A 53,879-nucleotide genomic window follows, 5' to 3' on the forward strand; every position below is an offset into this window, starting at 1 on the left:
GGCTGCTGCTGCGCGGCATGCGCACCCTGGTGCCGCGGGTGCGCCAGGCCTCGGCCACGGCGCTGGCGATCGCCGAGCATTTCCGCGGCCACGAGCTGGTCTCGGCCGTGCTCTATCCCGGGCTGGACGATGCGCCGGGCCATGCGGTCGCCGCCCGCCAGATGCAGGGCGGCTTCGGCGGCATGCTGTCGGTCCGCGTCAAGGCCGGCGCTGCGGCGGCCATCGCCACGGCGGCCAGGGTCGAGCTGTGGAAGCGCGCCACCTCGCTGGGCGGGGTCGAGAGCCTGATCGAGCACCGCGCCAGCGTCGAGGGCCCGACCAGCCCGGTGCCCGACGACCTGCTGCGCCTGTCCGCCGGCATCGAGGACCCGGCCGAGCTGATCGCCGACCTGGAGCAGGCGCTACGGGCCGCGGTGGCCTGAGCCCGAGGCTCTGGTGCAGCCCACCTTCTCCGTCATGGCGAGCCCCCTCCACCGGCATTCCCGTTCCGCTCTCGCCGACAGGGTGTTGCGGAACGCCGGAACAAATCGCTGCCCCATGTCTTTTGTGAAGACCATGCTGACGGCAGAGCGAATGACCAACGACGGCCGGAGCCTCGCGCAGACGCTGCACTTCTGGTTCCGCATCCAGGGCCAGAACTGGGAGGACGGGTTTCCGCCCAGCCCGGAGGAGACATGCTGGATCTCCCTGGCGATGGTGGCGGCGCGGCAGGGCAGCCTGGGGCGGACTCAGGAATGCATTCTGCACGCGATCCTGCAGGACCGCGACCCGCCGCCGGAGACCGGGGACTACAGTCTCGCCAGCTTCCGGCGCGACCTCTCCGCCTTCCAGACGCGATATCTCGACAGCCACTAAAATCCCTGGAAAATCCGTGGGATAAATTATTCGCAAGGGTCCGCTTCCGGGTTGCCAAATGTCCCGATCCAAGGGATCGTGGACCGTTGATTTCCGGGAGGCCCATGATGGATCGGCCGACGCGCATCGTTCCACCGATCCGCTTCACCTCGACCGAGGGCGACGAGGCTTCGATCGCCGCCGCCACCACGCTGGTCGAGCATCTCGACGCCCTCTACGACACGCTGCTCGACCCCAGGCGCCGGGAAGCACATGTCGCCGGCACGCTGCGGACCAAGCATCTCGACACCATCGAGCGGCTGCTGTTCCGGGTGACCGACGAGATGGGCCGCGGCGCGCCGCAGCTCAGCGATGCGCTGCGGACCCAGGCGGCGCTGCTGATCGGCCAGTACCGGCCGACGGACACGCCGGCTCGGGCCGGCCGGAGCGAGGACCGGCCGGCGCTCTGACCTCCCCTTAGAAGCGGTCCGCCGTCGCCACCCATTCCGCGAAGCTGCGGACCATCGTCGGCACATGCTCGGGATCGTCGGCGAGCTCGGCCAGCTCCCACAGGCGGTGCATGCCGGTCAGGATGGCGATCCGCCGGCGGTCGAGCCCGCGCCCGGTCAGCGCCTCATACGCCGAGACGAGCCGGGCGGTGAGGTCGGGCGAGACGAAGCTCGAATAGATGAACTCCTGGTGCAGCGGCCCGAGGCCGGAATCCGCGAAGTCGTAGATGCCGTTGAGCCGCTGCCGGCCGTGGTCGAACGCCATGTTCCAGCCATGCCCGTCGAAGAAGCCGTAGATCGTCCCGTGCGGATCGGGCGGCAGCCGGTCATAGGCCGCGAGCACGCGCTCCGCCGCCGGGCGCAGCTCCGGCGTCAGGGCCGGCAGGGCCTTGGCGCCGATCCCTTCCGCCGTCCCCCAGGCTTCGGGCTCGGCGCCGGCAGCCGCCATCCGCCCGCGATCGAGCCGGTGCAGCTCGGCGTAGAAACCCGCCAGATCCTCGGCGAGCCGCCGGCGGGCCTCCTCGGGAAGCCCGGCGTAGTGCGCCGTCAGCAGATGCTCGCCCGGGATCTTGACGTGCCGGGAGAACAAGGGCGGCCCCTCCGCGAGCACGAGGTCGGGGACCGGCAGCGACACCGCGGGCCGGATCACGGCCAGCAGCGCGGCCTCCTTGCGCAGCCGCCCTGCCGCCGCCTCATGGCGCGGGAACTTGAAGACCAGGCCGTCCGCCTCGACCGCCGTCGAATCCCAGCTCTCCGCCATCAGCCGGAAGGGAGATGTGGCGAGGTCCGGGAAGGCGCGAAGGATCGCGGCGCGATACCGATCGATAGCCGTCATCAGGCTTTCCTGCGAAGCACGGGACCGCCAGTATCATGGAAACGATGATCGTGGGAGGGGTCGATGATCGAGGCATCCTGCCATTGCGGCGCCGTCCGCATGGAGATCGACACGCCGCCGGAGGAGGTGACGCGCTGCGACTGCTCGATCTGCCGCAAGCTCGGCGTGCTCTGGGCCTATTACGCGCCGCAGCAGGTCCGCCTGACCGCCGCCCGGAACGCCACCCTGGTCTATCTGTGGAACCGCATGGCGCTCGAATTCCACACCTGCCGGACCTGCGGCTGCACCACCCATTGGGCGCATGTCGACCGCTTCTATCACCGCATGGCGGTGAATGCGCGGCTGATGGAACCGGCGGTGCTGGCCGCGGCCAGGGTGCACGAGCTGACCGACACGGGTTGAGAAACCGTTCGAAAACGCTCCTGGCGCGGCCGTCTGACGGCGCACTCGAAGCTTCCGGTGCTCACGGATTTTCAGTGCGCCACGAGGCGAGGCTAATTCGCCTCCTTCGCCAGGCAGCACTTCTTGTACTTTTTGCCGCTGCCGCATGGGCACGGGTCGTTGCGGCCGACATCCCGCATCGGATTGACCGCAGGTTCGCCATACGTGATGGATGGCCATCCGTGGGGGACCAGTGGATCCTCGAGATCGTCGTCCGGCTCCTCCCCTCTCGCGCGCCGTGCCCGGTATTCCTTCGAGAAGCCGTACCAGGTCGACAAGGTGCCGACCGTGTCCATGAACGGCATCAGGCGGTTAGCGATGAAGCCAGCCTTCCGCTCAGGGTCGTCGAGCGTTTGCCTCAGATCGTCGCGGAAGTCATCAACATCCATCATTCCCACCGGAACCAGGAAGTCGTCGATCAGCCGCTCCGCCGTCGCCGCCAGGTCCTCATAGCCCAGGGACGAAACTGCCGTCGTCCAGCCCATCCAGACGGCATTGTCGTCCCGAGGCTGCATGTGCTCGGAGAGATGCAGCAGATAGGCCCTCATCTCCTCATGCGAGATCGCGCCCATGCGGCAGTGATAGGCCAGGGCCTCGAACGCGGCCTCGCGCACGAATTCGTCGGCGGCGGCATCCTCGATCACCGCCTTCAGCGGCGAGAGATCGCCGTCGAAGGTGCCGATCAGGATCCGGTCGAGCGTCTCGGTGATGGCTTCGCCGAGAATCCGCCTCGTGGCCTCACTGTCCCGGATCAGGCGGCAGAGGCACGGGAAAGCGCGTGTCTCCATCCTCTCGCCGAGGAGATGGATGATGAAGAAGAGGGCATTCCCGGTGTCCTCGGAACGACCATCGCCGTCGGCGTAGCGTTCCATCAACTCGATAAACCGCGGCCCGGCCTCGTCCCAATGATCTACTGCCCAGTTCAGGGCGCCCACGGGCAGAACCCCGTCCGCGGCCGCGAAATCGCGGATCACGTCGGCCACGGTCATGGCGGTCCGTTCTTCAGACATCGTAATCACCCGCCCCAGCTGCGCTCCAGCACCCCGAACCAGTTCTCGGTGCCGAGCTTGCGCAGCAGCGCGTCGTCGTAGCCATGGGCGCGCAGCGCCTCGAACAGCCGCGGCAGGCCGGCCGCGTCCTTGATCGCCGCGGGCACGGTGGCGCCGTCGTAGTCGGAGCCCATGCCGACCCCGTCCTCGCCCAGCCGCTCGATCAGCGCGTCGAGGTGCCGGATCATGATCTCGAGATCGGTGTCGGCGTTCATCGACCCGTCCGGCCGCAGGAAGGCGGTGGCGAAGTTGAGGCCGACCATGCCGCCGCTCTCGCGGATCGCGTCGAGCTGCCGGTCGGTCAGGTTGCGCGCATGCGGGCAGACCGAATGGGCGTTGGAATGGGTCGCGACCAGCGGTGCCGTCGACAGCGCCGCCACGTCCCAGAACCCCTTCTCGTTCAGATGCGACAGGTCGATCAGGATGCGGCGCTCGTTGCACATCCGCACCAACTCGCGCCCGGCATCGGTCAGGCCCGGGCCGGTGTCGGGCGAGCTCGGGAACTTGAACGGCACGCCGTGGCCGAAGGCGTTCGGCCGGCTCCAGACGATGCCGAGCGAGCGGAGGCCGGCGGCGTAGAGCAGGTCGAGCATGCGGAAATCGGTGTCGATCGCCTCGCAGCCCTCGATGTGGAACACCGCGGCCAGCGAGTCCCGCGCGATCGCGGCGCGGATCTCGGCCACGCTGCGGCAGACGCTGAGGCCCCCGGCCCGTTCCAGCCGCAGCAGGATCGAGGCCATCGCCGTGGTCGAGGCCTGGGCCTCGGCCGGCCCGAGCTCCGGCGGCAGCTGCACGGCATAGCTGCCGCCCTGCATCCGGTCGATCGAGCCGGAGGAGTGCGGCGACGGCGGGAAGATCGCGAACATACCGCCGACAAAGCCGCCCTTCCGCGCCCGCGGCAGGTCGAGATGGCCGGTCGCCGTGCCGTCGATGAAGGCGGTTTCGGCCGACGCGGCGTGGGACTTCAGCAGACGCAGCAGGACGTCATTGTGCCCGTCGAAGACAGGGATCAGCGCAGGCTCGGTCATCAGGAGTCCATCATCTCGGGAGCGCGGCCGCGGGTCGGCCGGATGTCCGCAAGTTGAGCAGCCCCGGCGCACCCTGGCAAGGCGTCAGGATCGGGTCACGGTTCGCCCAGCCGCCGGGCCGCCACGCGCAGCTCGGCGCCCAGCACATCCAGGAAGGCACGGGTCTTCGGGGCCAGGTGCCGGGCCGAGGGGAACACCGCCTGGATCGGCGCGGCCGGCGACGGATGGTCCTCGAGCACCCGGACCAGGCGTCCCGCGGCCAGATCCTCCGCCACATACCAGATCGACTTCAGCACGATGCCGGCGCCGGCCAGCGCCGCCTCATGCGCGACCTCGCCGTCATTGCTCATGATCGCGCCGGAGACGGCGACATCGACCGGCGACCCGTCCGGCCCGGCGAAGGTCCAGACGGTCATCGGCGGATCGCCATAGACAATGCAGGCATGGCCCGCCAGATCCCGCGGCGTCGCCGGGCGCCCGCGCCGGGCGAGATAGTCCGGGGAGGCGCAGGCCACCCGCCAGTTCGGCGCCAGTTCCCGCACCATCAGGCCGCTATCGGGCAGCACCGCCTGGCGGATGGCGAGGTCGATTCCGTTCTGCACCAGGTCCAGCACGGAATCGGTGGCCGTCACCTGCACCCGGACCTCCGGACAGGCTGTCTGGAAACGGGCCAGGATCGGCGCGATCTGGCGGCGTGCGAAGGCGGCGGTCGTGGTCACCCGCAGCAGGCCGCGCGGCCGGCCGTCGCCGCCCATCGCCTCCTGCGCAGCCTCCAGCTCCGCCAGGATGCGCAGCGCCCGCTCATGGAAGGCGGCGCCCTCCTCGGTCAGGCTGAGCCGCCGGGTGGTGCGCTGCACCAGCCGGGCGCCGAGGGCCGCCTCGAGCCTGGCCAGCCGCTTCGACACCACGGCCAGCGACAGGCCGAGGTCGCGCGCCGCCGCCGACAGGCTGCCGGAGGCGGCGATGCGGGCGAAGACGGCGATGTCCGACAGGTTCTCGATCTGGCCCATTCTCAACGATCCGGAAAGAGTGGCTTTCTGAGGCAGAGTATTATTTCCGAAGCGCAGAAGATCCAGATCTTCCGCAACGCCGGGCCGGCTGGCCCGGTCAATCAGGAGAAGACGGACATGAACAGTCTCGCAGGCCAGCGCGTGCTGGTGGTCGGCGGCAGTTCGGGGATCGGCCTGGCCACGGCGCAGGCGGCGGCCGGGCTGGGCGCGACGGTCACCGTGGCCTCGCGGTCGCAGGACAAGGTCGACGCCGCGGTCGCCGCGATCGGCGCCGGCAGCGTGGGCCGGGTGCTCGACACCACCTCGGACGCCTCCGTCGAGGCCTTCTTCGCCGACGGAACGGTCTACGACCATGTCGTGGTCTCGGCGGCCCAGACCAAGGTCGCGGCGGTGCGCGAGCTGCCGCTGGCCGACGCCTTCGCCTCGATGAACTCGAAGTTCTGGGGCGCCTATCGCATCGCCCGCGCCGCCACGATCCGCGACGGCGGGTCCCTGACCCTGGTCACCGGCGTGCTGGCCATCCGGCCGCGCAAGGGCGCCGCGATCCAGGGCGCGATCAATGCCGGGCTGGAGGCGCTGGCCCAGGGCCTCGCCCTCGAGCTGGCGCCGGTGCGGGTCAACACGGTCTCGCCCGGGCTGGTGGCGACGCCGCTCTACGACCGCATGGCCGATGAGGCGCGGCAGGCGATGTATGACCGCGCTGCCGCGACCCTGCCGGCCGGGCTGGTCGGCCAGCCCGAGCACATCGCGACCCAGATCCTCGCCTTCATCACCAACCCTTACGCCACCGGCAGCACCGCCTATATCCATGGCGGCAGCGCCCTGGTCTGACAGACTGACAGGAGAGTTCGACCATGTCGTCACGATGGATTTGCCTGGCGCTGGGGGCGGCCCTGATTGTCGCCGGCCACGCCTATGCCGACGATACCCTGCCGACGCCGAAGCAAGTGACGGTGGCGCAAGGGCTGGGCGACGCAGAAGCCGCGGCGCTGCTGCTGCCGGCGCGGCGCTACTACGCCTTCTGGAACACCGGCGAGGAGCGCTACGCCAAGGAGGCGCTGGCGCCGGACTTCACCGACCTTGACCCACCGCCGGGCCGGCCGCAGGGGCCGGAGGGACCGCTGGTCGCCTCGCGCGGCTTCCGCCAGGCCGTGCCCGACCTGGCGATGACCGTCGAGGCGGCCTGGGTGGTCGGCGACCAGGTGATCAGCCGGCTGCATTTCACCGGGCACTTCACCGGGCGCTTCCGCGACAAGGCCGGCGACGGCCGCGCCATCGCCTTCGACGCGATCGACATGTACACCATCCGGGACGGGCGCATCGCCACGAACTGGCACCTCGAAGACAACCTGACTCTGCTGACACAGCTCGGCGTCATCCAGTAAGGGTAGGGCCTCAGGCCCCTCCCCCGCGCATCACGGAGTCCAGACGTGAAGATCGACCTATCGGGCAAGACCGCCCTCGTCACCGGCTCGACCACAGGGATCGGCTTCGCCATCGCCCAGGGCCTCGCGGCCGCCGGCGCCGAGGTGATCGTGAACGGCCGCAGGCCCGCCGCGGTGGCGGAGGCGATCGAGCGGATCGGGCAGGCCGTGCCCGGCGCCGCGCTGCGCGCCGCCGTGGCCGACGTCTCGACCGCCGCGGGCTGCGCCGAGCTGATCGCGGCGGTGCCGGAGGTCGACATCCTGGTCAACAATGTCGGCATCTTCGAGATGAAGGAGTTCTTCGACATCCCGGACGAGGACTGGGTCCACATCCTCGACGTCAACGTCCTGTCCGGCGTCCGACTGTCGCGCGCCTATCTGAAGGGCATGCTGGCGCGGAACTGGGGCCGGGTGGTGTTCATCTCCTCCGAATCCGGCCTGAACATCCCGGTCGAGATGGTGCATTACGGCGTCACCAAGACGGCGCAGATCGCCCTCGCCCGCGGCCTGGCCAAGCTGACCCGCGGCACCGGCGTCACCGTCAACTCGGTGTTGCCCGGCCCGACCATGACCGACGGGGTCAAGGCGTTCCTGCGCGAGATGGCCGCGGAGTCCGGCAAGTCGATCGACGAGACCGCGACCGAGTTCGTCCGCACTCACCGCCCGACCTCGATCATCGGCCGCATGGCGGCGCCGGAGGAGATCGCCAACATGGTGGTCTATGCCGTCTCGCCCCAGGCCGCGGCCACCAACGGCGCGGCGCTGCGGGTGGACGGGGGCGTGCTCGACGCGCTGACCTGATCTCTTACGACCTGGCCATCGCCGCCGCGGCGGAATTCGCGCGGCGACCGGCCGGTCTCCCGGGTGAACAGCCGCGAGAAATAGGCCGGGTCGTTGAAGCCGAGGGTGTAGGCCGCCTCGGCCACCGAGACATTGGTGTAGAGCAGCAGGCGCTTGGCCTCGAGCAGCAGCCGGTCCTGGATCAGCCGGGCCGGCGGCGCGCCCGCCACCCGGCGGCAGGCGGCCCAGAGCTGCTTCGGGCTGACCGCCAGGGCGCGGGCATAGTCCTCGACCTCGTCATGGGCGCGGTAGCGCTGCTCGATCCGCTCGCGGAACCGGGCCACCAGCAGCGCCTGCGGGCCCGGCGCCGCCGTCTCCCCGCCCCCGGCCTGCGGCGCCAGGCGCAGCACCTCGACCAGGATGCCGACCAAGAGGGCCTCCACCGCCGCGGCGCGGCCGGGCGCCAGCCAGGCCAGCTCGCGCGACAGCCGGCCCAGGCTGGCCAGGATGAAGCCCTGGTCGACGACCGGGATCACGGCCGGGGCAGCGAAAAGCGGCCGGAACTCAGGCTCGCGCCGCAGCAGCTCGCGCAGAGTGGTGTCCGACACGGTCAGGACGGAGCCGACCGTCTCCGGCTCGAAGTCGAAGCCGTGCACCACCCCGGCCGGCATCAGCAGCAGGCAAGGCGCCGGCAGCCGGATCGACTGCCCCTCGGCCCGGACCGCGCCGCCGCCGCGGGTGAAGTGGAAGACATGGTTCAGATTGGCATGGGCATGGGGCCGGATGGTCCAGCCGCTGGGCCGGCTGCGATCCGCCAATGCCTCCAAATGCAGGAACCGGTCGTCGACCGTCCGCGGCGCCTCGCCATAGAGGAAGAAGTTGGGAATCGCTGGTGCCTGCATGGCGGTCCTGCCCCTTGAGCGCCAGCTTCGGACGACCGGCACGGGAAGAAATGTCCAAGTTTTCCGAGGCCGCGTCCATGGCTTTCCTCGCCGGCGGGGCTAGCCTTCCGGGGAACGACAGGCGAGGGCCCATGCGCACCCAGATCGCGATCATCGGCGCCGGACCGGCCGGGATGGTCCTGGCCCATCTGCTGCACCGCGCCGGCATCGACGCCGTGGTCGTGGAGCGCCGCAGCCGCGACTATGTCGAGGGCCGGGTCCGCGCCGGGGTGCTGGAGCAGGGAACGGTCGACCTGCTGGACCGGCTGGGCCTGGCGGATCGCCTGCGCCGCGAAGGCCTGCCCCATGCCGGCACCAACCTGGCGGTCGACGGCGAGATGTTCCGCATCGACATGCAGGCCCTGACCGGGTCCTGCATCACCGTCTATGGCCAGCAGGAGGTGATGCGCGACCTGTTCGACGGCGCCGAGGCGCGCGGCCTGACGGTGGTGTTCGAGGCCGGGGATGTGGCGCTGCACGATATCGACAGCGACCGGCCCCGCGTCACCTGGCAGCAAGACGGCGTCGAGCAGCGCCTGGACTGCGACTTCATCGCCGGCTGCGACGGCTTCCACGGCGTCAGCCGCGGCTGCATCCCGGAGGGGGTGCGGCGGGAGTTCGAGCGGGTCTACCCCTTCGGCTGGCTGGGCGTGCTGGCCGACGTGCCGCCGGCCGCCCACGAGCTGATCTACGCCAATCACGAGCGCGGCTTCGCTTTGGCCAGCATGCGGTCGGCCCAGCGCAGCCGCTACTACGTGCAATGCCCGCTGGACGACCGGATCGAGGATTGGCCGGACGACCGGTTCTGGGACGAGGTGTGCCTGCGCCTTGGCCCGCAGGCGGCGGCCGGGGTGGTGCGTGGCCCGGCCTTCGAGAAGAGCATTGCGCCGCTGCGCAGCTTCGTGTCCGAGCCGATGCGCCACGGCCGGCTGTTCCTGGCCGGCGACGCCGCCCACATCGTGCCGCCGACCGGCGCCAAGGGGCTGAACCTGGCGGTGTCGGACGTGGTCATGCTGGCCGAGGCCTTCGGCGAATTCTACGGCGAGCATTCGGCCGCCGGGATCGACGGCTACTCCGCCCGCGCTTTGGCCCGGGTGTGGAAGGCGGAGCGCTTCTCCTGGTGGTTCACCGGCCTGACCCACCGCTTCCCCGACACCGGCCCGCTGGAGCGCCGGCTGCAGCGGGCGGAGCTGGACTACATCCGCGGCTCCCGCGCCGCCCAGACCGTGCTGGCCGAGAACTATGTCGGGCTGCCGCTGGTCTAGGCCGACGGCCGCCGGCACTATGATCTGCTATGATCGTGCCATCGTGACGGGGAAGCATGATGAGCGAGAACGAGGCAAACATAGACAATGCGGTCATGTGTCCCCGTTGTCGGACCGTCGTGACCTGGCCGTCGTCGCTCAGTGATGGCGACAAGTCGTCGATCGCGCAGACAGCGCGTTTCAACGCGCTTGAGGGCACGAAGCGGCTACATGACCAATTCGGACTCGACTTGAGGCAAGCCAAGGGCGCGGCCTTGCACATCACGCGTATTCCCGGCCAGTGCCACCGCTGCAAAGCACCGGTGTCCGGCGCCATCTCTGTCTGCCCGAACTGCCGTTCGGCCAATCTGGACTGGTAGCAGCGCCGGGCTGCTCTGATCTTTGCCAAGGTGATTTGGCGTTGCCTCTCCCGCTTGCGGGAGAGGTCGGAGACGCGAAGCGGCTCCGGGTGAGGGCCCTTTGTCGAGGCCGGGGCCCGCCCTCACCCGGTCGTCCTGCGGACGCCCGACCTCTCCCGCCAAGCGGGAGAGGCAACGCGAAGGGCTGGTTCCGCGCCCCTACCCCGCATCCGCCAGGATCATCGCGGCGCCCTTCTCGGCCACCATCATGGTGGGGGCGTTGATGTTGCCGGCGGTGATGTTGGGGAAGACCGAGGCGTCGACCACGCGCAGGCCGAGCAACCCATGCACCCGCAGCCGGGCGTCGACCACCGAAGTCGCCGCGTCCGGCCCCATCGCGCAGCTGCCGCACAGATGGTAGATCGAGCCGCTGTTGGCGCGGAACCAGTCCAGCAGCGCCGCGTCGCTCTCGGCCCCGGCGGAGGGCGGCATCTCCTCCACCGTGATCGCGGCGGCGCTCGGCGCCGCCATGATCCGGCGCGCCAGGCGGCTGCCCTGCAACACCTCCTCGATGTCGCGGTCGGTCGACAGGTAGTTCGGCCGGATCTTCGCCGCCGCCGCCGGGTCGGGCGAGGCGATGGCGATCTCGCCCCGGCTGGTCGGCCGGCACGAGTTGAAGGCCAGCAGGAAGCCCGGATAGGGCTCCGGCTTCAGCCCGGCCTTCGGGCTGTCCGGGATGCGGTAGGACAGCGGGTTGAAATACATCTGGATGTTCGGCCGCGCCTCGCCCGGCGCGCCGCGGAAGAAGCCGCCCGCCTGGTTGACGCTCATGGCGAACGGGCCCTTGCGGGTCAGCAGGTATTGCAGCCCCAGCCGAGCCTGGCCGAACAGGCTGCCGAAGGTGCCGTTGAGGGTCGGCACGCGCGAGCGGTAGTAGAAGCTGGCGCAGAGATGGTCCTGCAGGTTGCGGCCGACCGCCGGCAGGTGATGCGCCACCGCCACCCCGGCCCCGGCCAGAAGCGCGCCGTCGCCGATGCCGGACAGCTGCAGCAGCTTCGGCGTGTCGACGGCGCCGGCGGCCAGGATGACCTCGCGCCGCGCCGTCACGATCCGGGTCTCCGACCCCTGCCGGATCTCGACGCCGGTGGCGCGGCCGGTGTCGTCCAGCACCACCCGCAGGGCCTGGGCGTCGCGCTCGACCGTCAGGTTGCGGCGGCCCAGCGCCGGGTGCAGGTACTCGAAGCTGGAGGACGACCGCTGCCCGTTTCGGGTGTTGACGTCGTAGACGCCGGCACCCTCGATCGACGCGCCGTTGAAGTCGCCACTCTCCGGCAGCTGCAGCTCGCGGCAGGCGGTGAGATAGGCGTCGGTCACCGCATGGGTGGCGCCGCGCATCGGCGTGACATGGATCGGCCCGTCGCCGCCATGCCAGTCCGAGGCGCCGCCGGCATGGCTCTCCAGCCGGCGGAACTGCGGCAGCACGTCGTCATAGGCCCAGCCGGGATTGCCGGCCGCGGCCCAGTCGTCGAAATCGGCCGCGGCGCCGCGCACGAACACCATGGCGTTGATCGAACCGGAGCCGCCCTGCACCTTGCCGCGCGGGACGTAGATGCGCCGGCCGCCCAGCGCCGCCTCCGGCTCCGACCAGTACATCCAGTTGACCCGCGGGTTGTAGTAGCTGCGGGCGTAGCCGACCGGGATGCGGAACCAGAAGGAATCGTCGCGGCCGCCGGCCTCGAGCAGCAGCACGCTGTGGCGGCCGCTCTCGCTCAGCCGCGCCGCCAGGATGCAGCCGGCCGAGCCGGCGCCGACGATGACGTAGTCGTGGGTCATGGATCGGCTCTCAGCCCCGCGCGGGTGCGAACTGCTTCACGTCGGCCGGCTCGGACGCCATCTGCAGGTGCAGCCGGTCGCCGGTGTAGGGCGAGTGCTTCGCCACCACGTCCAGGTTCAGCTCGACACCCAGCCCGGGCTCGCGCGACGGGATCAGGTAGCCGTCGTCGAAGGTCAGGGGCGTCTTCAGGATCTCGCCGTGGAAGCCGCCGTAGTCGAGGATCGATTCCTGGATCAGGAAGTTCGGCGAGGCCGCGCCGACCTGGATGCTGGCGGCGGCGACGACCGGGCCGCAATACACATGCGGCGCGATCTGGGCGTAGTAGGCCTCGGCCATGCTGGCGATCTTCTTGGTCTCCAGGATGCCGCCGACCCGGCCGATATCGGGCTGCAGGATCGAGGCGGCGCCGAGCTCCAGCACCCGCTGGAACTCGTATTTGGTACACAGCCGCTCGCCGGTCGAGATCGGGATCGAGGTCGCGCGCGCCACCTCGGCCATCGCCGCCTCCTGCCCCGGCGGCACCGGCTCCTCGAACCACAGCGGGTCGTACTTCTCCAGCCGCTTGGCCAGGCGGATGGCCGAGGACGGCACCATCTGGCCGTGGGTGCCGAACAGCAGGTCGGCACTGCTGCCCACCGCCTCGCGCACCTTGCGGCAGAAGGTCTCGCAGCGGTCGAGCACGCCGAGCGAGATCTGGTGCCCGGAATAGGCGGTGTAGGGGCCGGCCGGGTCGAACTTCACCCCGGTGAAGCCCATCCTGACCATCTCGACCGCGCATTCGGCGGCCAGGTCGGGGTCGTTGAAGTCGAACTCCCCGGCCGCGTTCTTCGGGTAGAGATAGGTGTAGGCGCGCAGCTTCTCGTGCACCAGCCCGCCCAGCAGGTCGTAGACCGGCCGGCCGGCCGCCTTGCCGATGATGTCCCAGCAGGCCATTTCCAGCCCCGAGACGATGCCCATCATCGTCGGGTCGGGGCGCTGGGTGAAGCCGCTGGAATAGGCCGACCGCCAGAACCGCTCGACCCGGTGCGGGTCGTGGCCCAGCAGGTGGCGCTCGAACACGTCGTCGATCAGCGGCACCATCGCCTGGGGGTGGAAGGCGGTCGAGTAGATCTCGCCGACGCCCTCGATGCCGTCATCGGTCTTCAGCTGCACGAAGATCCAGTACATGCCCCCGATATGCGGCGGCGGGACGGCGACGACATGGGTCTGGAGCGATGCGATCTTCATGCGGAGGCCTTTCGCTTGAGCCGGATCATGAGGCAGGCCGTGGCCAGGGCGCCGAGGACGCAGATCACGGCGACGTAGCCGAAATAGATCTGGTAGCCGGCGATGCCCGGGTAGCGGTCGACGATGATGCCGTTGACGATGGGAAGATACGTGTCCGGCGCGTAGCCGACGAGCGAGATGATGCCGATGGCGAGGCCGGTGATCTCCGGCGGCACGCCGCATTCGTCGAGGATCGCCCAGTACAGGCCGCGGATGGCGTAGGTCAGCAGGCCGGCCAGCAGCAGGAAGCCGATCAGCACCGCCGAGGAGCCGATGCCGGGCAGCGCGATCATGCCGACCAGGGCCACCGCCGCCAGCACCAGCGACCAGAACAGCACCCGGCTGGTGGAGAAGCGATCGCCCAGGAAGCCGCCGCCGATGCCGCCCACCGGACGCAGCCACAGCTTGACCGTGACGATGAAGCCGGCCGCGGCAGCGGAGAGGCCGAAGCCGCCCTCCTGCAGGTAGCCGGAGAAGCTGTAGGTGGCGAGGAAGACGTGGTAGCCGCAGAAGATGATCGCCGCCACCAGCCAGACCTCGGGGATGCGCAGCAGCGCCTTGAGGTCGGCGATGGTGTCGCGCTTGGCCCGCACCTCGCGCTCGCCGCGGACCGCGCCGCGCGACGCCAGCCCGTAGGCGACGCCGACGACGAGGCAGGCCACGGCGTACATCAGCACCACGTCGCGGAACCCGGCGGCCAGGCCGGCGCCGCGGGTCTCGGTGGCGTAGACGAACAGGGCGATGGCCAGGCTGGCCAGCACCGCCTCGACCAGGCCGCGGCCGCCGTCCAGCACGCCGAAGAAGCGGCCCTGCTCGGTGTGGCCGGCGATCAGCTTGACCTGCTTCAGCGTCGCCGCCCAGAAGGTCAGGCCGGTGGTGATGCCGAAGCCGCAATAGATCACCAGGAGCGCGGTGAAGCCCGGCAGGGCGGCGTACCACAGGCCCAAGAGCCCGGTGCCGAGCAGGGAGAAGATGATCAGCAGCCGCGGCTGGATCCGGTCGGCCAGCCAGCCGCTGGGCAGGTAGCTGACCAGGAAGCTGGTGCCGAGGATCGAGTACAGCACCCCGAGCTCGGTGTTGTTGATGCCCAGCACCTCCAGCATCGTCGTCTGGTAGACCTGACGCAGGTAGAGGATCGGATAGATCGCGCCGGCCGCCAGCACGATCAGCGCCAGCTGCAGGTAGCGCGACCGCGCGCTGGGCAGGGCCGCCTGTGCCGCAAGCCCGGGGCCTGGTTGGACGATGGATGCCATGAACGGCTCCTCCCGATGATTTTCTTGTTCGGTGTGGGCGGCGGCCCGTCAGTGCTTGAGGATGACGAGCCGCGTCTGGGTGAATTCGAGCATGCCGTGCTTGCCGTCGTCGCCGCCGAGGCCGGAGCGTTTCCAGCCGGCGTGGAAGCCCTGGTAGGGATCGGCCGGGAAGCGGTTGACGTAGAGCTCGCCCGCCTCGATGGCGTCGGCGAAGCGCATCACGGTGCGGTAATCCTCGGTGAACAGCACCGAGGTCAGGCCGAACTGGTGGTCGTTGGCCAGAGCCAGCGCCTGGGCAGCGTCGCGATACGGCAGCATCGCCAGCACCGGGCCGAACACCTCCTCGCGGATGATCTCCATCTCCTGCCGGCAGCCGGACAGCAGGGTCGGCGGGTAGAAGAAGCCGTCGCCGTCCGGCAGCACGCCGCCGGCCTCCAGCACCGCGCCCTCGGCCACGGCGCGCTCGACCAGGCCGTGGACATGCGTCCTGGCCGCGGCGGTGGCCAGCGGGCCCATGCGGTCCGGGTCGACCGACCGGTCGCCGAAGCCGCGGGCGCGAAAAGCCTGGCGCAGCCGGTCCAGCAGCGCGTCGTGGATGCTCTCATGGGCGTAGAGCCGCTCGGCCGCGGTGCAGACCTGGCCGCAATGCGTGGTCTTGGCCGCGACGATGCGGGCCGCGACCTCGTCCAGGTCGGCGTCCGGCTCGACGATCACCGGGGTCTTGCCGCCCAGCTCCAGCGACGGCCTGGCGATGTTGGCCTTGCAGTAGTCCAGCACCGTGCGCCCGGCGCCGACGCTGCCGGTCAGCGTGATCATGCCGACGGCCGGCTGGGTGCACAGCACCCGCGCCGTCTCATGCGTCATCGCCATGATGCTGACCAGCCCGGGCGGCAGCCCCGCCTCCGCCTCCGCCACCGCCTCGGCGATGGCGAAGGCCGAGGTCGGGGTGCTGTTGCTGGGCCGGACCACCACGGCGTTGCCGGCGATCAGGGCCGGCGCGATCTTCCGCACCAGCGTGTAGACCGGATAGTTGAACGGGATCAGGCAGGCGACGACGCCGATCGGCTCGCGCTTCAGCAGCAGTGTCTCGTTCGGCGTGTCGCTGGGGATCACCTCGCCCTCGATGCGCCGGGCCCATTCGGCGTGGTAGCGCATCAGCTCGGCGGCATAGACCGCCTCGGCCGTGGCGTCGGCCAGGCTCTTGCCGGATTCCTGCGCCAGGGCGGCGCCGATCGCGCCGGCCCGCGCCTCGATCTCCGCGGCCAGCCGGCGCAGCGCGTCGCCGCGCTGGATCGACGGCAGCTTCCCCCAGGCCTTCTGCGCCGCCGCCGCGGCCACCACGGCCGCCACCGCCTCGGCCTCCGTCGCCGCGGGCACGGTGGTGAAGACCCGTCCGGTGGCGGGGTTGCGCACCTCGATCACCGCATTGGAGGACGGCGCCGCGAAGCGGCCGGCGATGAAGTTCTGATGATGCGTCATGGTCGGATCCGAGGGCGCGCCCGGGCGCATTCCGGCCGTCTTCGGCGCGGCGCATCCGGAGCGATGGGCCAGGGAGAGGGGCGCTGTTATCGCCAGTCCTCCCGAGGCCGGCGGCGCCGCTGTCGATGGCTGCGAGTGAACCGTGCCGGCGCACTCGGCGCAAACGACTTGTTCTTGGGCAAAGCATTCCGAAAGGGAATGTTACGACCCCGCCCCCTCGATCTCCGCCGTCAGCCACGCTCGGAACATGGCGACATTGGTGCTGTCCTCCTGCTCCGCCCGGGTCACCAGCCAGTAGGATTCATGGCCCTCGACCTCGACGTCGAGCAGTTGGACCAGGCGGCCCGAAGCCAGTTCGCGTTCGACCATGAAGCGGTCGACCACCGACACGCCCAGCCGGTCGCAGGCCGCCTCGATGGCGAGGTCCAGCAGGTCGAACTCCAGCCCGCCGCGGGTGTCGACCTCGTCCAGCCCGGCGGCGTTCAGCCAGTGCCGCCAGGTCAGATAGCGCCGGTCGTCCGAGGCCAGGACATGCAGGAAGGTGAAGCGCGACAGCTCGACCGGCCGGTCACGGTCGACACCCTGCAGCAGTGCCGGGGCGCAGACGGCGATGTGCCGCTCGGTCATCAGCCGCGTCGCCTTCAGCATCGGCCATTCGCCGTCGCCGAAGCGGATGGCGCAGTCCAGCAGGCCGCGCTCGGCCAGGGTGTCCGACAGTTTGGTGCCGAGGCTGACGTCGAGATCCGGATGGGCGCGGCGCAGGCCGGGCAGCCGCGGCATCAGCCAGCGCCGGGCGAAGGTCGGCGGCACGTTGATCCGCAGCCGGTTGCGGTTGCCCTTCTCCTCGATACCGCGCACCGCCAGCTCGACCTCGTGGAAGGCGTGCTGCAGCGCCTCGAACAGCTGCACGCCGGCTGCGGTCAGCTCCAGCCGATGATGGCGGCGCACCAGCAGGTCGGCGCCGAGCTGCTCCTCCAGGTGCCGCACCTGCCGGCTGACGGCGCTCTGGGTCAGGTTCAGCCGCTCCGCCGCCCGGGTGAAGCTGCCGGTCTGGCCAACCACCTCGAAGATCCTCATGGCGGTCAAGGCGGGGAGTCTGCGCATCGGGGTCTCGGCGGGTCGCGAACGCCGCATGGTACAGCACCGCGCCGCGGATTGGCGTCCGCTCGACGGCGTTTGCCGATTCCAGATAGTTGGTATTGCTACCATCTTGTCAGCAGGGCCGATCGAGCGCAGGATCATGCGCGAAGAGATCCGGGCGAAGCCGGGCCACACCAGACAGGGAGGATCTGCGATGCGCATCCGCGCCGCTCTTGCAGCCTTGCCCCGCCACGCGAATTGCCGGACGGCCGGAGGTTCGGCATGACCGCCCCGACCGCCGATATCGGCGAGATCCTCGACCAAGGCCCGTGGACCGCGTTCCAGAAGGCGATCGTCTTCCTGGCGGCGCTGTCGATCGTGCTCGACGGCTTCGACGGCCAGCTGATCGGCTTCGCCATCCCGGTGCTGATCAAGGAATGGGGCGTCAGCCGCGGCGATTTCGCGCCGGTGGTCGCCGCCGGCCTGGTCGGCATGGCGATCGGCAGCGGCTTCGCCGGCTATGTCGCCGACCGCCTCGGCCGGCGCATCGCCATCATCGGCAGCGTCTTCGTCTTCGGCGCCGCTACCTGCGCCATCGGCCTGTCGACCGACCTGTTCATGATCGGCGCGCTGCGCTTCGTCGCCGGCCTCGGCATCGGCGGCGCCCTGCCCAGCGCGACCACCATGGCGGCGGAATACACGCCGGCGCGGCGGCGGACCATGGCGGTGACCGCGACCATCGTCTGCGTGCCGCTGGGCGGCATGCTGGCGGGCCTCTATGCCGGCCATGTGCTGCCGACCCTGGGCTGGCGCGCCCTGTTCTTCATCGGCGGCGCCCTGCCCCTGATCTTCGGCGTCGTCCTGCTGCTGGCCCTGCCGGAATCGCCGCGCTTCCTGGCCCGCCGCCCGGCCCGCTGGCCGGAGCTGGCCGGGCTGCTGCGGCGGATGGCGCGGCCGGCGACGCCCGACACGGTGTTCACCGACCGGCGCGAGCAGCGGATCGAGCAGCGCGGCGGCCTGCCGGCGCTGTTCGAGCCCGGCCGGCGCCGCGACACCGTGGCGATCTGGATCTCGTTCTTCCTGTGCCTGATGGCGGTCTACACCGCCTTCAGCTGGCTGCCGACCATGCTAACCTCGGAGGGGCTGGATGTCGGCGTCGCCGGCCAGGGCCTGACCGCCTACAATCTCGGCGGCGTGTTCGGCGCCCTGATCTGCGCCCTGGCCATCACCCGCTGGGGCTCGCGCTGGCCGCTGGTGCTGTGCTGCCTCGGCGGGGCCGCCAGCGCCGTCCTGCTGCAGGCCGTGCCGACCGCCGCCACCGGCCTGCTGATCTTCGGCCTGGCCATGCACGGGCTGTTCGTCAACGCCGTGCAGTCGACCATGTTCGCGCTGACCGCCTATGTCTATCCGACCAATGTGCGCGCCACCGGCACTGCCTCCGCCCTCGCCTTCGGCCGCTTCGGCGCGATCCTCAGCGCCTTCGTCGGCGCGGCGGCGATCACGGCGGGCGGCGCCGCGGCCTATCTCGGCATCCTCGGCCTCGCCATGGCCGGCTGCCTGGTCAGCCTGTGGCTGGTGCGCAACCACATCCCGCATCCCGGCCGCGCCGGCCCGGCCGAGGCGCCCGCGCCACGGCCCTCCTTGCAAGGATCGGCGGAGCGGCCATCCTGACAGGCCTGTGCCTTCCGCAACCGGAGAGACCGTCCGTGCCCGATGCCGCCCCCTTGTCCCCGCCCGCCCAGATCCGGCTCGGCTGGCTCGACGGTGCCGTCGCCTATCATCTGCGGCTGGCGCAGGCGGCCTCGTTCCAGGCCTTCGCCGAGCTGGCCGGCGAGACCGGGCTGCGGCCGGGGCGCTACGCCGTGCTGCAGCTGATCCACGACAATCCGGGGGTCGGCCAGACAGCGCTGAGCCGGGCGGCCGGGCGGGACAAGACCACCCTGACCCCGATGCTGAACGACCTGGAGCGGCGCGGCCTGATCACCCGCACGCCGCACCCGACCGACCGGCGCGGCCGGATGCTGCGGCTGACCGAGGCGGGCGAGGTTGCCCGGGCCCGGCTGGCGGACTGCGCCAAACGCCACGACGCCCGGCTCGACGCCCTCCTCGGGGCGAAGGACAAGGCGGAGCTGATCCGCATGCTGCGCCTGATCACCACGGCCCTGGACCGCGACCCGACGCAAGAGGACTGATCCCGCATGTACAGCGCCAGCAGCGCCTTCCTCGACGCCCTGGTCGAAGCCGGCGTCTCCTACATCTTCGCCAATCTCGGCAGCGACCACCCGGCGCTGGTCGAGGCGATCGCCGAGGCCCGCGCCGCCGGCCGGCCGATCCCCGAGGTGATCACCTGCCCGAACGAGATGGTGGGCCTCAGCGCCGCGCACGGCTTCTGGCAGGCCAGTGGCGTGGCCCAGGCGGTGGTGGTGCATGTCGAATGCGGCACCCAGGCGCTGGCCGGGGCGGTGCACAACGCCGCCAAGGGCCGGGCGCCGGTGCTGATCTTCGCCGGCGCCTCGCCCTTCACCCAGCATGGCGAGCTGCGGGGCAGCCGCAACGAGTTCATCCAGTGGATCCAGGACGTGCACGACCAGCGCGGCCTGGTGCGCGGCTACATGCGCTACGACGCCGAGCTGCGCACCGGCCGCAACGTCAAGGAGATCGTGCATCGCGCCCTGCAATTCGCGAACTCCGACCCCAAGGGCCCGGTCTATTTGATGGGCGCCCGCGAGGTGATGGAGGAGGAGGTGCGGCCGCTGCCGGACGACCGGGCCGCCTGGCGCCCGATCGAGCCCGCCGCCCTGCCGCCCCGGGGCGTGGCGGTGATCGGCGCGGCGCTGTTGGGGGCGAAGCGGCCGCTGGTCGTCACCTCGTTCGTCGGCCGCAACCCGGCCGCGGTGGCGCCGCTGGTCGCGCTGTGCCGGCGGCTGGGCATCGGTGTGCTGGACTCGGTGCCGAACGCGATGAACTTTCCGCATGACGACCCGCTGTACCAGGGCAATCAGTGGAACCAGCCGCGGCAGAACCCGGTGCTGGCCGAGGCCGACGTCATCCTGGTGGTCGACAGCGACGTGCCGTGGATCCCGACCGTGTCCAAGCCGGCCGAAGGCGCCCGCATCCTGCACATCGACATCGACCCGCTGAAGCAGCAGATGCCGCTGTGGCACATCGCGGCCGAGGGCGTCTTCCGGGCTGATGCGGAAACCGCGCTGCAGCAGATCCATGGCTGGCTCGACGGCCAGGCCATCGACGCCGCTTCGGTGCGCGAGCGGACCGCCCACTACGCCGGGCTGCACGCCGCCCGGGCCGAGGCGCTGGCGGCGCTGGAGCAGCGGCCGGCCGGCGCCGTCACCGCGGAATACCTGGTCGGCCGGCTGCGCGCCCTGGCCGGCACCGATGCGCTGTTCCTGAACGAGGGCATCTCGCACTACCACACCGTGTTCGACCATCTGGCGCCGACCCGGCCGGGATCGATCGTCACCAGCGGCGGCGGCTCGCTCGGCTGGAACGGCGGCGCCGCGATCGGCATCAAGCTGGCCCGGCCGGACGCCACCGTGATCGCCCTGACCGGCGACGGCTCCTACATGTTCACCGTGCCGTCCTCGGTGCATTGGATGGCGCGGCGCTACCAGGCCCCGTTCCTGCAGGTGATCTTCAACAACCGCGGCTGGAAGTCGCCGAAGCTGTCGACCCTGGCGGTGCATCCGGACGGCTTCGCCGCCCGCGCCAACCAGCTCGACACCTCGTTCGAGCCGGCACCGGACTATGTCGGCATCGCCGCGGCCGCCGGCGGCGCCTGGGGCCGGCAGATCCGCGACGCGGCCGAGGTCGACGACGCCCTGGCCGAGGCGCTGCGCGTGGTGCGGCAGGAGCGGCGCTGCGCCGTGCTGGACGTCTGGCTGGAGCATCACTAGAGCCGGCGCCGTCACGCCGCGGCGGGCCGGCTGTCATCACCCTGTCATGCTCCGCCTCTAAGGCAGCACCCGGCAGACCACACGCCGGGACAGTCTTCGGGGGGCAGGATGATCAATCGCCGTCAGATCCTTTCGGCCGGCGTCGCCGCCGGCGCCATCGCCTTGGTGCCGCAGCGCCGGGCCCGCGCCGCCGCGACGCGGATCGACGTCTACACCGCCAGCGACGCCAACATCTCGGACTGGTGGAGCAATGTGCTGAAGCCGGCCTTCGAGGCGGCGCATCCGGAGTTCGAGGTCAATGTCGTGATCTCGCGCGGCGCCGGCAGCGGCGGCATCGTGGCGATCGCCGACCGGGCCTTCGCCGCGCTGAAGGCCGGGATCGACCCGCAGGTCGACTTCTTCGAGGAGAACGACCCGCTGCTGCCCAAGGGCGGCATCGAGGCCGGGCTGTGGGTCGGCTTCGACGCCAAGACCGTGCCCGGCTATGCCCGGCTGAACCCGCTGGCGATCGAGTCGCCCTACGGCCTGCCCTATCGCGGCTCGCAGGTCGTGCTGGCCTATGATTCGGACAAGGTGGCCGAGGCCGAGGTGCCGAAGGACTGGCCCGGCCTGGTCGCCTGGATCAAGGCCCATCCCGGCCAGTTCATCTACGGCCGGCCGGACAAGGGCGGGTCGGGCCGCAACTTCGTGGTCCGCGCCATCCACGAGGCCAATGGCCGCGACCCGGCGCTGTTCACGGTCGCCGGCTATTCGAAGCCGGCGGCGGAGGAGCGGCTGCCCAAGGCCTGGACCATCCTGAACGACCTGGCACCGTCGCTGTATGAGCAGGGCGCCTATGCCGCCGGCAACACGCCGACGCTGCAGCTGCTGGCCAGCGGCGCGGTGTCGATGATCCCGGCCTGGTCGGACCAGGCGCTGCAGGGTCTGGCGCAGGGCGTGCTGCCGCCCTCGGTCAAGCTGTTCCAGCTGCAGGACCTGGCCCTGTCGGGCAGCTTCGCCGACGCCACCGTGCCCAGCAACGGGGCGCACAAGGACGCCGCGCTGGCACTGGCCGACTTTCTGCTGACCGACGCGATGCAGGTCTCGATCGTCAAGGATCTTGGCGGCTTCCCGGCCGTCGACTGGGGCAAGCTGCCGGCCGAGCTGACGCAGCAGTTCGCCGCGGTGATCCCGACATCGATCCCGACCTATCCGCGCGGCGAATGGGAATCGGCGATGAATGACGGCTGGTACCGCAACGTCGCCCCCAACGTCGACCGCTCGAAGTGACCGAAGGGACAGTCCCGTCCCTGCGAGCAAGCATCATCCGGCGGCAGGCCCTCGGCCTGCTGCTGGTGGCCGCGCCTGTCCTGCTGGTGGTGGCGCTGGTGCTCTATCCGGCGCTGTCGGCGGTCCTGACCACGCTGCGGGTCGAGGTCGACGGCCGCGACGTGATCTCGCTGGCGAACTACGCCGATTTCTTCGCCGACCCGCAGAGCCGCCGCAACCTCGGCTTCACCCTGTGGACCACGGCGGTGGCGACGGCGCTGCTGCTGGCCCTGTGCCTGCCGCTGGCGCTGTATCTGCGCTTCGCCGGCGGGCGGCTGCCGGCGGTGGTGCAGGGCATCGCCGTGTTCCCGCTGTTCGTGCCCGGCATCATCGTCGCCTATGCGCTGATCCGCTCGATCGGGCCGAACGGCCTGCTGGCCACCGTGCTGGCCGCCTTCGGCATCGGCGGCTACACCTCGCCCTATCTCGGCCCCTGGGGCCCGGTGATCGGGCTGGTGTGGGAGGGCGTGCCGCTGACCCTGCTGGTGCTGCTGTCCGGCCTGGCCCAGGTGCCGCTGCCGGCGATCGAGGCCGCGCGCGACGTCGGCGCCGGGCCGGTCCGGATCCTGGTCAGCATCATCCTGCCGCTGATCCGCAACTCGCTGCTGATCGCCTTCGCGCTGGAGTTCCTGAACATCTTCGGCGCCTTCACCCTGCCCTATCTGCTGGGGCCCGCCTCGCCGGAGATGATGGGCGTGTACATGCAGCGCACCTTCAGCGATGTGCGCGACCCGATCGCCGCCCAGACCCAGGCCGTCGTCACCTTCCTGATCTGCGCCGCGGTCGGCGTGCTGTATGTCCGCGCGATCTCGAAGTCCCGCGCCCGGGGGGCGCCGTGACCGTGGCCCGGGGCTTCCTCCCCCGCCTGCCCGGCCCGCTGCTGGCGACGGTGCTGGCCGTCGCGATCATCGTGCCGATCGCCACCGTGTTCCTGTGGGCCTTCGCCGAGGCCTGGCGCTATCCGGCGCTGCTGCCGACGCAATGGGGCCTGCGCTTCTGGGGCATGACCCTGGCCCGGGCCGATGTCTGGTCGGCGCTGCGCACCTCGCTGGCCCTGTCGGTGACCGTCACCGCGATCTCGGCCGCGATCTGCCTGCCTGCCGCGTATGCCTTCGCCCGGCTCGACTTCCCGGGCAAACAACTCCTGCTGTTGTCCTTCCTGGCGACCCAGGCCTTCCCGAAATTCGGCCTCTATGTCGCCATCGCCGCGATCTTCCTGCAGCTCGGCCTGGTCGGCACCTTCGCCGGCGTCGCCATCATCCAGGTGCTGAACACCCTTCTGTTCATGATCTGGATCCCGGTCGCCGCCTTCCAGAATGTCGACCGGCGGCTGGAGGAGGCCGCGCGCGACGTCGGCGCCGGCCCGTTCCGCACCTTCTGGCACGTCACCCTGCCGCAGGCCGGCCCGGCCATCGCCGCCGCGCTGCTGCTCAGCTTCGTCGGCACCTTCTACGAGACCGAAGGCGCCTGGCTGATCGGCGCGCCGACGGTGCGGACCATGCCGATCCTGATGATCTCGCTGATCAACAACCAGCTGGTGATCCAGTACGGCGCGGTGCTGTCCGTGCTGCTCTGGGTCCCGTCCTTCGTCGCGCTGCTGTTCGCGCGCAACATCCTCAGCGCCCGCACCATCGCGCGCGGGCTCGGAGCGTAAGAAGCCCATGGCCACGCTGCAGCTCGACCGCCTGACCAAGCGCTTCGGCGAGACCGCCGCGGTCGACCGGGTGTCGCTGGCGATCGGCGATGGCGAGCTGGTCTGCCTGCTCGGCCCCTCCGGCTGCGGCAAGTCGACCGTGCTGCGCATGATCGGCGGCTTCGAGACGCCGAGCGACGGCCGGATCGCGATCGACGGCGCCGATATCGGCGCCCTGCCGCCGAACCGCCGCCCGACCGGCATGGTGTTCCAGAGCCACGCGCTGTGGCCGCACATGACCGTGTCCCGCAACATCGCCTTCGGCCTGCGGCTGCGGCCGCTGTCGCGCGGCGAGGTCGACCGCCGGGTCGACGGCGTGCTGGACCTGGTCGGCCTCACTGGCTACGGCGGCCGCTATCCGGGCCAACTGTCGGGCGGCCAGCAGCAGCGCGTCGCCATCGCCCGCTGCGTCGTGCTGGAGCCGAAGATCCTCTTGATGGACGAGCCCTTCTCCGCCCTCGACGCCCATCTGCGGGTGCGGCTGCGCGAGGAGGTACGGGCGATCCAGCGCCGCCTGGGCCTGACCACCGTCTTCGTCACCCATGACCAGGAGGAGGCGATGACGCTGGCCGACCGCATCGTGGTGATGCAGGACGGCCGGATCGAGCAGGTCGGCCGGCCCGGCGAGATCTATGCCCGGCCCGAGACCGAATTCGTCGCCGGCTTCATCGGCACCATGACCCTGGCCGAGGCGCGGGTCGAGGCCGGGCGGCTGCGCTGGCACGGCTTGGCGATCCCCTGCGACCTGCCGGACGGCCCCGCCACCCTGGCGCTGCGGCCGGAGGACCTGGTCCCCGTTCCCGCCGGCACGCCGGACGCCGTCGCCGGCCGGGTCGGCCGGCTGGTCGATCTCGGAGCCGTGCGGATGGCCGATGTCGACATCGGGAACGGCACCGTGCTCAAGCTGCAGCTCGGCCGGGCCGACGGCCTCGCCGAGGGCGCCGCGGTGACGCTGCGCCCGACCCGCTGCGCATTGTTCCGCGCCGGCGAGCCGGCTCGCCACCTGACCCTGGCCGATCCCGCCCGGCAACCGGAGCAAGCCCATGCCTGACGGCATCGAGATCCTTTCCGGCGGCCATCGCACCCGGCTGAAATGGCACCGGCTGCAGCGCCGGCCCGAAGACATCCCCTTCACCCCGGCCCGGCTGCGCGAGGGCATGGCGCTGGGCGCGTCGATGGAGGTCGACCTCCGCCGCCGCGCCGATGGCGGCTTCGCCTGCCTGCATGACGAGACGCTGGACCGCGAGACCACCGGCCATGGCCCGGTCGCGACGGCCACCTTCGGCGATCTGCGGGCCTTGCGGATGCGCGGCCAGGACGGGATGCCGACCGAAGAGCGGCTGCTGCTTCTGGAGGATCTGGCCGAGCTGGCTGCAACCGGGGCCGATCCCGCGACCCTGGTCCAGCTCGACCTCAAGGAATCGGATGCGGCGCTGGACGGCCGCAGCGTCGACGCTTTCCGGACGGCGCTGGCGCCGGTGGCCAACCGTTTCATCCTGAGCGGCGGCGACTGGGCGGCGGTGCGCCGCCTGGGCGCGGCCGCGCTGCGCCTGGGCTTCGATCCCTGCGACGACGACACTCTGGGAACCCTGGTCACCGCGGCGGATGCCGAGCGCTTCATCGCCGCGGCGCTGGACCGCGCCCCGGAGGCGGCGATGATCTACCTGTCCTGGCCGATCGTGCTGCGCGCCGACGCGCTGGGGGTCGACCTGATCGCCGCCTGCCACGCCGCCAGCAAGACGGTCGATGCCTGGACCCTGAACCCGGACCATCCAGACGCCGCGGCGGCGCTGGCCCGGCTGGTGGCGCTGCGCGCCGACCAGATCACCACCGACGCGCCGGGCGTGCTCGAGACGATGTTCAGCAACAGCCTGGAGTAGGTTGGGTTCGCTCTGCGAACCCAACGCGCGCCCTGGACAATGTTGGGTTCGCGAAGACGCGAACCCAACCTACGTGGAACTGCCGCCCAGCAGCCCGACCAGCCAGGGGTGAAGCCCGGCATTGGCGCCGAGCACCGCCCCGGTCGCCGGGATCGGGCCGCCATCGAAGCCGGTGGCGACCCCGCCGGCCTCGCGCAGCACCAGCACCGCCGCGGCGTAGTCGAGCGGCGAGAGGCCGTCCTCGAAGAAGGCGTCGTGCCGGCCGGCCGCGACATAGCACAGGCTGAGCGCGGCGGAGCCAAGCCGCCGCACCCCGGCGGCTCGGTCGATCACCCGGCGCAGCGCCCGGTGATAGGCCTCGACGTCGATGCTGCGGACCTGGCCGGGGATCGGCAGGCTGGCGCCGACCAGCGCCTCCTCCGGCGCCACGCCGCGGTCGATCCGCAGCCGCCTGCCGTTCAGGAAGGCGCCGTGGCCGCGCTCGGCGACGAAGGCCTCGCCCAGGCTGGGGTCCAGCACCACGCCGGCCACCGTCTCGCCGCCCTCGACCAGGGCGATGGCGATGCCGAAGAACGGCAGGCCCCAGGCGAAATTGGTGGTGCCGTCGATCGGGTCGACCAGGAACGTCCCGGCCCCGTCGCGGCGGATCGCCGTGCCCTCCTCGCCCTCGATCGCATGGTCGGGGAAGGCGGCGGACAGCGCCGCGGCCACCGCCGCCTCGGACTGGCGGTCGGCGGCGGTGACGAAGTCGCGCGCGCCCTTGCGCTCCAGCGCCACGCCCTCCCAGCGCCCAGCATCGGCCCGGAGGGCCCGGATCGCCTCGGCCCCGGCCAGCGCCGCCTCCAGCATGCGCCGGCTGCGGTCGGTCGGCGCCTGGGCGGCGATGTCGGCGGGCAGCGCAGGCGGTCGAAGCATGGTCGGTCTCGATGAGGGTCGGGGATCGCTTATCCCATGCGCATCGGAACCGGCCAAGGCATCGCTTCCCGATTGCAATGTTCCATCTTTGTTCTTATACTAATTGAGTAATGGGCCGGTGACCCGCCATGCAGCTTTCCCTCGCCCTCGACGACCGCCCGCTCCTGCCCCAGATGCGGGACCGGCTGCTGGCCCGGCTCGGGCCGCGGCGCGACGGCCGGCGCCGCGACCCGGTCAGCCAATTGGTCCGCAGCATCCTCGGCTCCAAGACCCGGGACGAGGTCTCGCGGCGCGTCTTCAGGGAGCTGCGCCGGCGCTACCCGTCCTGGGACGGGCTGGGCGAGGCATCGCCGCGCGCCATCCTGCGGATCATCTGGCCGGTGAACCTGGCGGAGCCGAAGGCCGAGCAGTTGCCCCAGGCCCTGCGCATGATCGTCGCCTGCACCGGCCGCCTCGCCCTCGACCATCTGGCCGATCTGGACGAGGAGACGGCGATGCAATGGCTGCGCCGCCTGCCCGGAGTCGGGTCGAAGATCGCCGCCGCGGTGCTGAACTTCAGCACGCTGCGCAAGCGCGCGCTGGTCGTCGACACGCATCTGCTGCGGCTCGGCGGCCGGCTGGGGCTGTTGCCGCTCGACGCCGACTACGACGCCGGGCACGAGCAGCTCATGCGCCTGCTGCCGGATGCGTGGGACGCCGAGGATCTGGCCGAGCTCCATCGCCTGATGAAGCTGCTGGGCCAGACCATCTGCACCGCCCACACCCCTTCCTGCGGCGCCTGCCCGCTGCGCGACCTGTGCCCGCGCTGCGGCGTCTGAGGGGTCAGCCCGCCTTCGCCGCCGGCTTCAGCAGGTCGCCATGCACCGCCTTCAGCTTCTCGACCTTCGGGGTCGAGACCGCCCGGATATAGGGCTGGTTCGGGTTCCGGGCGGCGTAGTCGTGATGGTACTGCTCGGCCTCGTAGAAGGCCTCCAGCGGCACCACCTCGGTCACCACCGGCGTGTCGAACAGCCGGTCGCGCTGGATCTGGGCGATATAGGCCTCGGCCACCCGCTTCTGCTGCTCGTCGGCAGTGAAGATCGCCGAGCGGTACTGCCGGCCGACATCGTTGCCCTGGCGGTCCTTCTGGGTCGGGTCATGCGCGATCGAGAAGAACAGCTTCAGGATCTGGCCCAGGCTGATCTTGCCGGAATCGTAGGCCACCTCGATCACCTCGGCATGGTCGGTGGTGCCGCTGCAGACGGTGCGATAGTCGGCCGTCTCCCGGGTGCCGCCGGCATAGCCGGGCCGCACCGACAGCACGCCGTCGAGCTGGCTGTAGACCGCCTCGGTGCACCAGAAGCAGCCGCCGCCCAGCACGATCGAGCGGCGGCCCTGCTCTTCGGCGTCCAGCTCGGGGGCGGGAAAGGACCAGGGATCGATCTTCAGGGCCATGGCATGTCTCCGGCGGCCAGGCGCGGCCGCAAGCGCGATGTGCTCTCCAAAGTGAGATCGGCCGCTCGGCGGGACAAGGCCCCTCAGCCGGCGGAGGGCAGGCTTGAGGCGCGCCAAGCCCAGCGCCGGCCGTCATGGCTCAGTTCCACGACGCTCAGCGGCGCGATGTCAATGCACCAGAAGGACGACGCCGGCGCGCCCAGCGCATGCAGGATTGCCGCCCGGATCACCGACGCATGGGTGACGGCGATGCCATGGCCGCCGTCGCCGGCCCGGACATCGAGCCAGGCCGCGGCCCGGCGCAGCAGTGCCGACAGCGCCTCGCCACCATGCGGCGCGGCCTCCGGATCGGCCAGCCAGGCGATGACGCCGTCCGGCTCCTCGGCCTGGATCTCCTGCAGCCGGCGCCCGGCCCAGCGCCCAGGATCGACGTCGCCCAGCGCCGGCTCCTCCATGGCGTCGAGCCCGAGCGCCGCCGCCGTCTGCCGCGCCCGCAGCGCCGGGCTGGTCCAGGCCCGGTCGGCCCGCCGGATCGCCGGGCGCAGCGCGGCCGCCCGGGCCAGGGCGCGCTCCTCCAGCGGCTCGTCGACGGGAAACGCCCCGGACCGGGTGGCGGCGGTGGCGCCATGGCAGATCAGGGTCAGGCTGGTCGGCATCGGCGGGACCTTTCAACTACGCGCGGGGAGCGGCCAACCACTCGCGCCAGAAATTCTGCTGTGCCTGCACCGATGCCGGGGCCACATCGGGACCGGCGCTGAATATCTCCACAAGATCGGCTCGGCTTGCCGGCTCACCTTTCGTCAGCCTGTAGGCTTTGAGGCCGCGCCCCATGTCTCTGGCCATCCCTGATGGATACACGTTGAGGCTCGCGCCGTAGCAGAACGGGACAAATCCTTCAGGCTCGAGCTGCTGACGGATCAGGCAGAGGGCTTTGAAGAAATCTGTGGCCTGGGCTTCGATCGCCTTGCCACGAAAGGCGCATGTCAGCTTGCAGGTACCGTGGGAACTATCCTCGGTGAACACGGCGTGTTCACCATCATCGCCGCCGATCAGAGCGATCTGGTGCTGCTTGTCCATGGCCTGACCTTAAGTTTGCTTGCACAAGCTAGCCTTACAGATGCGCACGTTCCACCGTCTGGGGCCGGATGGCGCATTTCCGCTTTCCGTCTTCGCTGATCGTCGCCGTCCTTGGCAGCGGACGGTCCGATATGGCCGGACCCGTGCTTGGGCTCCCTCACTTCTACGGGTCGGTCTCCCATAAAGCAGAACCGTCATGGCGAGCCCCGCAGGGGCGTGGCCATCCAGGCTGCCGCCATCATGAGCGGCGGCTGAAGGACTGGATGGCCACGCTGCGCTCTTGAAGAAGTTGAAATTTCCTTTCCCTTCGGTCGCCGGGCCACCGGCGTGGGATGGCTCGCCATGACGGCACGGGACCAGGTGACGGCTTTCCGGATCAAATCGGGATGCGCTCCCGACGGTCGGGGATCGCTGTTTCGATCAAACCGTCATGGCGCCGTTCCCAACGTCGCCGCTCGCGCCTTCGCGTCGATCGCGTTCGTGACGGTGATGCGGTTTCGCTTGACTCCATGTTCCTTGTTTGTTCTAATCAAGGGATGGTCGATCCGATCACAGCCGAAACTCCGTCCGCCGCTTCGCCGGCCACGGACGAGGCTGCCCAGGACACCGCGGCGCTGTCCCGCCTGGCCGGTCTCGCCGAGGCGCTGGCCACGGGCTTCCAGGCCCAGGGCATCGCCGCCCTCAAGACCGGCGATCTCGACCGTGCCGGGGAGGCGGAGACCCGCTTCAGCAGCCTCTTCCTCGGCATCCGCCGCGCCATCGCCCTGAAGATGAAGCTGCGCGAGCAGCGCGAGGAGGCGAAGCGCAAGGCAGAAACCCAGCGGGACCGGCGGCAGGACGAGAAGGACCATCGGCGCCATGCCGTCGCCGACCGCGTCTCCCGCGCCATCGCCGCCGAGAAGCCCGAGGCCAAGGAAAGGCTCACCGCCGAGCTCTGGGAACGGCTCACCGAGGACGAGCGCATCGACGCCGACCTCGCCGACACCGCCCTGCCGATCGACATCCTGATCCAGCGCCTCCGCCGCGACATCGGCCTCTCCCGCCGCGCCCTCGCCGCCGCTCTCGACCCGGACGAGACGACGGAACAAGACGCGCCGCAGCAGGGGCGCACGCCACCCGATCGACAGCGCTACCTCTACTGCCAACCTTCCGAGGGCTCCAAGCCCTACTGGCTCGACCGCAGGACCCTGCAGCGGTTCGACCATCCTCCCTGGGGGGAGCCGCCGGACAGCAGTTGAACGCCGCTGCAGCACGAACGCGTGGGTTGAGCTTCGCTTCGGGCGGACTCCGACATCCCGCCGCGTTCATGACCTGTCGGGTTCGCGGGTCGCGAACCCGAGCTGCGAGACGCTCGCCCGTTCTGCCTTCCACTCTCCCTCCCCTTGCGGGCGAGAAAGGCTGCATGCGTCCGCGCGTGAATAATCGTCTTCGTCATCACCGCAACCCGCCAACGGCTTCGATTGACAGAAACCGGGGCGCGACCCATGCTGCGGCCGGTTCGCCATGGATGCGGAAGCCGGTGCAATCCCGGCACGGTCGCGCCACTGTGACCGGGACGGCGTCGCCGACGCGGTTCCGGAAGTCAGACCCCGTCATGGCCCCGGGTGCATATCAACGGGACGCGAATCCCAGGGGAGCGCTATTCATGTCCAACGTCGCTGCAGCAGCACGTCCCATCTCCATTCCCGTCGGCCCGATCCCGGTCGGCGAGGTGCTGCCCTGGGCGGTGTTCGCCGGGCTGATCCTGCTGCTGGCGATCTATTTCGTCGGCGCCGAGCAAGGCGCGACCTCCCTGTTCTCCGGCATGTATGTGCACGAATTCGTGCATGACGGCCGCCATCTCCTCGGCTTCCCCTGCCACTGAGGCCGCCATCATGGTTGGAAGCCTTCTGCTGCGCGGCATGCTGGTCGGCGTGCTGGCGGGGCTGCTCGCCTTCGGTTTCGCCCGGATCTTCGGCGAGCCCCAGGTAGACCGGGCCATCGCCCTCGAAGGGACGCTGGGCCATTCGCATGAGCACGGGGACGCCGCGGCGGCTCCGGCCGCCGCCGAGCCCGAAGAGCCCGAGCTGGTCAGCCGCGAGACCCAGGCCGGGCTGGGCCTGGCGACCGGTGCGATCGTCTACGGTGCCGCCATCGGCGGGCTGTTCGCGCTGGTCTTCGCCTTCACCTATGGCCGGGTCGGCCGCCTCGATGCCCGCGCCACCGCGGGGCTGCTGGCGCTGGCCGCCTTCATCGCGCTGGTGGTGGTGCCCGACCTGAAATACCCGGCCAATCCGCCCGCGGTCGGCAACCCGGACACGATCGGCGAGCGCACGACCCTGTTCTTCATCATGCTGGCGATCTCGATCGCAGGCCTGGTGCTGGCGATCAACCTCGCCCTTGGCCTGGCCCGGCGCCATGGCGGCTGGACCGCCGGCATCGTCGCCGGTGCCGTCTACATCGCCATCATCGTCGTCGCCCAGCTGGCCCTGCCGACGATCAACGAGGTGCCGGAGGGCTTCCCCGCCGACCTGCTGTGGAAGTTCCGGATCGCCTCGCTCGGCATGCATGCGGTGCTGTGGACCACCATCGGCCTGGCGTTCGGCGCCCTGGCCGAACGGTCCTTCGCCCGCCGTGGCAGCGGACGCCTCGCCTTCTCGCGGTGACGTCCTAAACCGGAACCGTGGCCGGCAGCAGATCCGCGAAACGGCGCAGCCGGGCCGTCTCCTCGACCGGGACGGCCCGGCCGGTGCCCCAGTCGACGATCCGGCAGGGCACGCCGGCCGCCCTGGCGCAGGCCAGGTCGATGCCGGTGTCGCCGACATAGACCGTCTCGCCCGGCGTCACGCCCAGCACCTCGAGCGTGTGCAGCAGCGGCCGTGGGTCGGGTTTCACAAACGGCGTGGTGTCGGCGCCGACCACCGCGGACAGATGCGGCAGCAGCCCGAGTTGATCGAGCACCTGCACGGCCAGCGCCTCCGGCTTGTTGGTGCACACGCCGAGCCGGATCCCGGCTGCCCGCAGCGCCGGCAGGGCGGTCGCCGCATCGGCGTAGAGCGTGGAATCCGCCACCGGCCGGGCGGCGTAATGGTCGAGATAGATCCGGGTGTCGCGGTCGACATCCTCCGCCGGCAGGCCCAGGGTGCGGTGCAGCTTGACCACCAGCATCCGCGCCCCCTCCCCCACCAGCGTCTCGATGAAGGCCACCTCCTGCGCCGGCGCGCCGCGGTCGGCCAGCATGCGGTTGACCGCATGGGCGATGTCCGGCGCGCTGTCCACCAGGGTGCCGTCGAGATCGAAGATGGCGGCCTTCATGCCGGATCTGCCTGCTGTGGATCCGGCCTAGCCGGTGATGAAGCGGTAGCGGCCGGTAAGCGGAAAGTCGAGCAGCCGATCCTCCCGCCGCGCGCCGCCGCCGATGTTGTGGATCACCAGCGACGCATCTCTGGAGCCTATCTGGCTGGTAACGATGGCGATGTGCGGCAGATTGCCCGGCAGCATCTGGGTCACCAGGTCACCCTCGGCGAAATCCTTCGGCGCATCGGCAGACAGAGCCTGGCCGCGGCGGCGGAAGAAGGCCTGCAGGTTCGGCACCCGCCGGTGGTCGATGTTCGGGTCCGGCCGCGACAGGCCCCAAGACCGGGGATAGCGGGAGAAATTCGCCTTCATGTCCTCATGCACCAGGCGCTGCAGGTCGATGCCGAAGGCGTCGCGATAGGCGCGGATGACCACGTCGGTGCAGACACCGCGGTCGCGCGGCACGTCGCCGCCCGGATAGGCCAGCCGGGCATAGGCGGGGTCGTAGGTCACGGTCACGCCGATCTGGGCCTCGGCCGCCGCCACCAGCCGCGCCGGCCAGTCCGGCGCTTCGGCCCGGGCAGTGCGGACGGCCAGCATGCCGGCCGCGCCGATCAGGACCTGCCGCCGACCGATCATGTCCCCTCCCGAAATGTTCGCCGCAGCACAGCATCGGGAGATGGCGGGATCAGGGCATACCGGCAGTTCGGCCCGATAAATCCGCATCTACCGGATGGCCTCCTGCTGCCCTAGTATCGTCGTACATTTGCGTTTGCTGTGGGGCGCCGACGAAGTGCGGCGCTTGGAGGAAAGAAGACGATGGCCGGCCAAGATCGATCGAGACCGCTGCGGTCCCAGCAGTGGTTCGACAACCCCGACGATCCGGGGATGACTGCCCTGTATATCGAGCGCTACCTGAACTTTGGGATCACGCGCGAGGAGCTTCAGTCCGGCAAGCCGATGATCGGCATCGCCCAGACCGGGTCGGACCTGTCGCCCTGCAACCGGCATCACATCGAGCTGGCGAAGCGGGTCAGCGCCGGCATCCGCGCCGCCGGCGGCGTGCCGTTCGAGTTCCCCTGCCATCCGATCCAGGAAACCGGCAAGCGCCCGTCGGCCACGCTGGACCGCAACCTGACCTATCTCTCGCTGGTCGAGGTGCTGTACGGCTATCCGCTCGACGGCGTCGTGCTGACCGTCGGCTGCGACAAGACCACCCCGGCGCTGCTGATGGCGGCCGCCACCGTCAACATCCCGGCCATCGCTTTGTCGGTCGGCCCGATGCTGAACGGCTGGCACAAGGGCGAGCGGGTCGGGTCCGGCACCATCGTCTGGCGGTCGCGCGAGCGGCTGGCCACCGGCGAGATCGGCTATGACGAGTTCATGGACATCGTCTCGGCCTCGGCCCCGTCGGTCGGCTACTGCAACACAATGGGCACGGCCTCGACGATGAACTCGCTGGCCGAGGCGCTGGGCATGCAGCTGCCGGGCTCCGCCGCCATCCCGGCCCCCTACCGCGAGCGCGGCCAGATCTCTTACGAGACCGGCAAGCGTATCGTCGAGATGGTGGAGCAGGACATCAAGCCGTCCGACATCATGACCCGCGAGGCGTTCGAGAACGCGATCGTCATCAACTCGGCCATCGGCGGGTCGACCAACGCGCCGATCCATCTGAACGCCATCGCCGGCCATCTCGGCGTGCCGCTCGACAATGACGATTGGGAGAAGGTCGGCCTCGACATTCCGCTGCTGGTCAACCTGCAGCCGGCCGGGGAGTATCTCGGCGAGGACTTCCACCAGGCGGGCGGCGTGCCGGCGGTGGTGGCCGAGCTGCTGAAGGCCGGCCTGCTGCCGCATCCGGGCGCGGTCACGGTCAACGGCCGCGCCATCGGCGACAACTGCCGGGACGTGGAGAATCTGAACCCCGAGGTCATCCGCCCGGTCGACCGGCCGCTGAAGGCGAAGTCGGGCTTCCTGAACCTCAAGGGCAACCTGTTCGACAGCGCGATCATGAAGACCAGCGTGATCTCGCCCGAGTTCCGGGACCGCTACCTGGCGAACCCGCAGGACCCGGAGGCCTTCGTCGGCAAGGCCGTGGTCTTCGACGGGCCGGAGGATTACCACCACCGGATCGAGGATCCGGCGCTCGAGATCGACGCGTTCTCGATCCTGGTGATCCGCGGCACCGGCCCGATCGGCTATCCCGGCGCCGCCGAGGTGGTGAACATGCAGCCGCCGGCGCGCCTGATCCAGCAGGGCATCCACGCCCTGCCCTGCATCGGCGACGGCCGCCAGTCCGGCACCTCGGGCTCGCCCTCGATCCTGAACGCCTCGCCCGAGGCGGCGGCCGGCGGCGGCCTGGCCCTGCTGAAGACCGGGGACAAGGTCCGGGTCGATCTGCGCCAGCGCAGCGTGAACGTCCTGGTCTCCGACGAGGAGCTGGCGCGCCGGCGGGCCGAGCTGGAGGCCCAGGGCGGCTACAAGTATCCGGCCAGCCAGACCCCGTGGCAGGAGATCCAGCGCGGCATGACCGACCAGCTGGCCGGAGGCATGGCGCTCAAGCCGGCGCTGAAGTACCAGCGCGTCGCCCAGACCAAGGGCGTGCCGCGCAACAACCACTAGCCACCGCCAGACACCGTCATTGCGAGGAGGCGGAGCCGACGAAGCAATCCAGGGGCCACAGCGAGCGGCCCCTGGATTGCTTCGCTATGCTCGCAATGACGGACTCGCGGGTATCAAATCGTCCGCACCAGGTCGTGGAACAGCCCGCCCATCCGCTCCGCCGTGCCTTTCGCGACGTCGAGGATGTGCTCGTGGTCGAGGTCGGCGCCCGGCAGGCCGGCGGCGAGGTTGGTGACCAGCGACAGGCCCAGCACCTCGGCGCCGAGATGGCGGGCGGCGATCGCCTCCAGCACCGTCGACATGCCGACCATGTCGCCGCCCCAGCGGCCGACCATCTGGATCTCGGCCGGCGTCTCGAACATCGGGCCGGGGAAGCCGACATAGACGCCCTCAGTCAGTGTCGGGTCCAGCGCCTGCGCCGCCTGCCGCAGCCGCGGCGAGTAGCAGCCGGTGAGGTCGACGAAGCGCGGCCCCAGCTTCTCCGGGTTCGGCCCGAACAGCGGCGACACGCCGGTGAAGTTGATGTGGTCGCGGATCAGCACCGGCTCGCCCGGCTTCATCCCCGGCCGCAGCCCGCCGCAGGCATTGGTCAGGACGATGATCTTCGTGCCCGCCAGCACCGCGCTGCGCACGCCATGCACCACCTTGGCCGGCGGGTGACCCTCATAGAGATGCACCCGCCCGGCCATCACCAGGATGCGCCGGTCGCCGGCCTTGACGCTGCGGAACACGCCCTTGTGGCCGAGCACGGTGGTCGGCGGGAAGCCGGGGATCTCGGCGAAGGGCACCTCGGCCACGGTCTCGCCGATCCTGTCCACCGCCGGCCCCCAGCCGGAGCCGAGCACGATCGCGGCGTGGTGGTCGGCGCCGAGCTTCTGCTTCAGGATCGCTGCGGCGGCTTCCGCCAGGGCATAGGGGTCTTCCATCGTTTCCTCGCTTTCAGGCCATGGCCCCGCGCCGGCGCCGCCCGCGGGCGACCACCAGCGCGACCAGGGTGATGACATAGGGTGCCATATCGGTGAGCTGGTTCGGCAGCCCCCGGCCCTGCAGCCGCAGACCGGCGGCATCGGCGAAGCCGAACAGCAGGCAGGCCAGGGCGACGCCGACCGGATGGCCGCGGCCCAGCATCACCGCCACCACCGCGATCCAGCCGCGCCCGGCGCTCATATCCTCGGCGAACAGCGTGACGCTGCCGAGCGACAGCTGCGCCCCGGCCAGGCCGCACAGGGCGCCGCCGGCCAGCACCGCGGCGATCCGGGTGCGGGCGACATCGGCGCCCAGCGTCTCCGCCGCATCCGGCCGCTCCCCGACGCCGCGCAGGCGCAGGCCCCAGATGGTGCGGAACAGGAACACGGCGATCACCGCCACCAGGATCCAGGCCGCCCAGGTCAGCACGCTGTGGCTGCCGAAGACGCGGTTGAACCAGGGCACCGCCGCGATCCGCGGCAGCACCACGCGCGGCAGGTCCTGCATCGTCGGGTCGGTGAAGGTGCCGGAGACGCCGAACAGGATGCGCAGCAGGAAGGCGGTCAGGCCGGAGGCCAGCAGGTTGAGGCCGATGCCGATGACGATCGGGTCGCCACGGAACCAGGTCGAGCCGAAGGCCAGGATGGCCGAGAACGCCATGGTGCCGATCAGGGCGACGGCCACGCCGCCGGCGACGCTGCCGGTATACCAGGTGCCGACGATGGCGGCGAAGGCGCCGATCAGCATCTGGCCTTCCAGCGCGATGTTGAACACGCCGGCACGGTCGCACAGTACCCCGGCCAGGGCGGCCAGCAGGATCGGCGTCACCGCCTGGATGGTCTGGGCGAACAGCACCGCGTTGAACAGCGACAGCCAGTCCATGCCGGTCATCGCCTCCGCAGGCCGGGGCGGCCCAGGCCGTGGCGCATGGCCAGCAGCAGGATGATCACCGCCTGCAGCACCAGGGTCAGCACCCGCGGCACCTCGGTCGCCCGCTCCATGGCGAAGCCGCCGGTCTGCAGCGCGGCGAAGAACAGCCCGGCGCAGACGGCGCCGATCGGCTCGCCCATCGCCAGCAGCGCCGCCATCAGCCCGGACCAGGTGTAGGCCGGCGACAGCAGCGCGTTGTCGGTGAAGCGGAACTGGTCGCCCAGCACCAGCATGGCGCCGACCAGCCCGGCCACGGCGCCGCTGGCGAACAGGGTCCGCACGGTCTGGCGGCCGAGATCGATCCCGCCATAGGCGACGAAGCGCGGGTTCAGGCCGCGCAGCCGCAGCTCATAGCCGGCGGTGCCGCGCCGGTCGGTGAACACCACGGCGGCGATCACCAGCAGCAGCAGGACCAGGCCCCAGGTGATCGGCGTGCCCGGCACCAGCACCGGCAGCCGCGCCGCCTCCTCGACCCGGTAGGTCTCGGGCATGCCGGTCGCCGGGTCGCGCAGCGGGAACCGCGCCAGATAGGAGCTGACGCCCTGGGCCGGGTAGCTGAGCAGCAGGGTCGAGATCAGCAGCGGCACGCCGAACCGCACCTCGCCCCAGGCGGCCAGCGCGGCATAGGCGCCGGAGACGGCCATGGCCGCCAGGATCGCCGCCGCCAGCCGGACCTCGCCGGGGGCCGGCAGGTACAGCGCCACCACCGCCGCCACCAGCCCGCCCAGCACCAGCTGGCCGTCGCCGCCGAGATTGACCATGCCGCCGCGCAGCGGGATGGCGGCCACCAGTGTCATGCCGACCAGCGGCACAGCCCGGGCGATCGTCTCCGCCAGGTTCGGGCCGACCACCGCGCCGGCCAGGATCTCGCCATAGACCGCGACCGGGTCGTGCCCGGCGGCCAGGGTGATCAGCGCCCCGATCACCAGCCCGCCGAGGATCGCCCACAGCACGGAGGAGGTTGCGGCACCGCGCACCGCCCCGATGGCGGCGTTCATGCCGCGGCCCCCACCACCCCGGCCATCAGCAGGCCGAGGCCGGTCTCGGTGGCTTCGGCGCCCGGCATCTCGGCGATCACCCGGCCCTCATACATCACCAGCACCCGGTCGGAGAGGGCGAGGATCTCGCCGAGCTCAGCCGAGACCAGCAGCACGGCACGGCCCTTGTCGCGCTCCGCCACCAGTTGGCCATGGATGAACTCGATGGCGCCGACATCGACGCCGCGGGTCGGCTGCTCGGCGATCAGCACCGGCGCCTGATGGTCCAGTTCGCGCGCCACCACCACCTTCTGCAGGTTGCCGCCGGACAGGGTACCGACCGCCGTCGCCTCGCCCGGGATCTTGATGCCGAAGCGGGCGATCAGGCCGCGCGCCCGGTCGCGCATCGCCGCGCGGTCGAGCACGCCGCGGCGCGACAGCGGCAGCCGGCGGTGAAAGCCAATGGATAGATTATCGGTGGCGCTGGCGCGCAGCGCCGTGCCGGTGTGGGCCCGGTCCTCCGGCACATAGGCGATCCCGGCGGCGCGGCGGCCGGCCACCCCGGCGGCGGTGGCGTCGCGGCCATCGACCCGGATCGCCCCGCCATCCGCGGCCCGGAGCCCGGCCACGATCTCGATCAGCTCGGTCTGGCCGTTGCCGGCGACGCCGGCGATGCCGACGATCTCACCCGCCCGCACGGCGAAAGAGACGCCGTCGACCGCCGGCTTCCCGGGCGCCGCCAGAACCAATCCCTCGACCTCGAGCAGCGGCCGGCCCGGTTCGGCCGGCGCCTTGTCGACCTTCAGCGTCACGTTGCGGCCGGTCATGGCCCGGATGATCGCCTGCGGATCTGTCTCGGCGGTGACCATGCGGTCGGCCACCCGGCCGTCGCGCAGCACGGTGATGCGGTCGGTCACCGCCATCACCTCGTGGATCTTGTGGGTGACGAACAGGATGGTGCGCCCGTCCGCCGCCAGGCCGCGCATCACCTGGAACAGCCCGTCGCGCTCGCCCGGGGTCAGCACCGCCGTCGGCTCGTCCAGGATCAGGATGCGGGCGTCGCGGTACAGCGCCTTGAGGATCTCGATCCGCTGCTTGACCCCGACCGGCAGGGTACCGACCCGGGCGTCGGGGTCGATCGGCAGGCCGTGGCGCCGCGCCAGCTCCGAGACCCTCCGGCGGGCGGCGGCGCGGTCGATGAACGGACCGCGCCGCGGCTCGGCCCGATAGGCCACATTCTCCCAGACCGTCAGGCTGTCGAACAGCTTGAAGGCCTGGTGCACCATGCCGAGGCCGGCGGCGATGGCGTCGATCGGCGAGCGGAACGGCTGCGGCCGGCCGTCGATCACGATCTCGCCCTCATCCGGCTGCACCAGCCCGTACAGGATGCCCATCAGGGTCGACTTGCCGGCCCCGTTCTCGCCCATCACCGCATGGATCCCGCCGGCCTCGACCGACAGGTCGACCCGGTCGTTCGCCAGCACACCGGGGTAGTGCTTGACGATGCCGCGCATCTCCAGGAACGCCACGGCACCGCCCTCCCGGGACTTACTGGCCGGCCGTCAGCGGATCGGTCACCGTCACCGTGCCGGCGGCGATGGCGTCGCGCAGCTCCCGCACCTTGGTGATCACATCCGGGTGCCCGGCGATCAGGCATTTCGAGTTGGCGACGTCGTCGCCGAGCCCGGTCAGGGTGATGCCGCCCTCCTTCACGCCATAGGAGGTCAGCGGCGCCTGGGTGCCGGCCAGGATGCCCTTCACCGCCTCGACCAGGGCGACATCGACCTTCTTCTCGATGTTGTCGAGGACCACGCCCGGCGCCAGCGGGCACTGGTTGACGTCGACGCCGAAGACCAGGGTGCCCGGCGTCGCCTCGGCCGCCTTGAAGATGCCGCCATTGCCGCCGGAGGTCGCGGCCAGCACCCGGTCGGCGCCGTCACTGATCAGCGACACCGCCTGCTGCTGCGCCCGCACCGGGTCGGAGAACGGGTTGTCGCCGCCGACCCAGACCGTCGGGCTGACCACGATCTCGTCATTCACCGCCTTGGCGCCGGCGGCGAAGCCGTCGGTGAAGCGGTGCAGGAACGGGATGTCGAGCGCGCCGACCGAACCGATGGTGCCGCTTTCCGTCGTCAGCGCCGCCTCGGCGCCGGCCAGGTACGCGCCCTCATGCTCGCGGAACACGGCGCAGTAGACGTTCGGCATCGGCTTCTGGATGCACTGGTCGACGATCAGGAACTTGATGTCCGGGAACTTCGCCGCCGCATCCGGCACGATGTCGCCGAACTCGAAGCCGATCACGATCACCACCGCGGCGCCCTCGCGCGCCGCCGCCTCGACATTCTGGCGGCGGGTGGCGGGGTCGGTGCTCTCGTAGATCTTGGCCTCGCCGCCGATCGCGGCCGCGGCGTCCTCGGCCCCCTTCCGGCCGAGCTTGAGGAAGTCGTTCACCCCAAGCGGGTCGGGCGAGATGAAGACCAGCTTGCCGCCGGCCGCCTGGGCCGGCAGCGCGGCGCCGAGGATCGCGACAGCCGCCGCGATCGAACCGATGAGATGCCGCGGACGCCGATGTCTGTGCATGATCTTCCCCATGTCCCAAGAGTCCACCTTTGGCGGCTGCCGTTCGATTCGTCAATGCGCGCGGCGGACAGCCCCGCGACTCGGCACCAACCGGCTGGACAACGACAAGGAATTGCAATTTACTAAAATTGTATTTATCTGAATTGCCTTCCGCCTCCGGCTTGAATCCGGCTCTAATCGGCGGAGGACCGGCGTCCCAGCCGGGCGATTTTTCCGATCGGGAGATGGGACGTCATGAGCGGCAGATCTTCGACCGTCCGGCCGCTTCCCGATCCGGCGCCGTCCGCCTCGCCCGCGGGGACGACCGCCCCGGCTCGATGACCGCCCCCGCCTCTCCCTCCCTGGTCGCGCTCGAACGCGACACCCTGCAGGCCCTGGTCGACGGCGATCCGATCGAGACCATCCTGCGCGACGTGGCCCGGGTGGTGGGCCGGCTGCACGCCCCCTCCTCGAGTCCCGGGGCCGGCGTCGCCTTTCTGCGGCTCGACGAAAGCGGCGCCAGCCTGTCGCTGCTGGCGCAGAGCGGGCTGCAGGGCCCGGGGCTGGATGCGCTGGGAACGATCCGGGTCGGCCCCGCCGGCCCGCCGCCGGGGGTCGCCGCCTTCACCAACGCGCCGGCGGCCGGCCCGCTCGGCCCGCCCCAGCAGCCGATGGCGGCGATCGCCGAGCCGCTGACCGACGATGACGGGCGGATTGCCGGCGCCCTGGTGCTCGCCGGCCTGTCCCCTCCGGACGACATGCCGGAGGCGCTGCGGCAGACCGTCGGCCGGCTGTTCGCCCTGGCGCTGCGGCGCGACCGGCGCGACCGCGAGGTACAGGACCTGATCTACCGCGACCCGCTGACCGGCCTGCCCAACCGCCGCTGCTTCGAGGAGCGGCTGGCCGAGACCTTCGCCCGCGGGGTCGATGCCGCATCTCCGGTCTCGGTCCTATTCATGGACCTGGACGAGTTCAAGAAGGTTAACGATACCCTCGGCCATGAATTCGGCGATCTGCTGCTGGCCATCGTCGGCAGCCGGCTGCGCCGCGCCCTGTCGACCGACGCCTTCGTCGCCCGGCTGGGCGGCGACGAGTTCGGCGCCATCGTGGCCGCCGATGCCGGCACGGCGACGGCCGCCGCCGGCCGGATCACCCGGGCGCTGAAGGAGCCGGCGATGCTGCGCGGCTACCGTCTGCCGATCTATTGCAGCATCGGCATCGCCACCTGCCCCGACCATGAATCCGATCCGGCCCTGCTGAAGCGCCTGGCCGACATGGCGATGTACTACGCCAAGCAGTCCGCCACCGGCATCGCCTCGGCCGCCACGCCGGAGGTGCGCCGGGCGATGTCGATCTCGGCGGTGGAGTTCGACATCCCGGCGGCGCTGCAGTCGGACCAGATCGGGCTGGTGTTCCAGCCGCGGGTCAACCTGGTCAGCGGCCGGGTGACCGGGTTCGAGGCGCTGGCCCGCTGGAACCATCCCACGCTCGGCGTGCTGTCGCCGAGCCACTTCATTCCCTGGGTCGAGCGCCGCCCCGACCTGGCGGTGAAATACACCGAGTGGCTGCTGCGTTCGCTGACCGACACGCTGATCCGACTGCCGCGGGATGCGCTGGTGCCGATCTCGATCAACATCCCGGTCGCGGTGATGCAGTCCGACGCCGTGTTCACCGCCATGCTCGGCCGCATGGCTGAGGCGGGGCTGCCGCTGAGCCTGCTGCGGATCGAGATCGTCGAACGGGCCCTGACCCGGATGCCGGCCGAGGTCGAGGCGGTGGTGGAGCGTATGGTCGGGCTCGGCATCACCTTCGAGCTCGACGATTTCGGCAGCGGCGAGGCCAATCTGGCGGCGCTGTCGCGGCTGCCCTTCTCCGCCATCAAGATCGCCGGCGAGATCGTGCAGACCGTGGCGACCGAGCCGCGCTGCGAAAGGCTGATCGACGGCGTCGCCCGCTTCGCCGAGACCTTCGGCGTCTCGCTCTGCGCCGAGCATGTCGAGAGCCAGGCGCAATGGGACATCCTGCGGCGGCTGGGCGTCGAGCAGGGCCAGGGCTACCTGTTCGGCCAGGCCGTGCCCACCGCCGACGTGGTCGCGGCGGTGCGCACTGTCCACCGCGGCGCATAGCGCGGGGGATGGATCGATGGTAACGTTCACATCGGCCGTCGGGATCCCGATTGCCAACAGGTTGATTGTCTGCAATTGGTCGCCCGACGGAACGGGCGGGCCGTCGGCACGGGCAGGGATGCCGATCTCGGAGAGCGGAGCAGCAGCGGGAAATGCGTCATGTCGGAAGCCGCCGGATTCATCCTCGGGGAAAGCGGTCCTCATGATCCGGCGGGCAGCATGGCGTTGAGCGCTCGCGCCACCCCGATGAAGATCCTCCTCGTCGACGATGACGAGCTGTTCCTGGAATTCGCCGCGGCCATGCTGAGCGCCGACGGCGCCGCGGTCGAGACCTGCGCCAGCGCCGCCGAGGCCATCACCGCGCTCAACCTCGACGACGAGGGCAAGCCGGCGCGGGACTTCGACGCCGTGCTGATCGACATCGTGATGCCGGAGGTCTCGGGCACCGAACTGTGCTCGCTGATCCGGGGCCATGCCGGCTACAGCGCCCTGCCGGTGCTGATGATCAGCGCCACCCGCGACATGAGCCTGATCGACCAGGCGCTGACCGCCGGCGGCTCCTCCTACATCCAGAAGCCGATCCAGGCCGCGACCTTCGCCGACGAGATCCGGCAGAAGATCGCGGCGGCGCGGGGCTGACCAAAGGGCTGCCGCATCGCCCCTATCCGTCGAACCGGGCCGACGCCCGATAGGTCCCGAGCAGCGCCTGCCACCATTCGCCGTGGCGCTGCAGGAACACCGGGTCGGGGAAGTGATGCCGGGCGACATGGGCTTGCGGCACGCTGTCCCAGCCGCGGTGCTCGACGGTCACGCGGGTCTGGTCGTCGACCGGCTCGAACCGGACCTCGACCTCGGTGGCCTGGTCGGGCGTGAAGCTGGCCTGCCGCCAGGAGAACACCAGGCGGCTGCCCGGCTCCCACGCCCAGATCCGGCCGATCTCGAAGATCCGCCCGTCCGGATAGGTCTCGGTGAACCGGCCGCCGAGCCCGGGCTCGAAGCCCAGCGTCCCGGCCGGGCCCGGGCTGAACTCGAACAGCGGGTTCGGCTTCCACCACAGGGCGATGTCGCGGACGAAGGCGGTGAAGGCCCGCTCCGGCGTCGCCGCGACGCGCAGTGAGACGAGGATGCGCGAGGTCATTCCGGTCGCTCCAGATGCGCCTTGAACGCGGCGAGTTGATCGGCCCACAGCCGCTCGGTCTCGCCCAGCCAGGCTTTCAGATCGGCCATCGGTTCCGGCCTCAGGCTGTAGATGCGGACACGGGCATCGAACTCGGGATGCGCCTCCTCGACCAGCCCGCCCGCCTTCAGCGTGCGCAGGTGCCGGCTGAGCGCCGGCGGGTTGAGGCCCAGCGCCTCCGCCAGCTCCCCCGCCCGCCGCGGCCGCTCGCGCAGCAGCTCGACCACCCGCCGGCGATGCGGGTCGGCAAGCGCCGCCAGAGTCTGGTCGAGCGCGCCGGCCGTCCTCACATCCAGCCTTCGATCTTCAGCCCCGAGGCCTGCTCCGCCTCCTCGCGTGAGACCTGGCGGACGGTCTGGCTGAAGGTCCAGAGATGGCCCTCCGGATCGCGCGCGCGGTAGCTGCGGTCGCCATAGAACTGGTCGACCGGGTCCTGCGGGATCACCGCGCCGGCCGCCCTCGCCCGGGCGCAGTGCTCGTCGATTCCACGATCAAGGTAAACGTGGATCGACTGGGTGTTCTTGCCGCCGACCGAGGCCGGGCTGGCGACCGAGTCCGTCCATTCGGGCCCGACATAGATCAGGCCGTCGCCGACCCGCATCTCGGAATGGGCGAGGTTCCCGTCCTGGTCGGTGATCACCATGCTGCGCTCGAAGCCGAAGGCCTTCTCCAGCCAGTCGAGGGCAGCCTTGGGGTCCTTGTAGAAGACGCTCGGCGTCAGCGCCGGGCGCGAGGCAGATCCGGCCATGGCTCATCTCCTTCACTCAATACGCAATATTTAACGACAGAGAGAAATATCAAGTCAAGCCCTTCCCTGCATCGGGTGGTCCGGAACGAGGGGCAGGCGGGGTCCGCAGCGCGAACCCGGCCCACCCCGTCGGCTACTTGATCGCCTGCGCCTTCTCGGCGAAGCGCGGGTCCCAGGTCTTCGACAGGTCGACCTGGGCGTCCTTCAGCTCCGGGCTGAAGCGGTGCAGGATGTCGAGCGCGGTCTGCATCCCCTCCGGCTTGATCAGCCCGTCGCGGGAGTACATCGGCAGCGAGGCCTTCACCGCCGCGACATAGAGGTCGCGGTCGCCCAGCAGATACTCCTCCGGCACCACCGCCGCCACGTCCTCCGGCGTCGCCGTGGCCAGCCAGCGCAGCGACTTCATGAAGGCGTTGACCAGCGCCTGCGTCGTCTCCGGATTCTCCTCGATGAAGTCTTCCTTGGCATAGAGTACGGCGGCCGGCACCGGGCCGCCGAACACCGCGGTCACCCCCTCCTCCGTCCGGGTGTCGACCAGGACGGCGGCGGCGCCGCTGGACTGCAGCTTCGAGATCACCGGGTCGAGATTGGCCATGGCGTCGATCTCGCCATGCTGCATCGCCGCGACCGCGCTGGGCCCGCCGCCGACCGAGACGAAGGACACGTCGTCCGGCGTCAGCCCCTCCTTGGCCAGGAGCGCGTTGACGAAGAAATTGGTCGAGGAGCCGGGGGCGGTGACGCCGATCTTGCGGCCCTTGAGGTCGGCCACCGACTTGATCTCGCCGGCCAGCGACTGGCGCACCACCAGGACGATGCCGGGGAAGCGGCCGAGCTCGAGCAGCGCCCGGATGTCCTGGCCCTTGGCCTGCATCAGGATGGTGTGCTCATAGGCGCCGGTGGTGACGTCGGTCGACCCGCCGATCATCGCCTGCAGGCTCTTGGCGCCGCCGGCGAAGTCGCTGATCTCGACCTCCAGCCCCTCCTCCTGGAAGAAGCCCTTCTTCTCGGCGACGGTCAGCGGCAGGTAGTACAGCAGCGGCTTGCCGCCGACGCCGATACTGATGTGCGTCTTCTCCGGCGCCGCCATGGCCGGCACCGCCAGCGCCAGACCGAGGATCAGCGCCATCCCGCGCAGCAGGGTCTTCATCCGTTTCCTCCTGTCATCCCTGGGCCGAGGCGCTGCCCGCGCTCTCCGGCCGCCAGACCAGAAGCCGCCGCTCGATCACCGAGACGACGGCGTCGATCGCCACCACGAAGGCCGCCAGCACCAGCATGCCGGAGAACACGCCGACCACGTCGAACACGCCCTCGGCCTGGGCGATGCGGTAGCCGAGCCCGGCGGTGGCGCCGAGATACTCGCCGACCACGGCGCCGACCAGGGCGAAGCCAACCGAGGTGTGCAGGCTGGAGAACACCCAGGACAGCGCCGAGGGCATATAGACATGGCGCAGCAGCTGCCGGTCGCTCATCCCCAGCATGCGGGCATTGGCCAGGATGGTCGGGCTGACCTCGCGCACGCCCTGGTAGACGTTGAAGAAGACGATGAAGAACACCAGCGAGACACCGAGCGCCACCTTCGACCAGATGCCGAGGCCGAACCACAGGGCGAAGATCGGCGCCAGCACCACCCGGGGCAGCGCGTTGGCGGCCTTGATGTAGGGGTCGAACACCGCCGCGGCCATGGCCCGCCGGGCGAACCAGAAGCCCAAGGCCACACCGGCGGAAGAGCCGATGGCGAAGGCCAGCACCGTCTCCAAGAGGGTGACGCCGAGATGGCGCCAGATCACGCCCGAGGCGAAGTCCTTCCAGGTCCGCTCGATCACGCCGAGCGGCGTGGCGAAGAAGAACGGGTCGAGGATCTTGGTCGCCGTCAGCACGTGCCAGGCCAGGAGGCAGATCACCGCCACCGCGATCTGCCAGAACAGGATGCGGCCACGCTCAGACGACATCGCCATAGGTCTTCATCACCTCGTCCTTCAGCGCCGCCCAGATCGCCCGGTGCAGGCCCGTGAACTCCGGGTCGTGCCGGGATTCGGCCAGTTCGCGCGGCCGGGCCAGCCCGACCCTGTGGTCGGCGATGATCCGCGCCTGCGGCCCGGCCGACAGCACCACCACCCGGTCGGCCAGAGCGATCGCCTCCTCCAGGTCGTGGGTCACGAACAGCACCGCCTTGCGCTCGGCCGACCACAGCGACAGCAGCAGGTCGCCCATCACGATCCGGGTCTGGGCGTCGAGCGGACCGAAGGGCTCGTCCATCAGCAGGAGTTTCGGCTCCAGGATCAGCATCTGGGCCAGGGCGACGCGCTTCTTCTGGCCGCCGGACAGCTGGTGCGGATAGCGGTCGCCCATCGACGTCAGCCCGACCCGCTTCAGCCACGCTTGCGCCCGATCCCGCGCCTCGGCCGTCGCCACGCCGCGCACCGAGAGGCCGACGGCGACATTGTCGCGCGCGGTCTTCCACGGCATCAGGGAGTCGGCCTGGAACAGGTAGCCGGCGTCGCGGTTCAGCCCCTGCAGCGCCCGGCCGAACACGGTACAGCCGCCGGACGCCGCCGGCACCAGCCCGGCGGCAACGTTCAGCAGGGTCGACTTGCCGCAGCCGGTCGGGCCGACGATGGCGGTGAACTCGCCGTCCGCCACCACCAGGTCGGTCTCGCCCAGCGCGACATAGCGCCCGCCGCCCTTCAGCGGATAGGCGACGGAAATCCCGGAAAACGCGATGGCCGGCGGGGCCTCTCCGCTGCGTGCCGCCTCGGCGACTCTCTGCACTCCTGGCTTCCCCCGGATGATCGGCCCTGGGCGGGCCTCTTGGGACTCAGGCGGCAAGTCTGTCCCAGATCCGGCCCGGCTTTCCAGTCAAACGCGCTCGACAATCGCGATATGTCCGATCAATTTGGGTTCTCCGCCGCGAAGCCGACACGGACCGACGATGAAAGCGATCCTCTGCGAGACGCCCGAGACCCTGCGCCTGATCGACCGGCCGGAGCCGCAGCGCCGCCCGGGCGAGGTGCTGGTACGAATCCGCCGGGTCGGAATCTGCGGCACCGACTATCACATCTACAAGGGCAACCAGCCCTATTTCGAGTATCCGCGCGTGATCGGCCACGAGCTCGGCGCCGAGGTGGTGGAGGCCGATGCCGGCAGCGCCTTCCGCCCGGGCCAGGTCGTCGCCATCCAGCCCTATCTGCACTGCGGCAGCTGCGGCGCCTGCCGCCGCGGCCGCACCAATTGCTGCAGGACCCTGTCGGTGCTGGGCGTGCACCGCGACGGGGGCCTGTGCGAATTCCTGTCGGTGCCGGAGCAGAACATCGTGCCGGCCGAGGGGCTGGGCCTGGACCAGGCGGCGATGGTCGAGTTCCTGGCGATCGGCGCGCACGGCATCCGCCGCGGCGCGCCCGGGACCGGCGACCGCGTGCTGGTGGTCGGCGCCGGGCCGATCGGTATCGCCGCGACCATCTTCGCCAGGCTGCGCGGCGCCCATGTCAGCGTGCTGGACCTCAATCCGGGCCGCCTCGCCTTCAGCCGCGACGTGCTGCAGGCCGATGCGGTGTTCGAGGGCGGCGGCGATATCGACGACCGGCTGAAGCAGGCGACCGACGGCGACTTCTTCGACCTGGTGGTGGACGCCACCGGCAGCCCGGCGGCGATGCGCAAGGGCTTCTCCTACGTCGCCCATGCCGGCGCCTATGTCCTGCTGGGCATCGTCCTCGGCGAGATCGGCTTCTCCGACCCCGAGTTCCACAAGCGCGAGACCACGCTGCTGGCCAGCCGCAACGCCACGCGCGAGGATTTCGAGCATGTACTGGCGTCGATGCGGGCCGGGCATGTGCCGACCGCGGCGCTGGCCAGCCATCGCGGCGGCCTCGCCGAGGTGCCGACTCTGGTGCCGGGCTGGAGCCGCCCGGAGGCCGGGGTGATCAAGGCGCTGGTCGAGGTCTAGCCGAACCGCGCCATCGGCACCTGGGCGGAAGCTGCAGCCGACGGTGCCGAGACCACCACCCGCTTCGCCTCCATGGCGACGACGTGCCCGAGCCCGCGGCGGATCTCCTCCGCCTCGCAGCCGGTCAGCGGCGTGACCGGCATCGGCCCGGTGAAAACCGCCGCCCGACGGTCGGGCGGCAGCTCGAGATAGTTCAGCGCTGAAATGGCGCCTTCCGGAATGCCGCGACGCAGGAAGTCATACCCACGGCGCAGAAAATGAACCTCCCAATGATCCAGCACGACGTCGAGCTTCTGCAAATACCGCTCGGCCAACGAAGCCGAAAAGAGATCATAATAACTGGATATTCCTTGACACATGCGACCGCCCTCGGCTGTTCCGGCCACCCCCCGGCCGACGCCATCATTGACGGCGACCGTGAATTGTTCGTGAACCCTGATGCGGACAGGACGGCTGCTGTCATCACGCCGTCCTGCCGGCACCGGATGCCGGGGGGGCGGTCAGGCCGCCGTGGCGGTCATGACGCCGTCCTGCGATCCGCGCTTCTTGGCGCGGCGCAGGCGCAGCCGCACGGTTCCGGCGTCGCCGCTGTCCTGCCGCGCGACCCGCAGCACGTAGAGATGGTCGGCCTGGGCCTGGAAGGTCAGCGGACCGTCGCCGGGCCTGTGCTGCAGCGTCGCCATGACCCGCCGGCCGAGCGGCGGGGCCGGACGGCGCACCAGCACCGACACGTCGATCGTGGTGCCGTTGCGGTCGATCGCATCGACCTCGATCTCCACCGAGCCCTTGCCGAAATACTGCGGGCCGGTGACGTGGTCGGTGCCGCTGCGATGCGGCTTCAGCTCCTGCCAGTCGGCCCAGAGCCGCCGCGTCAGCATCTCGGCCTCGCGCCACAGCCGGGCCTTGGTCTCGGCGAAGCCCCGCACCTCCGGCCGGACCTTGGGTGCCGCATCGTCCTTCCGCAGCACCGCCAGGTTGGCGACGTTGATCGTGCCGCGCCGCCAGGCGACCACGGCATGAAGCTGCCCGTCGGCCGCGGCGCAGCCGAAATCCTCGAGCGACTCCAGGCCCGGCCTGTTGAAGTGGTGCTCCCGCACCGCGCAGTCGAACACCGGCTGGGGCCGCAGCTTCGAGGCGTGCAGCAGATCGACAAAGTGCTCGGGGTGGAAATAGTAGTTGTTGGGGATCCGGTGGCTTTCGCTGCCGTAGGACACCACCGTGGTGAAGGCGTAGACGCCGCCCGGCTTCAGCACGCGGTGCACCTCATCGAGATGGCGGATGAAATCCGCGTCCTCGCCGATATGCTCGAACGACCCGGTCGACCAGGCGAAGTCGAAACTGTTATCCGGGAACTCGATGTTCCGCATGTCCATGCGCAACGCCCGGATCCGGCCGTCCGGCACCGGCCAGGGCGCATGGGCCAGCACCAGGTCCTGCGGATTGTCGGTCCGCACCCCGACCCAGCGGCTGTCGGCTTGGTACAGGTCGGTGACGACGACATGGGCGACCTGATCCGCGAAGGCGAAGATCAGGCGTTCGGTGCCGGCCCCGAGCGCCAGCCCCCGCGCCCCGTCATGGAGCTTTCCCGCCCGGTGCAGGGCCAGGAAGATCATCGCGAATTCCCAGGTCCGGCGGGACACGCCCGGCACCACCTTCAGGTGGCGGCGCACCACATGATCCACGGCGGGATCGAACCAGTCATAGATATCGCTGACCTTCTGCAGATTGTCGATTCGAGTATCGGGAATACTATCAATGGCAGTCATCTGTCCACGCCCTCCCTCGTTTCTGAAATGACAGCGCTATTGAAGCGATCGAGGAGGGCTTAGGTTCCCGTCTGGCCAAGAAACTCCATATATCTGCAATATCCAAAGATTTTCCTGGATTTTATACTTATTCGATCAAGGCGCCATCGGTGGTTCTTTTTCGGTCGGGCGAAACGGCCGGGTCCGCAGGTCGAGGCGCCGCTTCAGCCGCCGGATCTCCTCCTGCAGCCGCGCATTCTCGCTGCGCAGCTGCCGCATCCGCGAATCCGCGGCGGCGAGCCGGTCGGTGAGCGGATCCATCGATTGCGAGCGGACCGGCCGCGACACCCGGGCCGGCGCCAGCAGGTCCGACCAGCTCCAGCCGCTGCCGCGCACCAGCCTGTCCGCCGCCAGGGCCGCCGCCGCCCGCTCGCCGTCATGGTCGGAGCCGAGCATTCCCAGGATCCGGATCAGCCGAGTCAGGTCGCCCTTGCGCATCCCGCCAGTCCCCCCTTACCGCCTCAGGCCCGAAAGATGGCGGCCGCGCCGACGGCGGCAAGCCTGCGCCCTGCCGGATCTGGCCTGCGGCTTCTCGGCTGGTCGGCCGCGGCCGGATTTGCTATGGTTCGATCATCGCAAAGGCAGCGGGCCGCACCGGGATACCGGCGCGGCCCGTTCCGTTTGCGCGGCGGGCCCGGGACCGCTTGCAGCAGACCGGCCCTGCCCGCACCATGGCGGCAGGAAACGCCGGACCGGACACCGATGAGCGAGACGCGCCGCCGCCTGGAGACCGCGAAGACCCGTCCACGGGCGCCGGACTCGGATTCGGCCGACAGCCCCGTCGACCCCGAGCAGCAGCAGCAGATCCGCATCGCCTGGGCCTATTTCGTCGAGGGCCTGACCCAGGCCGAGATCGCCGAGCGGCTGGGGCTGACCCGCCTGCGGGTCAACCGGATTCTGCAGATCTGCCGCGAGGCCGGGCTGATCCAGATCCGCATCCAGTCCCCCCTCGCCTCCTGCGTGGCGCTGGAACGGGCGCTGATCCGCCGCTACGGGCTGCGCGACGCGGTGGTGGTGCCGACGCCGCGCGACGAGGACAAGATCCGCGCCGCCATCGGCGTCGCCCTCGGCGGCTATGTCGAGAACGCCGTGCATGACGGCATGCTGGTCGGCATCGGCTGGGGCCTGACCCTGCGGCTCGGCCTGCAGTCGATCCGGCGGCGGCGGATGACCGACCTGTCGGTGGTCTCGCTGATCGGCAGCATGACCCGCGGCTCAGGCGAGAACACCTTCGAGATCGTCTCGCGCTTCGCCGACCTGCACGATGCCGACCGCTTCTACCTCGCCGCCCCGGTCTATGCCGATGACGAGGCCCAGCGCGACAGCCTGCTCGGCCGCGGCGTGCTGCGCGACATCTACGACAAGGCGAAATCGGCCGACATGGCGCTGATCAGCGTCGGCAACGTCTCCGATCACAACCTGATGCTGGCGCTCGGCGTCGTCGACCGCGAGGCCGCGGCGCTGCGGGCGGCCGGCGCCGTCGGCGACGTGCTGGGCAACTGGCTGGACGCCGAGGGCCGGCCGGTCGAGCACCCGCTGAACCGGCGCATGGTGGCGCTGTCGCTCGACGACCTGGCCCGGATCCCGACCGTGGTGCTGGCCTCGGGCGGCGGCTACAAGTTCGAGATCATCCGCGCCGCCCTGCGCCGCCGCTGCGTCAACGTGCTGATCACCGACGAGAAGCTGGCGGAACGGCTTGCGGAAGACCGCGAAGGCTGAAGAGACCGTCTGGAAATGCGCTGGTATGAGTCGGCTGGGGGTGGTTTTGAGAACCGGCGCGCAGCGGACGTTTGGGTCCGTGAGCACCGGAAGCGGAAAAACCGCCATCAGACGGCCATACCAGTAGCATTTGCGGACGGTCTCTGAGATGACTCGGCTCCGCACCGGCGCCGACCGCGGCGCCCCTCTCCGGATCGCGGGCTGACACCATGGATTTCCAAGGCAGGCACTTCCTCTCGACGCGCGAGCTGACCCTCGACTCGCTCGCCGCGGTGTTCCGCGTCGCCGACCTCCTCATCCCGGTCGCCCAGGGCCGCGCCACCACGCGGGTGCTGGAGGGGGCGGTGCTGGGCAGCCTGTTCTTCGAGGCGTCGACCCGCACCCGGCTGAGCTTCGAGGCCGCCTTCCAGCGCCTCGGCGGCGCGGTGGTCAACACCACCGGCTTCACCTTCTCCTCGATCGCCAAGGGCGAGTCGATCTACGACACCGCCCGGGTGGTCGCCGGCTATGTCGACACGGTGGTGATGCGCCATCCGGAGGAGCGGGCGATCCACGAATTCGCTGCCGCCACCCACATCCCGGTGATCAACGGCGGCAACGGCGCCGGCGAGCACCCGACCCAGGCGCTGCTCGACATCTACACCATCGAGAAGGAGTTCGCGCGCATCGGCCGGCCGGTCGACGGCGCCCGCATCGCCCTGGTCGGCGACCTGAAATACGGCCGCACCGTGCATTCGCTGATCCACATCCTGTCGCTCTACCAGGGCCTGACCCTGAGCCTGGTCTCACCCGAGCCGCTGCGGATGCCGGCCGAGCTGGTCGAGCACGCCCGCAGCCGCGGCCACACGGTCGAGGAGCATGACGAGGTAACGCGCGGCGTCGCCAAGGCCGACCTGATCTATGCCACAAGGGTGCAGAAGGAGCGCTTCGCCGAGGGCGAGCTGTCGGCCGACTTCGCGCCCGACTTCCAGATCAGCCTCGGCATCCTCAACGCCCACGGCATGCCGCACACGGTGGTGATGCACCCGCTGCCGCGCGACAGCCGGCCGGGCGCCAACGACCTGGCGCAGGATCTGAACACCGATCCGCGGCTGGCGATCTTCCGCCAGACCGACAACGGCGTGCCGGTGCGCATGGCGCTGTTCGCCCTGACCCTCGGCGTGGCCGACGGCATCGAAAAGACCTTCCAGCCGGCCCGCTGGTGGCGCCCAGAGCGGATCGGCCCGGACGACGCCGAGTTCTACCGGCCGGGGAAGAGCTGAGCGGGATCTTGTCGTGCCGCATGGTGATGATATATGGTATCGATATCATATATGAGAAACTGCCATGCGCACCCTTGTCGACATTCCCGATGAGCAGCTTGAGCAATTGACGGAGATCAGCACCCGGGAGAACACCTCCAGGGCGGCCATCATCCGTGAGGCGATCGCCGGCTATCTTGCGAAGCGGC

Annotated in this window: 58 protein-coding genes (1 of these 58 running past the window's edge); 28 read left to right on the forward strand and 30 right to left on the reverse strand. The window is 70.4% G+C overall.

The window, feature by feature from the left end:
* From ACTOWL_RS23480 to ACTOWL_RS23490, 3 genes are all read left to right on the forward strand, one after another.
* Positions 1-422 (forward strand): PLP-dependent transferase (locus tag ACTOWL_RS23480; RefSeq protein ID WP_441323701.1); only part of this gene is annotated, 422 nt, incomplete at its 5' end.
* Between the two features lie 151 nt (positions 423-573).
* On the forward strand, positions 574-855 hold the full coding sequence (locus ACTOWL_RS23485; protein WP_441323702.1) for a hypothetical protein: 282 nt from the start codon (positions 574-576) through the stop codon (positions 853-855).
* Between the two features lie 107 nt (positions 856-962).
* Entirely contained in the window at positions 963-1,304 is a 342-nt protein-coding gene (locus tag ACTOWL_RS23490) for a hypothetical protein (protein ID WP_441323703.1), read from the forward strand.
* A 7-nt stretch (positions 1,305-1,311) separates the two neighbouring features.
* Here ACTOWL_RS23490 and ACTOWL_RS23495 read toward each other — a convergent pair whose 3' ends face one another.
* The gene (locus ACTOWL_RS23495; protein WP_441323704.1) at positions 1,312-2,178 is read right to left on the reverse strand and encodes a phosphotransferase family protein; all 867 of its coding nucleotides are present in this window, start codon (positions 2,176-2,178) and stop codon (positions 1,312-1,314) included.
* Positions 2,179-2,241: 63 nt separating this feature from the next.
* Between ACTOWL_RS23495 and ACTOWL_RS23500 the strand changes: the two genes are divergently transcribed.
* Positions 2,242-2,580, forward strand: coding sequence for a GFA family protein (locus ACTOWL_RS23500; RefSeq protein ID WP_441323705.1), 339 nt, complete (start codon positions 2,242-2,244; stop codon positions 2,578-2,580).
* Between the two features lie 92 nt (positions 2,581-2,672).
* Here ACTOWL_RS23500 and ACTOWL_RS23505 read toward each other — a convergent pair whose 3' ends face one another.
* From ACTOWL_RS23505 to ACTOWL_RS23515, 3 genes are all read right to left on the reverse strand, one after another.
* Positions 2,673-3,608, reverse strand: coding sequence for a DUF1186 domain-containing protein (locus ACTOWL_RS23505; RefSeq protein WP_441323706.1), 936 nt, complete (start codon positions 3,606-3,608; stop codon positions 2,673-2,675).
* Positions 3,609-3,634: 26 nt separating this feature from the next.
* Positions 3,635-4,696: a dipeptidase gene (locus ACTOWL_RS23510; RefSeq protein ID WP_441323707.1), complete on the reverse strand. Its 1,062-nt coding sequence runs from the start codon at positions 4,694-4,696 to the stop codon at positions 3,635-3,637.
* A 95-nt stretch (positions 4,697-4,791) separates the two neighbouring features.
* On the reverse strand, positions 4,792-5,706 hold the full coding sequence (locus ACTOWL_RS23515) for a LysR family transcriptional regulator (protein WP_441323708.1): 915 nt from the start codon (positions 5,704-5,706) through the stop codon (positions 4,792-4,794).
* A 117-nt stretch (positions 5,707-5,823) separates the two neighbouring features.
* Here ACTOWL_RS23515 and ACTOWL_RS23520 point away from each other — a divergent pair, with 117 nt between their 5' ends.
* From ACTOWL_RS23520 to ACTOWL_RS23530, 3 genes are read left to right on the forward strand one after another with little or no spacing between them, the layout of a single operon-like run.
* Positions 5,824-6,537: an SDR family oxidoreductase gene (locus ACTOWL_RS23520; RefSeq protein ID WP_441323709.1), complete on the forward strand. Its 714-nt coding sequence runs from the start codon at positions 5,824-5,826 to the stop codon at positions 6,535-6,537.
* A 23-nt stretch (positions 6,538-6,560) separates the two neighbouring features.
* Positions 6,561-7,091, forward strand: a complete 531-nt coding sequence (locus ACTOWL_RS23525) for an ester cyclase (protein ID WP_441323710.1) — start codon at positions 6,561-6,563, stop codon at positions 7,089-7,091.
* Between the two features lie 45 nt (positions 7,092-7,136).
* Positions 7,137-7,931, forward strand: a complete 795-nt coding sequence (locus tag ACTOWL_RS23530; RefSeq protein ID WP_441323711.1) for an SDR family NAD(P)-dependent oxidoreductase — start codon at positions 7,137-7,139, stop codon at positions 7,929-7,931.
* On the opposite strand, the gene ACTOWL_RS23535 is transcribed toward ACTOWL_RS23530, so the two are convergent.
* Positions 7,850-8,812 (reverse strand): helix-turn-helix domain-containing protein, encoded by a 963-nt coding sequence (locus ACTOWL_RS23535; RefSeq protein ID WP_441323712.1) that lies wholly within the window; start codon positions 8,810-8,812, stop codon positions 7,850-7,852. The genes ACTOWL_RS23530 and ACTOWL_RS23535 overlap by 82 nt on opposite strands.
* Before the next feature lie 131 nt (positions 8,813-8,943).
* Here ACTOWL_RS23535 and pobA point away from each other — a divergent pair, with 131 nt between their 5' ends.
* Both pobA and ACTOWL_RS23545 read left to right on the forward strand, forming a co-directional pair.
* Positions 8,944-10,116: a 4-hydroxybenzoate 3-monooxygenase gene (gene pobA, locus ACTOWL_RS23540; RefSeq protein ID WP_441323713.1), complete on the forward strand. Its 1,173-nt coding sequence runs from the start codon at positions 8,944-8,946 to the stop codon at positions 10,114-10,116.
* A gap of 59 nt (positions 10,117-10,175) precedes the next feature.
* Positions 10,176-10,475, forward strand: coding sequence for a hypothetical protein (locus ACTOWL_RS23545; RefSeq protein ID WP_441323714.1), 300 nt, complete (start codon positions 10,176-10,178; stop codon positions 10,473-10,475).
* 198 nt (positions 10,476-10,673) lie between these two features.
* Here the strand turns inward: ACTOWL_RS23545 and ACTOWL_RS23550 are convergent, their stop codons facing one another.
* From ACTOWL_RS23550 to ACTOWL_RS23570, 5 genes are all read right to left on the reverse strand, one after another.
* A complete protein-coding gene (locus tag ACTOWL_RS23550; RefSeq protein ID WP_441323715.1) occupies positions 10,674-12,287 on the reverse strand; it encodes a GMC family oxidoreductase in 1,614 nt (537 codons plus the stop codon).
* Positions 12,288-12,297: 10 nt separating this feature from the next.
* The gene (locus tag ACTOWL_RS23555) at positions 12,298-13,515 is read right to left on the reverse strand and encodes a mandelate racemase/muconate lactonizing enzyme family protein (protein ID WP_441323716.1); all 1,218 of its coding nucleotides are present in this window, start codon (positions 13,513-13,515) and stop codon (positions 12,298-12,300) included.
* Positions 13,512-14,807: an MFS transporter gene (locus tag ACTOWL_RS23560; protein WP_441323717.1), complete on the reverse strand. Its 1,296-nt coding sequence runs from the start codon at positions 14,805-14,807 to the stop codon at positions 13,512-13,514. The genes ACTOWL_RS23555 and ACTOWL_RS23560 overlap by 4 nt, the downstream gene beginning before the upstream one ends.
* 48 nt (positions 14,808-14,855) lie before the next feature.
* Positions 14,856-16,286 carry an aldehyde dehydrogenase family protein gene (locus ACTOWL_RS23565; protein WP_441323718.1) on the reverse strand — a complete coding sequence of 477 codons (1,431 nt, stop codon included), beginning with the start codon at positions 16,284-16,286 and terminating at the stop codon, positions 14,856-14,858.
* Positions 16,287-16,487: 201 nt separating this feature from the next.
* Positions 16,488-17,390: a LysR substrate-binding domain-containing protein gene (locus ACTOWL_RS23570; RefSeq protein ID WP_441323719.1), complete on the reverse strand. Its 903-nt coding sequence runs from the start codon at positions 17,388-17,390 to the stop codon at positions 16,488-16,490.
* Between the two features lie 258 nt (positions 17,391-17,648).
* On the opposite strand from ACTOWL_RS23570, the gene ACTOWL_RS23575 reads away from it, so the two are divergent.
* From ACTOWL_RS23575 to ACTOWL_RS23610, 8 genes are all read left to right on the forward strand, one after another.
* Positions 17,649-19,037 carry an MFS transporter gene (locus tag ACTOWL_RS23575; protein WP_441323720.1) on the forward strand — a complete coding sequence of 463 codons (1,389 nt, stop codon included), beginning with the start codon at positions 17,649-17,651 and terminating at the stop codon, positions 19,035-19,037.
* Positions 19,038-19,072: 35 nt separating this feature from the next.
* Complete coding sequence (locus ACTOWL_RS23580; protein ID WP_441323721.1) at positions 19,073-19,558, forward strand: MarR family winged helix-turn-helix transcriptional regulator; 486 nt, start codon at positions 19,073-19,075, stop codon at positions 19,556-19,558.
* A gap of 6 nt (positions 19,559-19,564) precedes the next feature.
* Positions 19,565-21,277: a thiamine pyrophosphate-requiring protein gene (locus tag ACTOWL_RS23585; RefSeq protein ID WP_441323722.1), complete on the forward strand. Its 1,713-nt coding sequence runs from the start codon at positions 19,565-19,567 to the stop codon at positions 21,275-21,277.
* A 108-nt stretch (positions 21,278-21,385) separates the two neighbouring features.
* Positions 21,386-22,546 (forward strand): extracellular solute-binding protein, encoded by a 1,161-nt coding sequence (locus ACTOWL_RS23590; protein ID WP_441323723.1) that lies wholly within the window; start codon positions 21,386-21,388, stop codon positions 22,544-22,546.
* The gene (locus tag ACTOWL_RS23595; RefSeq protein ID WP_441323724.1) at positions 22,543-23,424 is read left to right on the forward strand and encodes an ABC transporter permease; all 882 of its coding nucleotides are present in this window, start codon (positions 22,543-22,545) and stop codon (positions 23,422-23,424) included. Before ACTOWL_RS23590 ends, ACTOWL_RS23595 begins: the two co-directional genes overlap by 4 nt.
* Positions 23,421-24,239 (forward strand): ABC transporter permease, encoded by an 819-nt coding sequence (locus ACTOWL_RS23600; RefSeq protein ID WP_441323725.1) that lies wholly within the window; start codon positions 23,421-23,423, stop codon positions 24,237-24,239. The genes ACTOWL_RS23595 and ACTOWL_RS23600 overlap by 4 nt, the downstream gene beginning before the upstream one ends.
* A gap of 7 nt (positions 24,240-24,246) precedes the next feature.
* Positions 24,247-25,329, forward strand: a complete 1,083-nt coding sequence (locus ACTOWL_RS23605) for an ABC transporter ATP-binding protein (RefSeq protein WP_441323726.1) — start codon at positions 24,247-24,249, stop codon at positions 25,327-25,329.
* Complete coding sequence (locus ACTOWL_RS23610) at positions 25,322-26,158, forward strand: glycerophosphodiester phosphodiesterase (RefSeq protein WP_441323727.1); 837 nt, start codon at positions 25,322-25,324, stop codon at positions 26,156-26,158. Before ACTOWL_RS23605 ends, ACTOWL_RS23610 begins: the two co-directional genes overlap by 8 nt.
* Before the next feature lie 69 nt (positions 26,159-26,227).
* Here ACTOWL_RS23610 and ACTOWL_RS23615 read toward each other — a convergent pair whose 3' ends face one another.
* Entirely contained in the window at positions 26,228-27,073 is an 846-nt protein-coding gene (locus ACTOWL_RS23615; RefSeq protein ID WP_441323728.1) for an inositol monophosphatase family protein, read from the reverse strand.
* A 128-nt stretch (positions 27,074-27,201) separates the two neighbouring features.
* Between ACTOWL_RS23615 and ACTOWL_RS23620 the strand changes: the two genes are divergently transcribed.
* Positions 27,202-27,891 carry an endonuclease III domain-containing protein gene (locus ACTOWL_RS23620; protein ID WP_441323729.1) on the forward strand — a complete coding sequence of 230 codons (690 nt, stop codon included), beginning with the start codon at positions 27,202-27,204 and terminating at the stop codon, positions 27,889-27,891.
* 4 nt (positions 27,892-27,895) lie between these two features.
* Here ACTOWL_RS23620 and msrA read toward each other — a convergent pair whose 3' ends face one another.
* The 3 genes from msrA to ACTOWL_RS23635 form a co-directional block, all read right to left on the reverse strand.
* Complete coding sequence (gene msrA / locus ACTOWL_RS23625; protein ID WP_441323730.1) at positions 27,896-28,507, reverse strand: peptide-methionine (S)-S-oxide reductase MsrA; 612 nt, start codon at positions 28,505-28,507, stop codon at positions 27,896-27,898.
* A gap of 83 nt (positions 28,508-28,590) precedes the next feature.
* Positions 28,591-29,163: a histidine phosphatase family protein gene (locus ACTOWL_RS23630; protein ID WP_441323731.1), complete on the reverse strand. Its 573-nt coding sequence runs from the start codon at positions 29,161-29,163 to the stop codon at positions 28,591-28,593.
* Positions 29,164-29,179: 16 nt separating this feature from the next.
* On the reverse strand, positions 29,180-29,584 hold the full coding sequence (locus ACTOWL_RS23635) for a hypothetical protein (protein WP_441323732.1): 405 nt from the start codon (positions 29,582-29,584) through the stop codon (positions 29,180-29,182).
* Positions 29,585-30,120: 536 nt separating this feature from the next.
* Between ACTOWL_RS23635 and ACTOWL_RS23640 the strand changes: the two genes are divergently transcribed.
* The 3 genes from ACTOWL_RS23640 to ACTOWL_RS23650 all read left to right on the forward strand — a co-directional run bounded on the left by ACTOWL_RS23640 (position 30,121) and on the right by ACTOWL_RS23650 (position 32,229).
* Positions 30,121-30,822 (forward strand): hypothetical protein, encoded by a 702-nt coding sequence (locus ACTOWL_RS23640; protein WP_441323733.1) that lies wholly within the window; start codon positions 30,121-30,123, stop codon positions 30,820-30,822.
* A gap of 407 nt (positions 30,823-31,229) precedes the next feature.
* A complete protein-coding gene (locus ACTOWL_RS23645) occupies positions 31,230-31,448 on the forward strand; it encodes a CbtB domain-containing protein (protein ID WP_441323734.1) in 219 nt (72 codons plus the stop codon).
* A gap of 10 nt (positions 31,449-31,458) precedes the next feature.
* Positions 31,459-32,229: a CbtA family protein gene (locus ACTOWL_RS23650; RefSeq protein WP_441323735.1), complete on the forward strand. Its 771-nt coding sequence runs from the start codon at positions 31,459-31,461 to the stop codon at positions 32,227-32,229.
* 4 nt (positions 32,230-32,233) lie between these two features.
* On the opposite strand, the gene gph is transcribed toward ACTOWL_RS23650, so the two are convergent.
* Positions 32,234-32,878 (reverse strand): phosphoglycolate phosphatase, encoded by a 645-nt coding sequence (gph, locus tag ACTOWL_RS23655; protein WP_441323736.1) that lies wholly within the window; start codon positions 32,876-32,878, stop codon positions 32,234-32,236.
* A 27-nt stretch (positions 32,879-32,905) separates the two neighbouring features.
* On the reverse strand, positions 32,906-33,499 hold the full coding sequence (locus tag ACTOWL_RS23660; RefSeq protein ID WP_441323737.1) for a DUF1287 domain-containing protein: 594 nt from the start codon (positions 33,497-33,499) through the stop codon (positions 32,906-32,908).
* Between the two features lie 180 nt (positions 33,500-33,679).
* Between ACTOWL_RS23660 and ACTOWL_RS23665 the strand changes: the two genes are divergently transcribed.
* Complete coding sequence (locus ACTOWL_RS23665) at positions 33,680-35,482, forward strand: IlvD/Edd family dehydratase (RefSeq protein WP_441323738.1); 1,803 nt, start codon at positions 33,680-33,682, stop codon at positions 35,480-35,482.
* Positions 35,483-35,595: 113 nt separating this feature from the next.
* Here ACTOWL_RS23665 and ACTOWL_RS23670 read toward each other — a convergent pair whose 3' ends face one another.
* From ACTOWL_RS23670 to ACTOWL_RS23690, 5 genes are read right to left on the reverse strand one after another with little or no spacing between them, the layout of a single operon-like run.
* On the reverse strand, positions 35,596-36,408 hold the full coding sequence (locus ACTOWL_RS23670; RefSeq protein ID WP_441323739.1) for a purine-nucleoside phosphorylase: 813 nt from the start codon (positions 36,406-36,408) through the stop codon (positions 35,596-35,598).
* A 13-nt stretch (positions 36,409-36,421) separates the two neighbouring features.
* Positions 36,422-37,339 carry an ABC transporter permease gene (locus tag ACTOWL_RS23675; RefSeq protein WP_441323740.1) on the reverse strand — a complete coding sequence of 306 codons (918 nt, stop codon included), beginning with the start codon at positions 37,337-37,339 and terminating at the stop codon, positions 36,422-36,424.
* Entirely contained in the window at positions 37,336-38,376 is a 1,041-nt protein-coding gene (locus ACTOWL_RS23680) for an ABC transporter permease (protein ID WP_441323741.1), read from the reverse strand. Before ACTOWL_RS23680 ends, ACTOWL_RS23675 begins: the two co-directional genes overlap by 4 nt.
* Positions 38,373-39,884: an ABC transporter ATP-binding protein gene (locus ACTOWL_RS23685; RefSeq protein WP_441323742.1), complete on the reverse strand. Its 1,512-nt coding sequence runs from the start codon at positions 39,882-39,884 to the stop codon at positions 38,373-38,375. The genes ACTOWL_RS23680 and ACTOWL_RS23685 overlap by 4 nt, the downstream gene beginning before the upstream one ends.
* Positions 39,885-39,903: 19 nt before the next feature.
* Entirely contained in the window at positions 39,904-40,935 is a 1,032-nt protein-coding gene (locus ACTOWL_RS23690; RefSeq protein ID WP_441323743.1) for a BMP family ABC transporter substrate-binding protein, read from the reverse strand.
* A 224-nt stretch (positions 40,936-41,159) separates the two neighbouring features.
* Here ACTOWL_RS23690 and ACTOWL_RS23695 point away from each other — a divergent pair, with 224 nt between their 5' ends.
* Positions 41,160-43,040 carry a putative bifunctional diguanylate cyclase/phosphodiesterase gene (locus ACTOWL_RS23695; protein ID WP_441323744.1) on the forward strand — a complete coding sequence of 627 codons (1,881 nt, stop codon included), beginning with the start codon at positions 41,160-41,162 and terminating at the stop codon, positions 43,038-43,040.
* 219 nt (positions 43,041-43,259) lie between these two features.
* On the forward strand, positions 43,260-43,679 hold the full coding sequence (locus tag ACTOWL_RS23700; RefSeq protein ID WP_441323745.1) for a response regulator: 420 nt from the start codon (positions 43,260-43,262) through the stop codon (positions 43,677-43,679).
* Positions 43,680-43,701: 22 nt separating this feature from the next.
* Here ACTOWL_RS23700 and ACTOWL_RS23705 read toward each other — a convergent pair whose 3' ends face one another.
* From ACTOWL_RS23705 to ACTOWL_RS23730, 6 genes are all read right to left on the reverse strand, one after another.
* Positions 43,702-44,178 carry an SRPBCC family protein gene (locus ACTOWL_RS23705; RefSeq protein ID WP_441323746.1) on the reverse strand — a complete coding sequence of 159 codons (477 nt, stop codon included), beginning with the start codon at positions 44,176-44,178 and terminating at the stop codon, positions 43,702-43,704.
* Entirely contained in the window at positions 44,175-44,507 is a 333-nt protein-coding gene (locus ACTOWL_RS23710; RefSeq protein WP_441323747.1) for an ArsR/SmtB family transcription factor, read from the reverse strand. Before ACTOWL_RS23710 ends, ACTOWL_RS23705 begins: the two co-directional genes overlap by 4 nt.
* Complete coding sequence (locus ACTOWL_RS23715; protein ID WP_441323748.1) at positions 44,504-44,965, reverse strand: VOC family protein; 462 nt, start codon at positions 44,963-44,965, stop codon at positions 44,504-44,506. Before ACTOWL_RS23715 ends, ACTOWL_RS23710 begins: the two co-directional genes overlap by 4 nt.
* Positions 44,966-45,098: 133 nt before the next feature.
* Positions 45,099-46,112, reverse strand: a complete 1,014-nt coding sequence (locus ACTOWL_RS23720) for an ABC transporter substrate-binding protein (RefSeq protein WP_441323749.1) — start codon at positions 46,110-46,112, stop codon at positions 45,099-45,101.
* Between the two features lie 13 nt (positions 46,113-46,125).
* Positions 46,126-46,914 (reverse strand): ABC transporter permease, encoded by a 789-nt coding sequence (locus tag ACTOWL_RS23725; protein WP_441323750.1) that lies wholly within the window; start codon positions 46,912-46,914, stop codon positions 46,126-46,128.
* Positions 46,904-47,734: an ABC transporter ATP-binding protein gene (locus ACTOWL_RS23730; RefSeq protein WP_441323751.1), complete on the reverse strand. Its 831-nt coding sequence runs from the start codon at positions 47,732-47,734 to the stop codon at positions 46,904-46,906. Before ACTOWL_RS23730 ends, ACTOWL_RS23725 begins: the two co-directional genes overlap by 11 nt.
* 160 nt (positions 47,735-47,894) lie before the next feature.
* Here ACTOWL_RS23730 and ACTOWL_RS23735 point away from each other — a divergent pair, with 160 nt between their 5' ends.
* Positions 47,895-48,905 carry a zinc-binding alcohol dehydrogenase family protein gene (locus ACTOWL_RS23735; RefSeq protein WP_441323752.1) on the forward strand — a complete coding sequence of 337 codons (1,011 nt, stop codon included), beginning with the start codon at positions 47,895-47,897 and terminating at the stop codon, positions 48,903-48,905.
* Here ACTOWL_RS23735 and ACTOWL_RS23740 read toward each other — a convergent pair.
* From ACTOWL_RS23740 to ACTOWL_RS23750, 3 genes are all read right to left on the reverse strand, one after another.
* Positions 48,902-49,204, reverse strand: a complete 303-nt coding sequence (locus ACTOWL_RS23740) for a hypothetical protein (protein ID WP_441323753.1) — start codon at positions 49,202-49,204, stop codon at positions 48,902-48,904. The two genes, ACTOWL_RS23735 and ACTOWL_RS23740, sit on opposite strands and share 4 nt — an antisense overlap.
* A gap of 201 nt (positions 49,205-49,405) precedes the next feature.
* On the reverse strand, positions 49,406-50,671 hold the full coding sequence (locus ACTOWL_RS23745; protein ID WP_441323754.1) for a class I SAM-dependent methyltransferase: 1,266 nt from the start codon (positions 50,669-50,671) through the stop codon (positions 49,406-49,408).
* 135 nt (positions 50,672-50,806) lie between these two features.
* Entirely contained in the window at positions 50,807-51,148 is a 342-nt protein-coding gene (locus ACTOWL_RS23750; protein ID WP_441323755.1) for a hypothetical protein, read from the reverse strand.
* 264 nt (positions 51,149-51,412) lie between these two features.
* Here ACTOWL_RS23750 and ACTOWL_RS23755 point away from each other — a divergent pair, with 264 nt between their 5' ends.
* The 3 genes from ACTOWL_RS23755 to ACTOWL_RS23765 all read left to right on the forward strand — a co-directional run.
* Complete coding sequence (locus ACTOWL_RS23755; RefSeq protein ID WP_441323756.1) at positions 51,413-52,429, forward strand: sugar-binding transcriptional regulator; 1,017 nt, start codon at positions 51,413-51,415, stop codon at positions 52,427-52,429.
* 209 nt (positions 52,430-52,638) lie between these two features.
* Positions 52,639-53,691: an aspartate carbamoyltransferase gene (gene pyrB / locus ACTOWL_RS23760; RefSeq protein ID WP_441323757.1), complete on the forward strand. Its 1,053-nt coding sequence runs from the start codon at positions 52,639-52,641 to the stop codon at positions 53,689-53,691.
* Positions 53,692-53,755: 64 nt separating this feature from the next.
* Positions 53,756-53,879, forward strand: partial view of a CopG family transcriptional regulator gene (locus ACTOWL_RS23765; protein WP_441323758.1) — the 5' portion only. 101 nt of this gene lie beyond the right edge of the window; the window shows 124 of its 225 coding nt (coding positions 1-124); the start codon lies at positions 53,756-53,758; the stop codon falls past the right edge of the window.

Origin of the sequence: Inquilinus sp. CA228 (assembly GCF_052078665.1) — a bacterium.
Taxonomy (GTDB): Bacteria; Pseudomonadota; Alphaproteobacteria; order DSM-16000; family Inquilinaceae; genus Inquilinus.

What these genes read in the sequence shown, in the direction of transcription:
- ACTOWL_RS23485 (WP_441323702.1), top strand. Translation starts at nt 574, where the DNA reads ATGACCAACGACGGCCGGAGCCTCGCGCAGACGCTGCACTTCTGGTTC.
- ACTOWL_RS23490 (WP_441323703.1), top strand. Translation starts at nt 963, where the DNA reads ATGGATCGGCCGACGCGCATCGTTCCACCGATCCGCTTCACCTCGACC.
- ACTOWL_RS23495 (WP_441323704.1), bottom strand. Translation starts at nt 2,178, where the DNA reads ATGACGGCTATCGATCGGTATCGCGCCGCGATCCTTCGCGCCTTCCCG.
- ACTOWL_RS23500 (WP_441323705.1), top strand. Translation starts at nt 2,242, where the DNA reads ATGATCGAGGCATCCTGCCATTGCGGCGCCGTCCGCATGGAGATCGAC.
- ACTOWL_RS23505 (WP_441323706.1), bottom strand. Translation starts at nt 3,608, where the DNA reads ATGACCGTGGCCGACGTGATCCGCGATTTCGCGGCCGCGGACGGGGTT.
- ACTOWL_RS23510 (WP_441323707.1), bottom strand. Translation starts at nt 4,696, where the DNA reads ATGACCGAGCCTGCGCTGATCCCTGTCTTCGACGGGCACAATGACGTC.
- ACTOWL_RS23515 (WP_441323708.1), bottom strand. Translation starts at nt 5,706, where the DNA reads ATGGGCCAGATCGAGAACCTGTCGGACATCGCCGTCTTCGCCCGCATC.
- ACTOWL_RS23520 (WP_441323709.1), top strand. Translation starts at nt 5,824, where the DNA reads ATGAACAGTCTCGCAGGCCAGCGCGTGCTGGTGGTCGGCGGCAGTTCG.
- ACTOWL_RS23525 (WP_441323710.1), top strand. Translation starts at nt 6,561, where the DNA reads ATGTCGTCACGATGGATTTGCCTGGCGCTGGGGGCGGCCCTGATTGTC.
- ACTOWL_RS23535 (WP_441323712.1), bottom strand. Translation starts at nt 8,812, where the DNA reads ATGCAGGCACCAGCGATTCCCAACTTCTTCCTCTATGGCGAGGCGCCG.
- pobA (WP_441323713.1), top strand. Translation starts at nt 8,944, where the DNA reads ATGCGCACCCAGATCGCGATCATCGGCGCCGGACCGGCCGGGATGGTC.
- ACTOWL_RS23545 (WP_441323714.1), top strand. Translation starts at nt 10,176, where the DNA reads ATGAGCGAGAACGAGGCAAACATAGACAATGCGGTCATGTGTCCCCGT.
- ACTOWL_RS23550 (WP_441323715.1), bottom strand. Translation starts at nt 12,287, where the DNA reads ATGACCCACGACTACGTCATCGTCGGCGCCGGCTCGGCCGGCTGCATC.
- ACTOWL_RS23555 (WP_441323716.1), bottom strand. Translation starts at nt 13,515, where the DNA reads ATGAAGATCGCATCGCTCCAGACCCATGTCGTCGCCGTCCCGCCGCCG.
- ACTOWL_RS23560 (WP_441323717.1), bottom strand. Translation starts at nt 14,807, where the DNA reads ATGGCATCCATCGTCCAACCAGGCCCCGGGCTTGCGGCACAGGCGGCC.
- ACTOWL_RS23565 (WP_441323718.1), bottom strand. Translation starts at nt 16,286, where the DNA reads ATGACGCATCATCAGAACTTCATCGCCGGCCGCTTCGCGGCGCCGTCC.
- ACTOWL_RS23570 (WP_441323719.1), bottom strand. Translation starts at nt 17,390, where the DNA reads ATGCGCAGACTCCCCGCCTTGACCGCCATGAGGATCTTCGAGGTGGTT.
- ACTOWL_RS23575 (WP_441323720.1), top strand. Translation starts at nt 17,649, where the DNA reads ATGACCGCCCCGACCGCCGATATCGGCGAGATCCTCGACCAAGGCCCG.
- ACTOWL_RS23585 (WP_441323722.1), top strand. Translation starts at nt 19,565, where the DNA reads ATGTACAGCGCCAGCAGCGCCTTCCTCGACGCCCTGGTCGAAGCCGGC.
- ACTOWL_RS23590 (WP_441323723.1), top strand. Translation starts at nt 21,386, where the DNA reads ATGATCAATCGCCGTCAGATCCTTTCGGCCGGCGTCGCCGCCGGCGCC.
- ACTOWL_RS23605 (WP_441323726.1), top strand. Translation starts at nt 24,247, where the DNA reads ATGGCCACGCTGCAGCTCGACCGCCTGACCAAGCGCTTCGGCGAGACC.
- ACTOWL_RS23610 (WP_441323727.1), top strand. Translation starts at nt 25,322, where the DNA reads ATGCCTGACGGCATCGAGATCCTTTCCGGCGGCCATCGCACCCGGCTG.
- ACTOWL_RS23615 (WP_441323728.1), bottom strand. Translation starts at nt 27,073, where the DNA reads ATGCTTCGACCGCCTGCGCTGCCCGCCGACATCGCCGCCCAGGCGCCG.
- ACTOWL_RS23620 (WP_441323729.1), top strand. Translation starts at nt 27,202, where the DNA reads ATGCAGCTTTCCCTCGCCCTCGACGACCGCCCGCTCCTGCCCCAGATG.
- msrA (WP_441323730.1), bottom strand. Translation starts at nt 28,507, where the DNA reads ATGGCCCTGAAGATCGATCCCTGGTCCTTTCCCGCCCCCGAGCTGGAC.
- ACTOWL_RS23630 (WP_441323731.1), bottom strand. Translation starts at nt 29,163, where the DNA reads ATGCCGACCAGCCTGACCCTGATCTGCCATGGCGCCACCGCCGCCACC.
- ACTOWL_RS23635 (WP_441323732.1), bottom strand. Translation starts at nt 29,584, where the DNA reads ATGGACAAGCAGCACCAGATCGCTCTGATCGGCGGCGATGATGGTGAA.
- ACTOWL_RS23640 (WP_441323733.1), top strand. Translation starts at nt 30,121, where the DNA reads ATGGTCGATCCGATCACAGCCGAAACTCCGTCCGCCGCTTCGCCGGCC.
- ACTOWL_RS23645 (WP_441323734.1), top strand. Translation starts at nt 31,230, where the DNA reads ATGTCCAACGTCGCTGCAGCAGCACGTCCCATCTCCATTCCCGTCGGC.
- ACTOWL_RS23650 (WP_441323735.1), top strand. Translation starts at nt 31,459, where the DNA reads ATGGTTGGAAGCCTTCTGCTGCGCGGCATGCTGGTCGGCGTGCTGGCG.
- gph (WP_441323736.1), bottom strand. Translation starts at nt 32,878, where the DNA reads ATGAAGGCCGCCATCTTCGATCTCGACGGCACCCTGGTGGACAGCGCG.
- ACTOWL_RS23660 (WP_441323737.1), bottom strand. Translation starts at nt 33,499, where the DNA reads ATGATCGGTCGGCGGCAGGTCCTGATCGGCGCGGCCGGCATGCTGGCC.
- ACTOWL_RS23665 (WP_441323738.1), top strand. Translation starts at nt 33,680, where the DNA reads ATGGCCGGCCAAGATCGATCGAGACCGCTGCGGTCCCAGCAGTGGTTC.
- ACTOWL_RS23670 (WP_441323739.1), bottom strand. Translation starts at nt 36,408, where the DNA reads ATGGAAGACCCCTATGCCCTGGCGGAAGCCGCCGCAGCGATCCTGAAG.
- ACTOWL_RS23675 (WP_441323740.1), bottom strand. Translation starts at nt 37,339, where the DNA reads ATGACCGGCATGGACTGGCTGTCGCTGTTCAACGCGGTGCTGTTCGCC.
- ACTOWL_RS23680 (WP_441323741.1), bottom strand. Translation starts at nt 38,376, where the DNA reads ATGAACGCCGCCATCGGGGCGGTGCGCGGTGCCGCAACCTCCTCCGTG.
- ACTOWL_RS23690 (WP_441323743.1), bottom strand. Translation starts at nt 40,935, where the DNA reads ATGCACAGACATCGGCGTCCGCGGCATCTCATCGGTTCGATCGCGGCG.
- ACTOWL_RS23695 (WP_441323744.1), top strand. Translation starts at nt 41,160, where the DNA reads ATGGGACGTCATGAGCGGCAGATCTTCGACCGTCCGGCCGCTTCCCGA.
- ACTOWL_RS23700 (WP_441323745.1), top strand. Translation starts at nt 43,260, where the DNA reads ATGGCGTTGAGCGCTCGCGCCACCCCGATGAAGATCCTCCTCGTCGAC.
- ACTOWL_RS23705 (WP_441323746.1), bottom strand. Translation starts at nt 44,178, where the DNA reads ATGACCTCGCGCATCCTCGTCTCACTGCGCGTCGCGGCGACGCCGGAG.
- ACTOWL_RS23715 (WP_441323748.1), bottom strand. Translation starts at nt 44,965, where the DNA reads ATGGCCGGATCTGCCTCGCGCCCGGCGCTGACGCCGAGCGTCTTCTAC.
- ACTOWL_RS23720 (WP_441323749.1), bottom strand. Translation starts at nt 46,112, where the DNA reads ATGAAGACCCTGCTGCGCGGGATGGCGCTGATCCTCGGTCTGGCGCTG.
- ACTOWL_RS23725 (WP_441323750.1), bottom strand. Translation starts at nt 46,914, where the DNA reads ATGTCGTCTGAGCGTGGCCGCATCCTGTTCTGGCAGATCGCGGTGGCG.
- ACTOWL_RS23735 (WP_441323752.1), top strand. Translation starts at nt 47,895, where the DNA reads ATGAAAGCGATCCTCTGCGAGACGCCCGAGACCCTGCGCCTGATCGAC.
- ACTOWL_RS23745 (WP_441323754.1), bottom strand. Translation starts at nt 50,671, where the DNA reads ATGACTGCCATTGATAGTATTCCCGATACTCGAATCGACAATCTGCAG.
- ACTOWL_RS23750 (WP_441323755.1), bottom strand. Translation starts at nt 51,148, where the DNA reads ATGCGCAAGGGCGACCTGACTCGGCTGATCCGGATCCTGGGAATGCTC.
- ACTOWL_RS23755 (WP_441323756.1), top strand. Translation starts at nt 51,413, where the DNA reads ATGAGCGAGACGCGCCGCCGCCTGGAGACCGCGAAGACCCGTCCACGG.
- pyrB (WP_441323757.1), top strand. Translation starts at nt 52,639, where the DNA reads ATGGATTTCCAAGGCAGGCACTTCCTCTCGACGCGCGAGCTGACCCTC.